This window comes from Xanthomonas hortorum pv. cynarae (assembly GCF_002939985.1).
GTDB classification, from domain to species: Bacteria; Pseudomonadota; Gammaproteobacteria; order Xanthomonadales; family Xanthomonadaceae; genus Xanthomonas; species Xanthomonas hortorum_D.
The window spans coordinates 56,850-111,652 of sequence record NZ_MDFM01000014.1 but is presented as its reverse complement, the minus strand read 5'-3'; the positions used below and the strand labels follow the sequence as shown (position 1 = coordinate 111,652).

General features: G+C 65.1%; 56 protein-coding genes, 1 other RNA gene and 1 pseudogene (2 of these 58 cut by a window edge). 27 read left to right on the top strand and 31 right to left on the bottom strand.

Translation table 11 applies throughout. The features are described 5' to 3' along the window. Positions 1–509, top strand: partial view of a DNA repair protein RecO gene (recO, locus tag XcyCFBP4188_RS11740; protein WP_006449887.1) — the 3' portion only. It extends 214 nt beyond the left edge of the window; only the last 509 of its 723 coding nucleotides appear in the window; its start codon lies beyond the left edge, outside the window; its stop codon occupies positions 507–509. Positions 510–597: 88 nt separating this feature from the next. Here recO and XcyCFBP4188_RS11735 read toward each other — a convergent pair whose 3' ends face one another. Beyond that, positions 598–1,320, bottom strand: a complete 723-nt coding sequence (locus XcyCFBP4188_RS11735; protein ID WP_006449886.1) for a response regulator — start codon at positions 1,318–1,320, stop codon at positions 598–600. Between the two features lie 157 nt (positions 1,321–1,477). Between XcyCFBP4188_RS11735 and rlmD the strand changes: the two genes are divergently transcribed. Further along, entirely contained in the window at positions 1,478–2,812 is a 1,335-nt protein-coding gene (rlmD, locus tag XcyCFBP4188_RS11730) for a 23S rRNA (uracil(1939)-C(5))-methyltransferase RlmD (protein WP_006449885.1), read from the top strand. 58 nt (positions 2,813–2,870) lie between these two features. Here rlmD and XcyCFBP4188_RS11725 read toward each other — a convergent pair. Then, a non-coding RNA gene (locus XcyCFBP4188_RS11725) (sX9 sRNA) lies at positions 2,871–2,946 on the bottom strand. Positions 2,947–3,007: 61 nt separating this feature from the next. Next, positions 3,008–3,511 (bottom strand): hypothetical protein, encoded by a 504-nt coding sequence (locus tag XcyCFBP4188_RS11720; protein WP_248283112.1) that lies wholly within the window; start codon positions 3,509–3,511, stop codon positions 3,008–3,010. A gap of 239 nt (positions 3,512–3,750) precedes the next feature. Between XcyCFBP4188_RS11720 and XcyCFBP4188_RS11715 the strand changes: the two genes are divergently transcribed. The 9 genes and pseudogenes from XcyCFBP4188_RS11715 to XcyCFBP4188_RS23575 all read left to right on the top strand — a co-directional run bounded on the left by XcyCFBP4188_RS11715 (position 3,751) and on the right by XcyCFBP4188_RS23575 (position 12,047). Beyond that, the gene (locus tag XcyCFBP4188_RS11715) at positions 3,751–4,275 is read left to right on the top strand and encodes a CYTH domain-containing protein (protein ID WP_104592148.1); all 525 of its coding nucleotides are present in this window, start codon (positions 3,751–3,753) and stop codon (positions 4,273–4,275) included. Between the two features lie 129 nt (positions 4,276–4,404). Further along, complete coding sequence (locus tag XcyCFBP4188_RS11710; protein WP_104592147.1) at positions 4,405–5,088, top strand: DsbA family oxidoreductase; 684 nt, start codon at positions 4,405–4,407, stop codon at positions 5,086–5,088. Positions 5,089–5,103: 15 nt separating this feature from the next. After that, entirely contained in the window at positions 5,104–6,138 is a 1,035-nt protein-coding gene (locus XcyCFBP4188_RS11705) for an NAD(P)/FAD-dependent oxidoreductase (RefSeq protein WP_174705842.1), read from the top strand. Between the two features lie 4 nt (positions 6,139–6,142). Further along, complete coding sequence (locus tag XcyCFBP4188_RS11700; protein WP_104592145.1) at positions 6,143–7,708, top strand: cryptochrome/photolyase family protein; 1,566 nt, start codon at positions 6,143–6,145, stop codon at positions 7,706–7,708. Between the two features lie 256 nt (positions 7,709–7,964). Continuing rightward, positions 7,965–8,969 (top strand): beta-N-acetylhexosaminidase, encoded by a 1,005-nt coding sequence (nagZ, locus tag XcyCFBP4188_RS11695; protein ID WP_006449879.1) that lies wholly within the window; start codon positions 7,965–7,967, stop codon positions 8,967–8,969. After that, positions 8,969–9,523: a hypoxanthine-guanine phosphoribosyltransferase gene (locus XcyCFBP4188_RS11690; protein WP_104592144.1), complete on the top strand. Its 555-nt coding sequence runs from the start codon at positions 8,969–8,971 to the stop codon at positions 9,521–9,523. The genes nagZ and XcyCFBP4188_RS11690 overlap by 1 nt, the downstream gene beginning before the upstream one ends. 86 nt (positions 9,524–9,609) lie before the next feature. Next, positions 9,610–10,362 carry an S-methyl-5'-thioinosine phosphorylase gene (locus XcyCFBP4188_RS11685; protein WP_043908096.1) on the top strand — a complete coding sequence of 251 codons (753 nt, stop codon included), beginning with the start codon at positions 9,610–9,612 and terminating at the stop codon, positions 10,360–10,362. A gap of 87 nt (positions 10,363–10,449) precedes the next feature. After that, on the top strand, positions 10,450–10,656 hold the full coding sequence (gene cspE / locus XcyCFBP4188_RS11680) for a transcription antiterminator/RNA stability regulator CspE (RefSeq protein ID WP_006449876.1): 207 nt from the start codon (positions 10,450–10,452) through the stop codon (positions 10,654–10,656). Between the two features lie 96 nt (positions 10,657–10,752). Then, positions 10,753–12,047, top strand: a pseudogene (locus XcyCFBP4188_RS23575) (FAD-dependent oxidoreductase). A gap of 94 nt (positions 12,048–12,141) precedes the next feature. On the opposite strand, the gene pdeM reads toward XcyCFBP4188_RS23575, so the two are convergent. From pdeM to XcyCFBP4188_RS11620, 11 genes are all read right to left on the bottom strand, one after another. Further along, positions 12,142–12,786, bottom strand: a complete 645-nt coding sequence (gene pdeM, locus XcyCFBP4188_RS11670) for a ligase-associated DNA damage response endonuclease PdeM (protein ID WP_006449873.1) — start codon at positions 12,784–12,786, stop codon at positions 12,142–12,144. Then, positions 12,776–15,271, bottom strand: a complete 2,496-nt coding sequence (locus tag XcyCFBP4188_RS11665) for a ligase-associated DNA damage response DEXH box helicase (protein ID WP_006449872.1) — start codon at positions 15,269–15,271, stop codon at positions 12,776–12,778. Before XcyCFBP4188_RS11665 ends, pdeM begins: the two co-directional genes overlap by 11 nt. Next, positions 15,268–16,872, bottom strand: coding sequence for an ATP-dependent DNA ligase (locus tag XcyCFBP4188_RS11660; protein WP_043908103.1), 1,605 nt, complete (start codon positions 16,870–16,872; stop codon positions 15,268–15,270). The genes XcyCFBP4188_RS11665 and XcyCFBP4188_RS11660 overlap by 4 nt, the downstream gene beginning before the upstream one ends. Next, entirely contained in the window at positions 16,869–17,102 is a 234-nt protein-coding gene (locus XcyCFBP4188_RS11655; protein WP_074056998.1) for a hypothetical protein, read from the bottom strand. Before XcyCFBP4188_RS11655 ends, XcyCFBP4188_RS11660 begins: the two co-directional genes overlap by 4 nt. Further along, positions 17,099–18,109 carry a ligase-associated DNA damage response exonuclease gene (locus XcyCFBP4188_RS11650; RefSeq protein WP_006449869.1) on the bottom strand — a complete coding sequence of 337 codons (1,011 nt, stop codon included), beginning with the start codon at positions 18,107–18,109 and terminating at the stop codon, positions 17,099–17,101. Before XcyCFBP4188_RS11650 ends, XcyCFBP4188_RS11655 begins: the two co-directional genes overlap by 4 nt. Before the next feature lie 354 nt (positions 18,110–18,463). Further along, on the bottom strand, positions 18,464–18,829 hold the full coding sequence (locus XcyCFBP4188_RS11645; RefSeq protein WP_043908094.1) for a hypothetical protein: 366 nt from the start codon (positions 18,827–18,829) through the stop codon (positions 18,464–18,466). Continuing rightward, positions 18,826–19,401 (bottom strand): bactofilin family protein, encoded by a 576-nt coding sequence (locus tag XcyCFBP4188_RS11640; protein ID WP_006449865.1) that lies wholly within the window; start codon positions 19,399–19,401, stop codon positions 18,826–18,828. Before XcyCFBP4188_RS11640 ends, XcyCFBP4188_RS11645 begins: the two co-directional genes overlap by 4 nt. Before the next feature lie 96 nt (positions 19,402–19,497). After that, on the bottom strand, positions 19,498–21,207 hold the full coding sequence (locus XcyCFBP4188_RS11635) for a diguanylate cyclase (RefSeq protein WP_006449864.1): 1,710 nt from the start codon (positions 21,205–21,207) through the stop codon (positions 19,498–19,500). Positions 21,208–21,464: 257 nt separating this feature from the next. Beyond that, a complete protein-coding gene (locus tag XcyCFBP4188_RS11630; protein ID WP_006449862.1) occupies positions 21,465–21,791 on the bottom strand; it encodes an XAC1346 family secretion chaperone in 327 nt (108 codons plus the stop codon). Positions 21,792–22,048: 257 nt separating this feature from the next. After that, complete coding sequence (locus XcyCFBP4188_RS11625; RefSeq protein WP_039528386.1) at positions 22,049–22,390, bottom strand: hypothetical protein; 342 nt, start codon at positions 22,388–22,390, stop codon at positions 22,049–22,051. 122 nt (positions 22,391–22,512) lie between these two features. Further along, complete coding sequence (locus tag XcyCFBP4188_RS11620; protein ID WP_043908092.1) at positions 22,513–23,688, bottom strand: thiolase family protein; 1,176 nt, start codon at positions 23,686–23,688, stop codon at positions 22,513–22,515. Positions 23,689–23,861: 173 nt separating this feature from the next. Between XcyCFBP4188_RS11620 and XcyCFBP4188_RS11615 the strand changes: the two genes are divergently transcribed. Continuing rightward, positions 23,862–26,711: an autotransporter serine protease gene (locus XcyCFBP4188_RS11615; RefSeq protein ID WP_104592143.1), complete on the top strand. Its 2,850-nt coding sequence runs from the start codon at positions 23,862–23,864 to the stop codon at positions 26,709–26,711. 43 nt (positions 26,712–26,754) lie between these two features. Here the strand turns inward: XcyCFBP4188_RS11615 and XcyCFBP4188_RS11610 are convergent, their stop codons facing one another. The 3 genes from XcyCFBP4188_RS11610 to XcyCFBP4188_RS11600 all read right to left on the bottom strand — a co-directional run bounded on the left by XcyCFBP4188_RS11610 (position 26,755) and on the right by XcyCFBP4188_RS11600 (position 29,843). Beyond that, positions 26,755–27,855 carry a Glu/Leu/Phe/Val dehydrogenase dimerization domain-containing protein gene (locus XcyCFBP4188_RS11610; protein WP_006449857.1) on the bottom strand — a complete coding sequence of 367 codons (1,101 nt, stop codon included), beginning with the start codon at positions 27,853–27,855 and terminating at the stop codon, positions 26,755–26,757. A 156-nt stretch (positions 27,856–28,011) separates the two neighbouring features. Beyond that, positions 28,012–29,280, bottom strand: coding sequence for a 2OG-Fe(II) oxygenase (locus XcyCFBP4188_RS11605; protein WP_006449856.1), 1,269 nt, complete (start codon positions 29,278–29,280; stop codon positions 28,012–28,014). 35 nt (positions 29,281–29,315) lie between these two features. After that, positions 29,316–29,843 carry a YgjP-like metallopeptidase domain-containing protein gene (locus XcyCFBP4188_RS11600; RefSeq protein WP_043908100.1) on the bottom strand — a complete coding sequence of 176 codons (528 nt, stop codon included), beginning with the start codon at positions 29,841–29,843 and terminating at the stop codon, positions 29,316–29,318. A gap of 176 nt (positions 29,844–30,019) precedes the next feature. Here XcyCFBP4188_RS11600 and XcyCFBP4188_RS11595 point away from each other — a divergent pair, with 176 nt between their 5' ends. Beyond that, complete coding sequence (locus tag XcyCFBP4188_RS11595) at positions 30,020–30,193, top strand: DUF1328 domain-containing protein (RefSeq protein WP_006452844.1); 174 nt, start codon at positions 30,020–30,022, stop codon at positions 30,191–30,193. 196 nt (positions 30,194–30,389) lie between these two features. On the opposite strand, the gene XcyCFBP4188_RS11590 is transcribed toward XcyCFBP4188_RS11595, so the two are convergent. Continuing rightward, positions 30,390–30,644 carry a DUF2789 domain-containing protein gene (locus XcyCFBP4188_RS11590; RefSeq protein ID WP_006452845.1) on the bottom strand — a complete coding sequence of 85 codons (255 nt, stop codon included), beginning with the start codon at positions 30,642–30,644 and terminating at the stop codon, positions 30,390–30,392. A gap of 131 nt (positions 30,645–30,775) precedes the next feature. Here XcyCFBP4188_RS11590 and XcyCFBP4188_RS11585 point away from each other — a divergent pair, with 131 nt between their 5' ends. Next, a complete protein-coding gene (locus XcyCFBP4188_RS11585) occupies positions 30,776–31,042 on the top strand; it encodes a DksA/TraR family C4-type zinc finger protein (RefSeq protein ID WP_006452846.1) in 267 nt (88 codons plus the stop codon). 15 nt (positions 31,043–31,057) lie between these two features. On the opposite strand, the gene XcyCFBP4188_RS11580 is transcribed toward XcyCFBP4188_RS11585, so the two are convergent. After that, the gene (locus XcyCFBP4188_RS11580) at positions 31,058–31,651 is read right to left on the bottom strand and encodes a mechanosensitive ion channel family protein (RefSeq protein ID WP_006452847.1); all 594 of its coding nucleotides are present in this window, start codon (positions 31,649–31,651) and stop codon (positions 31,058–31,060) included. A 72-nt stretch (positions 31,652–31,723) separates the two neighbouring features. After that, the gene (locus tag XcyCFBP4188_RS11575) at positions 31,724–31,972 is read right to left on the bottom strand and encodes a hypothetical protein (RefSeq protein ID WP_043911003.1); all 249 of its coding nucleotides are present in this window, start codon (positions 31,970–31,972) and stop codon (positions 31,724–31,726) included. A gap of 187 nt (positions 31,973–32,159) precedes the next feature. On the opposite strand from XcyCFBP4188_RS11575, the gene XcyCFBP4188_RS11570 reads away from it, so the two are divergent. Genes XcyCFBP4188_RS11570 through XcyCFBP4188_RS11560 form a run of 3 tightly spaced genes read left to right on the top strand, consistent with a single transcriptional unit; the run spans position 32,160 to position 34,177 of the window. Then, on the top strand, positions 32,160–32,747 hold the full coding sequence (locus XcyCFBP4188_RS11570; RefSeq protein ID WP_006452849.1) for an RNA polymerase sigma factor: 588 nt from the start codon (positions 32,160–32,162) through the stop codon (positions 32,745–32,747). Beyond that, positions 32,744–33,280, top strand: a complete 537-nt coding sequence (locus XcyCFBP4188_RS11565; protein WP_046932514.1) for a hypothetical protein — start codon at positions 32,744–32,746, stop codon at positions 33,278–33,280. The genes XcyCFBP4188_RS11570 and XcyCFBP4188_RS11565 overlap by 4 nt, the downstream gene beginning before the upstream one ends. Before the next feature lie 12 nt (positions 33,281–33,292). Then, complete coding sequence (locus XcyCFBP4188_RS11560) at positions 33,293–34,177, top strand: DUF4097 family beta strand repeat-containing protein (RefSeq protein ID WP_006449533.1); 885 nt, start codon at positions 33,293–33,295, stop codon at positions 34,175–34,177. Between the two features lie 74 nt (positions 34,178–34,251). On the opposite strand, the gene XcyCFBP4188_RS11555 is transcribed toward XcyCFBP4188_RS11560, so the two are convergent. From XcyCFBP4188_RS11555 to XcyCFBP4188_RS11540, 4 genes are all read right to left on the bottom strand, one after another. Then, positions 34,252–34,437 (bottom strand): hypothetical protein, encoded by a 186-nt coding sequence (locus tag XcyCFBP4188_RS11555; protein WP_010366034.1) that lies wholly within the window; start codon positions 34,435–34,437, stop codon positions 34,252–34,254. Positions 34,438–34,669: 232 nt separating this feature from the next. Continuing rightward, entirely contained in the window at positions 34,670–36,025 is a 1,356-nt protein-coding gene (locus tag XcyCFBP4188_RS11550) for an Hsp70 family protein (RefSeq protein ID WP_104592142.1), read from the bottom strand. A gap of 124 nt (positions 36,026–36,149) precedes the next feature. After that, positions 36,150–36,623, bottom strand: coding sequence for an FKBP-type peptidyl-prolyl cis-trans isomerase (locus tag XcyCFBP4188_RS11545; protein WP_104549896.1), 474 nt, complete (start codon positions 36,621–36,623; stop codon positions 36,150–36,152). Positions 36,624–36,916: 293 nt separating this feature from the next. Further along, complete coding sequence (locus XcyCFBP4188_RS11540; protein ID WP_428977241.1) at positions 36,917–37,981, bottom strand: cation diffusion facilitator family transporter; 1,065 nt, start codon at positions 37,979–37,981, stop codon at positions 36,917–36,919. Positions 37,982–38,096: 115 nt separating this feature from the next. On the opposite strand from XcyCFBP4188_RS11540, the gene XcyCFBP4188_RS11535 reads away from it, so the two are divergent. Then, positions 38,097–38,432, top strand: coding sequence for a zinc ribbon domain-containing protein YjdM (locus XcyCFBP4188_RS11535; RefSeq protein ID WP_104592140.1), 336 nt, complete (start codon positions 38,097–38,099; stop codon positions 38,430–38,432). A gap of 117 nt (positions 38,433–38,549) precedes the next feature. On the opposite strand, the gene XcyCFBP4188_RS23400 is transcribed toward XcyCFBP4188_RS11535, so the two are convergent. The 3 genes from XcyCFBP4188_RS23400 to XcyCFBP4188_RS11520 form a co-directional block, all read right to left on the bottom strand. Beyond that, a complete protein-coding gene (locus XcyCFBP4188_RS23400) occupies positions 38,550–39,341 on the bottom strand; it encodes a hypothetical protein (protein ID WP_233397295.1) in 792 nt (263 codons plus the stop codon). A gap of 219 nt (positions 39,342–39,560) precedes the next feature. Then, entirely contained in the window at positions 39,561–40,616 is a 1,056-nt protein-coding gene (locus XcyCFBP4188_RS11525; protein WP_104592138.1) for a L,D-transpeptidase, read from the bottom strand. A gap of 372 nt (positions 40,617–40,988) precedes the next feature. Beyond that, a complete protein-coding gene (locus XcyCFBP4188_RS11520) occupies positions 40,989–42,107 on the bottom strand; it encodes an alkene reductase (RefSeq protein WP_104592137.1) in 1,119 nt (372 codons plus the stop codon). Positions 42,108–42,328: 221 nt separating this feature from the next. Here XcyCFBP4188_RS11520 and XcyCFBP4188_RS11515 point away from each other — a divergent pair, with 221 nt between their 5' ends. From XcyCFBP4188_RS11515 to XcyCFBP4188_RS11485, 6 genes are all read left to right on the top strand, one after another. Beyond that, complete coding sequence (locus tag XcyCFBP4188_RS11515; protein ID WP_095574870.1) at positions 42,329–43,534, top strand: MFS transporter; 1,206 nt, start codon at positions 42,329–42,331, stop codon at positions 43,532–43,534. A 546-nt stretch (positions 43,535–44,080) separates the two neighbouring features. Further along, complete coding sequence (locus XcyCFBP4188_RS11505) at positions 44,081–44,536, top strand: PA2169 family four-helix-bundle protein (protein ID WP_043908767.1); 456 nt, start codon at positions 44,081–44,083, stop codon at positions 44,534–44,536. Positions 44,537–44,804: 268 nt separating this feature from the next. Beyond that, positions 44,805–45,407 (top strand): 2'-5' RNA ligase family protein, encoded by a 603-nt coding sequence (locus XcyCFBP4188_RS11500; RefSeq protein WP_006450487.1) that lies wholly within the window; start codon positions 44,805–44,807, stop codon positions 45,405–45,407. Positions 45,408–45,442: 35 nt separating this feature from the next. After that, positions 45,443–46,048, top strand: a complete 606-nt coding sequence (locus XcyCFBP4188_RS11495; protein WP_104592136.1) for an HD domain-containing protein — start codon at positions 45,443–45,445, stop codon at positions 46,046–46,048. 62 nt (positions 46,049–46,110) lie between these two features. Further along, positions 46,111–46,293, top strand: a complete 183-nt coding sequence (locus tag XcyCFBP4188_RS11490; protein WP_043908763.1) for an oxidoreductase-like domain-containing protein — start codon at positions 46,111–46,113, stop codon at positions 46,291–46,293. 71 nt (positions 46,294–46,364) lie between these two features. After that, positions 46,365–47,738 (top strand): virulence factor, encoded by a 1,374-nt coding sequence (locus tag XcyCFBP4188_RS11485; protein WP_074057021.1) that lies wholly within the window; start codon positions 46,365–46,367, stop codon positions 47,736–47,738. A gap of 682 nt (positions 47,739–48,420) precedes the next feature. Here the strand turns inward: XcyCFBP4188_RS11485 and mprF are convergent. After that, entirely contained in the window at positions 48,421–50,985 is a 2,565-nt protein-coding gene (mprF, locus tag XcyCFBP4188_RS11480; RefSeq protein WP_006451784.1) for a bifunctional lysylphosphatidylglycerol flippase/synthetase MprF, read from the bottom strand. Between the two features lie 258 nt (positions 50,986–51,243). Here mprF and XcyCFBP4188_RS11475 point away from each other — a divergent pair, with 258 nt between their 5' ends. The 3 genes from XcyCFBP4188_RS11475 to XcyCFBP4188_RS22860 all read left to right on the top strand — a co-directional run bounded on the left by XcyCFBP4188_RS11475 (position 51,244) and on the right by XcyCFBP4188_RS22860 (position 52,565). Then, positions 51,244–51,951: a DUF998 domain-containing protein gene (locus XcyCFBP4188_RS11475; protein ID WP_043909901.1), complete on the top strand. Its 708-nt coding sequence runs from the start codon at positions 51,244–51,246 to the stop codon at positions 51,949–51,951. Positions 51,952–51,961: 10 nt separating this feature from the next. Continuing rightward, complete coding sequence (locus XcyCFBP4188_RS11470) at positions 51,962–52,309, top strand: RidA family protein (protein WP_023903305.1); 348 nt, start codon at positions 51,962–51,964, stop codon at positions 52,307–52,309. A 97-nt stretch (positions 52,310–52,406) separates the two neighbouring features. Next, positions 52,407–52,565 (top strand): hypothetical protein, encoded by a 159-nt coding sequence (locus XcyCFBP4188_RS22860; RefSeq protein WP_155767022.1) that lies wholly within the window; start codon positions 52,407–52,409, stop codon positions 52,563–52,565. Here XcyCFBP4188_RS22860 and XcyCFBP4188_RS11465 read toward each other — a convergent pair. The 3 genes in view from XcyCFBP4188_RS11465 to XcyCFBP4188_RS11455 are tightly spaced (at most 17 nt apart) and all read right to left on the bottom strand, a layout consistent with a single transcriptional unit that may run on beyond the window. Continuing rightward, on the bottom strand, positions 52,555–53,625 hold the full coding sequence (locus XcyCFBP4188_RS11465) for an SAM-dependent methyltransferase (RefSeq protein ID WP_006451781.1): 1,071 nt from the start codon (positions 53,623–53,625) through the stop codon (positions 52,555–52,557). The two genes, XcyCFBP4188_RS22860 and XcyCFBP4188_RS11465, sit on opposite strands and share 11 nt — an antisense overlap. Positions 53,626–53,642: 17 nt before the next feature. Further along, entirely contained in the window at positions 53,643–54,425 is a 783-nt protein-coding gene (locus XcyCFBP4188_RS11460; protein ID WP_006451780.1) for a DUF1295 domain-containing protein, read from the bottom strand. After that, positions 54,422–54,803 carry the 3' portion of a DUF2878 domain-containing protein gene (locus tag XcyCFBP4188_RS11455; protein ID WP_006451779.1) on the bottom strand. It continues 164 nt past the right edge of the window, so only the last 382 of its 546 coding nucleotides appear in the window; its start codon lies beyond the right edge, outside the window; the stop codon is at positions 54,422–54,424. Before XcyCFBP4188_RS11455 ends, XcyCFBP4188_RS11460 begins: the two co-directional genes overlap by 4 nt.

The following is a 54,803-nucleotide window of genomic DNA, read 5'->3' as shown; positions in this document are numbered from 1 at the left end:
GCCAGGCCGAGGCGTTGGACACTGCGCCGCGCCTGGCCGGCGAAACCATGTTGGCCGGTTTCTATATCAGCGAGTTGCTGCTGCGGCTGGCCCCACGCAACGACCCGGTGCCCGAGCTGTTCGATTGCTATGCGCGGGCGCGTGCGCATCTGGCCTCCAACCTGCCGTTGGCCTGGGGCTTGCGTCAGTTCGAGCGCGATGTGCTCGATGGGCTCGGGTTTGCCTTCGATCTGCAACACGACAACGACGGCCAACCGATCGACCCGGCGGCACGTTACCGCCTCGATCCGCAGGAAGGCGCATTGCGCGTGTTGAGCGAGCGGCTGGCGCAGGACCGGCGCGAGACCGTGACCGGTGCGGCGCTATTGGCGCTGGGCGAAGACGTCATGCCGGCGGCCGACGACATGCCGGGATTGCGCCGCAGCATGCGTGGCGTGCTGCTGCATCACCTGGGCGGGCGCGGTCTGAAGTCCTGGGAAATGCTCGAGGATCTGGCGCGCCGGCGCTGATCAGCAAGGCAAACTCGCTACGCGGCTGGGCGCGTCATTCAACCGAGCTCCGTACGCACTCTCTACAACGCAGCGACAGGCGCTCAGTTCAGTGAAGCAACGCCGCCACCGCCGCATGAAACTGCGTCTGCGCCGTGCTCGATTGCGGGTCGCCGCGTAGTAAACGCACCGCGCCGGCAAGCCGCGCTGCGCCGACAAAGCCGCAACTGGCCTGCAGCCGGTGCAGATGGTTGCGCAGTGCCGGCTCGTCGCTGATCTGCAGGGCCGAATCCACCGCGTCGCGCGTGCCCGGCAACTCGGCCAGGAACAATTCGCGCAGCGCATTCAGATGGTGCTGCTGACCGTTGAGCGCGCTGAGTGCGGCCGCTTCGTCCCAATCGCTGGCGGCGATGTCGACCACACCAACCGGCGCCACGCTGTAACGGCCGCGCGCCAGTCCGCGACGCACTGCCTGCAGCAGGCGTTCGGAGCTCAGCGGCTTGACCATCATTTCCAGAAACCCATCGGACTGCAGGCTGCGTTGCATGGTCATGGTGCCGTCGGCGGTGTGGGCAAGTGCGGGGACGTCGGGATGCAACAGGCGCAGTGCGCGCAGCAGCTCGCTGCCGGTGCCATCGGGGAGATTGACGTCGATCAGCCAAAGGTCGTGACGATGTTCGCGGGCGCGGTCGAGCGCCGAAGACAGCGAATCGGCGCAATCCACCCGGGCTGGCAGGTCTTCCAGGACAGCCTGGAGAAACCCGCGGCTGATCGGGTCGTCTTCCACCAGCAAGAGTCGTGGGTGGGGTTCCTGACGTGTCGCCATATTCATGCTGCCTCCTTGTCAGCGATGCCGCGTCGTGACCGTCGCGCGCAGCTGGAGTTTGCCTGTGTTTGCGGCGCGCGACAATTGTCCCATTGCTTGAAGCGGCCTCCATCGATCGCATCTGCGACAATACGCACCCTTTTTGCCCGCAGCTCGTCGCCACGTGGCCAGAACCAGAAACCGTTTCGACCGTACCCCGTTCCAGACCGCCATCATCGACCTCAGTCACGACGGCCGCGGTGTTGCCCGCCGCGAGGGCGAAGGCGGCAAGGTCACCTTCATCAGCGGCGCCCTGCCCGGTGAGGTGGTGCATGCCGAACCCACCGCGCGCAGCCGGCATTTCGATGAGGCCAAGACGGTGGAGGTGCTGGAGGCATCGCCGCAACGGGTGACCCCGCGCTGCCCGCATTTCGGCGTCTGTGCCGGCTGCGTGCTGCAGCATCTGGACGAGTCGCAGCAGATCGTGGCCAAACAGCGTGTGCTGATGGATAACCTGGAGCGCATCGGCCACGTCACCCCGCAGGCGATCCTGCCGGCGTTGGTGGGCGACAACTGGGGCTACCGCCGCAAGGGTCGCTTCTCGGTGCGACGGGTGGAAAAGAAGGACAAGACGCTGGTCGGTTTCCGCGAGCTCGATCCGCGCTTCGTGGCCGATCTGTCGGTCTGCTACACGGTGATCCCGCAGATCGGTGAGAAGATTCCGTTGCTGGCCGCGCTGGTCGAAGGTCTGGACGGCAAGCGCGACATCCCGCAGATCGAATTCATTGCCGGTGACGAGGCGGTGGTGCTGACCATCCGCCACATGCAGCCGCTCAGCGAGCGCGATCTGCAGGCGCTGACGGAATTTGCGCAAGCGCACGATTTTGCGATCTTCCTGCAGCCGGGCGGCGTGGAGAGCGTGCATCCGCTGTGGCCGCAACAGGTGCCGCTGTCGTTCCGCTTACCGCAGTGGGACGTGGAGCTGGCGTTCCGGCCGCTGGACTTCATCCAGGTCAACGCCTCGCTCAACCAGAAAATGATTGCGCATGCACTGGCATTGCTTGACGCCAGGCCCGAGGACCGCGTGCTGGATCTGTTCTGTGGATTGGGCAATTTCACCCTGCCGCTGGCACGCGGCGTGCGCGAAGTGGTCGGCGTGGAAGGCGATGCCGGGCTGGTGGCGCGTGCGCGCGAGAATGCCCAGCGCAATGGTCTGGACAACGCGCAGTTTCATGCGGCCGACCTGACCCAGGATCAGCGCCACACCGCGTGGATGCGGCAGGGCTTCGACAAGCTGCTGCTGGATCCGCCACGGTCGGGTGCGTTGGAAGTGTTGCAGCAGCTGCCGTTGAAAAAGTTCGAGCGCATCGTCTACGTAAGCTGCCATCCGGGGTCGCTGGCGCGCGACGCCGGCTATCTGGTCAACGAGCAGGGCTTTACGCTCAAGGCCGCCGGTGCGATGGACATGTTTCCGCATACGGCGCATGTGGAAAGCATCGCGGTGTTTGAGCGGCGCTAGGCCGTCATGTTCCGGGCGTCGGTTACCCGTCGCCCGGACGGCGTGACGCTCTTAGAGTGGCTAACAAAACGTAGCGAGCGGTCGTCAGGTGGGTGCGGATGGCGCGGAGGAACCGGAGTGTACGATTGGTACATGAGGATTCCGAGCACCGGCCGCGCCCGCCTGGCGGCTGCGCAGTAGTTTTGTTAGCCGCTCTTAGTCTTTCTTTTCGACGGCGTTCTGCCATTGCCCGTCGACCAGCGCGAAGGCCATCGGCCGCGTGCCGCGTTTGCCTTCGGCCTCAACGATGACGTCGCACTCAACCACTGGCGCTTCACTGCCGAGTTTGCAGCGCTCGACACCGGAGACCTGCGCAGTACGCGCGGCGTCTTGAATGCGCGTGCGCATCGCCGCGTCGTTCTCCTGCACAAGCATCTGGCTGATGGCTTCGCGCAGGAGCACATGCACGCGATCCTGCGGCGGTCCCGGCGCGGCGACTTCCATTTCGTTCTTGCTGTGCTGCAAAACCCACGCGTTATCGTTCGGGACAAACCGCAGCGTCATGTGTCTTTCGCTGGGCCCGGCCTGGCCGGTGACGATGCAATCGAGCGTCTCCGGTTTGGCGTCGACAGCCGGCAGGCAGCCGGTCAACGCGGTCAAGCGCGGACGGAACATGGCGGACATGAGCGCGTCGCCCTGCTCCTGCGGGTTGTCTGCCATGTCATCGGCGATGGCCGCATCCAGTGCCTGTTGCGCCTGGGCCAGCGAGAGCGTGGCTGCAGCAGCGCCGGCTGTGGCAGTTGCGCACACCAATGCGGCAGTGAGCGCCGCAATGTGCAGGGTGGAGTATCGGCTGACTGTCATGGCGTTCTGTCCTTGAATGAGAGGGGGCGGAGTGTAGAGGTCGCGAGGCTGCGTCGGCCAGGCATTTTTCTGCAGGTCCCGCCATACTTGTGGACATGGGCATTGAAATCGAACGCAAGTTTCTCGTGACCGGCGACGGTTGGCGTAGCGCCGCGCATGCGGTGATCCCGATGGCGCAGGGCTATATCAACGACCAGGCAGCGATGCGCAGTGGCGCGCAGAACGCGTCGGTGCGCGTGCGCATCCAGGGCGAGAGCGCATTTCTCAATTTGAAATCGCGGCAGGTGGGGCATACGCGGCAGGAGTTCGACTACCCGATTCCGGTGGTCGATGCGCGTGCGCTGCTGGCGCTGTGTGTCGGCGGTTTGATCGACAAGCGCCGGCATTTGGTCGAGTACCAGGGTCATGTGTGGGAAGTGGATGAATTTCTCGGCGACAACGCCGGGCTGGTCGTGGCCGAGATCGAACTCGATAGCGCCGACGAGGCGTTTGCCAAGCCCGCGTGGATCGGCGAGGAAGTCACCGACGATGTGCGCTATTACAACCTGGCGCTGGCCTCGCACCCGTTCTCGCAGTGGCTGGAGAGCCGGGATTCGGGATTGGGTATTCGGGATTCGTAAGAGCTAAAAGGTGATGCGTCGGACTTGGGCTGATGCGTTGCGAATTCCCAATCACGACTACCCAATTCCTGCCTTGGAATTAGGCTTATGCTCTGCCAATCCCCAATAACGAATCTCCAATCCCCGCCCATGCGCATCGATATCTGGTCTGACGTTGTCTGTCCCTGGTGCTGGATCGGCAAGCGCCGTTTCGAGCAGGCGGTGGCCTCGCTTGGTGCGCAGGCACCTGCGCTGGACATCCATTACCACGCGTTTCAGCTGGATCCCGATGCCGGTCTGGAACCGACACCGTTGCGTGCTGCGCTGGCGCAAAAGTTTGGCGGTGCTGCGCGCGTGGATCAGATGCTGGCGCAGACGCAGGCCACTGCGCGTGCCGAAGGCCTGCCGTTCGATTTCGGGCGTGGGCAGGTGCAGGTGAGCACGCTGCGCGCGCATCGGCTGATCTGGCTGGCGAGCCATGAGGGCGATGTCGAGGCGGTGATCGAAGCGCTGTTCCATGCGCATTTTGCCGAAGGCGACAACCTGGGCGCGACCGAAACGCTGGTGCATGCCGGCGCCGCTGGCGGTCTGGATGAGGCGCGCGTGCGCGCACTGTTGGACTCCGACGAAGGCATCGTTGCGGTGGAGGCGCAATTGGCGCAGGCCACCGCACTGGGAATCCGTGCGGTGCCCAGTTTCGTGATCGATGGACGCAGCCTGATCCAGGGCGCGCAGCCGCCGGAGAGTTTTGCGCAAGCACTGTTGCAGCTGGCGGCCGAATCGGCGCCGATCGGCGGTCCCGATGCCTGCGGGCCGGATGGCTGTGCGGTGTGAACGGCCGGCGGCGTCTTGCAACTCCCAATAGCTGAGCAGATGACACAGCCCGCCCGCCCGAAGACGGTTGCGGTGATCGGCGCCGGATTGGCAGGGCTTGCCTGTGCGCAACGGCTGCAGGCGGCGGGATGGACGGTAACGCTGTTCGAGCAGGGCGATGCACCCGGCGGCCGCATGCGCAGTTGCGCAGGCGATGGCTGGCAGTGCGACCACGGCGCGCAGTATTTCACCGCACGCGATCGGGCGTTTGCAGCCGTGGTGGACGAATGGATTGCCACCGGCGTCGCGGCGGCCTGGCCCGCGCGCGTCGCGAGTTGGGATGGCATCCAATTTCGTCCCTCGCAGAGCGTTTTGGCGCGCTTTGTCGGTGTGCCGGACATGGCCGCACCGGCGCGCGCGCTTGCGGCAGACCTGGATGTTCGATTGGGAACCGCTGTGCGATCTCTGCAGCGCAACGGCGACACATGGTGTCTGGCTGTGTCGGGAGACGAGACAAGACGCGCCTTCGACACAATGTTGCTGGCGGTGCCGGCGCCGGTTGCAGCTGCATTGCTGCAGCACATCGCGCCCACGCTCGCGGCGATTGCCGCTGGCGCAAACATGCAGCCGGCCTGGGCGGTGGTGCTGCATTTCGACACGCCGCTCGACCCTGGTTACGACGCCTTGTTCGTCAACGCCGGCCCGTTGCGCTGGGTGGCGCGCAACGCCAGCAAGCCTGGACGAACCGGCAGCGAAACCTGGCTGCTGCATGCCAATGCCGATTGGAGCCAGGCGCATTTCGACGCGACGCCCGAGGCGGTGATTGCCAGTGTGTTGCCAACACTGGCCGCGCTTGGGTTGCCAGTGCCGCAGTCCTGCGCTGCGTCTCGCTGGACAGTGGCCAGCACCGATCCGCCCTTGCAGATCGGCGGTGCCTGGGACGCGCAATTGCGTATCGGTCTGTGTGGCGACTGGTTGGCCGGCGGCAAGGTGGAAGGCGCCTGGCAAAGCGGCGTGGCACTGGCGGAACGTGTGCGCGCCAGCAATGCCGTACGCAGCGATCGCGATTAATGCTGTGGCACGCGCAGCCGACCTCACCCCTCAGGCACCTGCACACACGCTGCGCCTGATTCTGGGCGATCAGCTCAATCCGCAGCACAGCTGGTTCGATGCGACCGATGCGGGCGTGGTCTACGTGCTGATGGAAGTGCGCGAAGAAACCGATTATGTGCTGCATCACGCGCAGAAGATCCTGGCGATCTTCGCGGCGATGCGCGCGTTCGCCGCACGCTTGCGGCAGGTCGGTCACCGGGTGCGTTACGTGGCCATCGACAACTCCAGCAATCGGCACTCGATTCCCGCCAATCTGGACGCGCTGATGGCGCATTACCGCGCCAGCCACTTGGAGTATCAGGCGCCGGACGAATGGCGGCTGGATGAAGCGTTGCGAGACTGGTGCGCGCGCCAGCCATTCGCCACACGCATGGTCGACAGCGAGCATTTTCTGACCGAACGCGATGAGGTGGACGCGTGTTTCCGCCCCGGCAGCCAATGGCGCATGGAGGTGTTCTATCGAAAGATGCGCCGTCGCCATCGAATCTTGCTCGATGCATCCGGCGAGCCGGAAGGTGGGCGCTGGAATTTCGATCACGACAACCGCGCGCCATGGCCAGGTGATCCGCCGCCGCCGCAGGAGTGGCGGGCAGCGCACGACCATCGCGCGTTATGGCGTTGCATCGAAGCGGCTGGCGTGCGCAGCTTCGGCGCGCCGAACGCCGACGCGCTGCCATGGCCGCTGGATCGTGACGAAGCGCTGCAGCACCTGGAGGCCTTCATCACGCATGCGTTGCCGGATTTCGGTCGCTACGAAGATGCGATGAGCACGCGCAGCCCGCGCCTGTTCCATTCGCTGCTGTCGTTCGCGCTCAACATCAAGCTGCTGCATCCGCGCGAGGTGATCGCCCGTGCCGAGGCGGCATGGCATGACGGACATGCGCCGCTGGCATCGGTGGAAGGTTTCATCCGGCAGATTCTAGGCTGGCGCGAATACGTGCGCGGGGTGTATTGGTCGCAGATGCCGGGCTATGCACAGTCCAATCAGCTGGCGCAGCATGCGCCGCTACCGCACTGGTTCTGGGACGGGCAGATCGGCATGCGTTGCCTGGCCGATGCCATCGGCAATTCACTGGCCAACGCGCATGCGCACCATATCCAGCGGCTGATGGTGATCGGCAATTTCGCGCTGCTGGCGGGGCTGGAGCCGCAGGCGCTGCATCGATGGTACCTGGGCGTCTACATCGACGCCTTCGAGTGGGTGGAGTTGCCCAATACGATCGGCATGAGTCAGTTCGCCGACGGCGGCCTGCTCGGCAGCAAGCCGTATATCAGCGGCGCGGCCTATATCGACCGCATGAGCGATTACTGCGGCGGCTGCAAGTACCAGCGCAAGGCGCGGGTGGGCGCGCAGGCCTGCCCGTACAACGCGCTGTATTGGGATTTCCTGGCGCGGCAGCGCACGCTGCTGCACGCCAACGAGCGGCTGGCGATGCCGTACCGGCAGCTCGACGACATGGCGCCGGAGGTGCTGGCCCAGGTGCAGGCGCAGGCAGCGCATTGGCGGGCGAATCTTGAGGTGCTCTGACTTGCGCTGGATCAGGGCGGCTCTAAGGACGTCCCGAGCGGCCTGGACACGGCTCAGTCCGCAGGGGCAGTGCGGCTGCGGGCCTTGGGCGAAACCAGCAAGCCGACGTCGGTGAGTGCAGAACATCGCCTGGGTAATCAGGCGCGTAGACGTACAGGTCCGGCACCTGCCTGAATACGCGATCTGACGCTGCAACGCGCATCTGCGACAATGCCGCGCTGCGCCAACGTGGCGCCTGGCCCGGGAGTCCCCCAACATGCTTCTGATCGGCGTTGCCGGTACCGAACTCAGTGCACAGGAGCGCGACTGGCTGCAGCACGATGCGGTCGCCGGCGTGGTGCTGTTCAAGCGCAACTTCGCCTCGCGCACGCAAGTGGCCGAACTGTCCGCGTCCATCCGCGCCGCGGCACCGCGCCCGGTGTTGATCTGCGTGGACCAGGAAGGCGGGCGCGTGCAGCGGTTTCGCGACGGTTACAGCGCCCTGGCGCCGCTGCAGAGCTTCGGCGCGCAGTATGCGCAGGACCCCGAGGCCGCCCTTGCTGCCGCGCGCGCGCATGCGCAGCTGATGGCCAGCGAAGTACGTGCCAGCGGGGTGGACCTGAGCTTTGCGCCGGTGGTGGATCTGGGCCGCGGCAACCGCGCCATCGGCGATCGCGCCTTCAGCGACGACCCGCAGATCGTGGCCAGCTTCACCCGCGCCTATGTGCAGGCGCTGCACGGCGCCGGCATGGCCGCCACGCTCAAGCATTTCCCCGGCCATGGCACGGTGCTGGAAGACACCCATGTCGACCATGCCAGCGACCCGCGGCCGCTGGACGTGCTGCTGGCCGAGGATCTTGTGCCATTCGTGGCCGGGATCGAAGCCGGTGCCGACGCGGTGATGATGGCGCACGTGGTCTACCCGCAGGTTGCGCCGGAACCGGCCGGTTATTCGCAGCGCTGGATCGAGCAGATCCTGCGTGGGCAACTGGGCTTCCGCGGCGTGGTGTTCTCCGACGACATCGGCATGGCCGCCTCGTTCAGTGCCGGTGGCGTGGCGGGCCGGGTGCATGCGCACCTGGATGCCGGCTGCGACGTGGTGCTGGTCTGCCACCCGGAACTGGTCGACGAATCGCTGCACGCCGTGCAAGGCCGCAGCCTCAATACCGCAGCACTGATAAGCCTGATCGGCCGCGGCGCGCTGGGCTGGGATGGCCTGCTCGCCGGCACCGACGCCTCATTCACCACTTCCCCTTCCGCCCCTTTCGGAACAACTGCCTGATGTCCACGCTCACCATTTCCCAGGCCCTGGCCCAAGCCGATCTGCTGGTCGACAGCCCCGCCATCGACGCCGCCGTCGGCACCATTGCCGATGCGATCGCGCGCGACTACGCCGGCGAAGTGCCGGTATATCTCACCATCATGCATGGCGCGCTGCCGTTCTCCGGCCAGCTCGCGCTGGAGCTGGGCGCACGCGGCCAGGACCTGCAGTTCGATTACCTGCATGCCACCCGTTACCGCGGCGAAACCACCGGCGGCGAGCTGGTCTGGAAGCACCGCCCGGCCACCGCGTTGTTCGGCCGCCGGGTGATTCTGGTCGACGACATTCTCGATGAGGGTTACACGCTGCAGGGCGTGCGCCAGTGGTGCCTGGAGCAGGGCGCTACCGACGTGCGTGTGGCGGTGTTGACCGTCAAGCGCCATGACCGCTGCGTGCCCGGCGTCGCTGCCGATTATGTGGGCGTGGAAGTGGCCGACCGCTACGTGTTCGGCTTCGGCATGGACGTCAACGAGCAGCTGCGCGGCATTCCCGCCATCTATGCGATGAAGCAGTAATTCCCGCAGTGTGCCCGCATCGCTGCGGGCAGTCCGTCGCGCACGCGTGCGCGCGCCGTCATGTCTTTTCGTAGCAGAGGTCGGTTGTGTCTCCCAATTCCATCGCATTGGCCGTCATCGGCGGCACTGGTGTCTACAAGCTCGCGCAGCTGGACGAGGTGCAGACGCACCAGATCGAAACGCCGTACGGCGCGCCCTCCGGGCCGATTCGCGTCGGCATGTTGCTGGGTCACCGCGTGGCGTTTCTGGCGCGTCATGGTGAAGGCCATTCGCTGCCGCCGCACAAGGTCAATTACCGCGCAAACATCGCTGCGCTGCAGCAAATCGGCGCTTTGCGCGTGCTGGCACTCAACACCGTGGGCGGCATCACTGAGCGGTTCGGCCCGCGCGTATTGGCGTGCCCGGATCAGTTGATCGATTACACCTGGGGCCGTGTCTCCACCTTCTGCGAAGAGCCGGGCAGCGAGGTGCAGCACGTGGATTTCGGTCATCCGTATTCGCCGATGTTTCGCAGCAAGGTCATCGCTGCCGCCAAAGTGACGGGTGTCACGTTGGTTGCCGATGGATGTTATGGAACCACGCAGGGACCACGGCTGGAAACGATTGCAGAGATCGCCCGCATGCGTCGCGACGGCTGCGATCTGGTCGGCATGACCGGCATGCCCGAAGCGGGTCTCGCACGCGAAAAAGGCCTGGAATATGCGTGTTTGGCGATCGTTGCGAACTGGGCGGCCGGCTGCGGCGACGCGCAGGAAATCACCATGGCCGAGGTACTGAGTAACGTCGATGCGGCCTCGTCCGGATTGCCCGAGCTGATTGGCGAACTTGCACGCGGGTGATTGTCATTGGGGCATAAGCTTTGCATACTCGGCGCGTACGCATCGCCGTACACCACCCATTAATTATTGCAAAGGTCTCGCATCACCATGCAGAACGGTACCGTCAAGTGGTTCAACGACGCCAAGGGATTTGGCTTCATCTCACCGGAGGACGGCAGCGCCGATGTCTTCGCGCACTTCTCCGCGATCAACTCCAAGGGCTTTCGCAGCCTGCAGGAAGGCCAGCGCGTCAGTTATGACGTGACCCAGGGCCCCAAGGGTGCCCAGGCTTCGAACATCACGCCGGTCGAGTGACGTGACTCGATTGTGCGGTTGAAGAACCCCGCCACGGCGGGGTTTTTTTTGCATCGGTCCATGCGGGATCGGTGCTAGCGAAACAGAGCAGGGACGATGCAACGAGCATTACGGATTGCGGTAGTGGGCTATGGCACGGCGGGGCAGGCACTGGCCGTGCTGCTGGGTGCCGATGGGCATCGACTGGACGTGTTCGAGCGCGCCGTCGCGCCCGGGCCGGTGGGCGCAGGATTTCTGTTGCAGCCCAGCGGCCTGCAGGTGTTGTGGAAGATGGGATTGCTGCCGCAGGCGCTTGCGCATGGCGCGCCGGTGCGGCGGCTGTATGGCGAGACGCCGTGCGGGCGCGCGGTGATGGACATGCAGTATCGCGATCTGGATACGCGGCTGATGGGCTTGGGCATGCAGCGCGGCGCCTTGTTCGCGCTGTTGCGCGATGCATGGCCGGAGCAGGCGCAGCTGCATGTGGATACGCAGATCACCGCGATCGATCACGACGGCGTGCGCGTGCAGGACCAGCGCGGGCACTGGCATGGTCCGTACGATCTGATCATCGCCGCCGATGGCTCGGCCTCCACGCTACGCGCGCAGGCGCAGGGCACGCGGCTGGATCGGGTCTATCCGTGGGGGCGCTGTGGTGCCTGTTGCCACGCGAGGATTGGCCGTTCGTCGATGAGCTGCGACAGCGTTATATCGGCGCACGCAAGATGATCGGCCTGCTGCCGGTGGGCACTCGGCCCGGCGACGACACGCCGCGGCTGAGTTTTTTCTGGAGCCTGCCGTGCAGCGATTTTGCCGCGTGGGAACAGCGCGGCATCACGGCATGGCGCGATGAAGTGGCGCAGATGTGGCCGGATGCACACGCCCGCCTGGAAACCGTGCAAGTGCATGGCGCACTGGCGCGTGCCAGTTACCGCGACGCGGTGGTGACGCGCTGGCATCGCGGCCGTTTCGTGCTGGCCGGCGATGCCGCTCATGCGATGAGTCCGCAGCTGGGGCAGGGCGTCAACATGGCGCTGCTGGACGCGTTGGCGATGCGCGATGCCTTGCGGGTCGGCGTCGATCTGGATGCGGCCTTGCAGCACTATCAGCGTCAGCGCCAGGCGCATGTGGCGATCTACCACCGCTGGAGCCGTTGGTTGACGCCGCTGTTCCAGTCCGAGCGCGACCTATGGGCACACGGACGCGACCTGCTGCTGCGCCCGATGGGCCGCGTGCCTGGCGGGCGCGGACATATGCTGCGTGTGCTCAGCGGTACCCAGCAGGGTTGGTTCGGCAAGCTGGCGTTGGCACCGGAGTTTGTGGAGGCGTTGTCGCAACCAGTGCCGCAGCCGCAGCTGTCGCCGCAGCTGCAAACACGTGCTGAGGCCGATGGCGTTAAAGCCGTGATGTAGCGCGTATGGGTTGTTGCGGGCCACACGCGTGATCTATCTGATGCGTAATGGCGTGATGGCGTGATGGCGTGATCGCAGTCGCACTGCTGTGTCGCTAGCGCACCGGCAACGCCACCGCATCGCCTTCCACACAGGCGACCAGGCGCTCGCCTTCGATCAGCGTTGGCACGATGCCGGCGGTGAAATGCGAGAACGCCGGCAGGATGGTGACGCGCTCGCGCAGCCAGAATGCCGGCCAGCGACGCGACATGCCAGGCAGCGCGGCCAGCGGATGCAGATGCCCGCACAGCACGTGCCCGGTAGGATGCGGCAAGGGATCGTGGCGCAGCACGAACGGGCCGTCTTCGACCTGCTCGCCGGCCGCTTCGATATGCAGATCCGCACCGGCCAGGGCGCGGTCGTGGTTGCCGCGGATGGCGATCACGCGCAACGCGCAGTGACGCTCGCGCCATGCGCTCCAGCGGCGATGCCAGGCCGCGCGCGGGGCAGGCCCGTGCAGCAGATCGCCGAGGATCCATAGCGCACCCACGTCGCGTTGTTGCAGCAACGCATCCAGCCGATCCAGATCGTGCGCGGTGCCGCCGGCCGGCATCCCGATGCCCGCACGGCGGAACACATCGGCCTTGCCCAGGTGCAGGTCGGCGATCAACAAGGCGCGTTGTGCCGGCCGGTACAGCGCACGTTCGCCGAGTAGTTCCACTGTTTCGCCGGCTAGCTGCAGTTGCACGCTATCGCCCATGTTTACGCTCCAGTTGTTCGGCAGCGCGCAGCACGCGGGCCTTCCAGTCTTCGGTACTCAGTTGGCCGCGCACACGTTCTGCCCATAACGGAAACGACAGGGGAGTCAGACTGCGCGGTTTGCACAGGCGTAGTTCGCGGCGTGCGCAATCTTCCAGTGCATGCGCAAGCCGCGCCAGTTCGAGCTGGCCTTCGAACACTTCGCGCTCAGCTTGAGCAAGCAGCAGATGCTCGGGATCGAAGCGCTGCAACACGTCGTAGAGCAAGCCGCTGGAGGCCTGCAGCTGACGCAGGCTGCGTGGTGCACGGCCAGGCAGCGCTGGCGACAGCAACCCGGCAACGCGTGCGATCTCGCGGAATTGCCGGCGTGCCAACTCGCCCAGATTGAGGCTGTCGCGCAGATCGTCGAGCAACCCGGCCGGCGACAGCAAGCTCTGCAGCACGCTCGCATCGAGTTCCACATCCTGCGCGGGCGACAGCACAAAGCCATAATCGTTGGCGGCAAAACTGAAGGTGTTGCGCTGACGCCGACCCCAGCGTGCGGCAAGCAATGCAGCCAGCCCTTCATTGACCTGACGCCCGGCGAACGGATACACGAATACGTGCCGTCCATCGCGCGCCTTGATGCTTTCCACCAGCAGATGGTCCGGGCCGGGAAGCGAGGACAGCGATGACTGCAGGCGCAGCAACGGCGCAAGCGCCTGCATTTCCGGCGCATCGCCGGGATCGGCAAACACCGCCTCGACCTCGCGTCCCAAGGCCGACGACAACGGCATGCGCCCGCCCATCCATTTCGGCACCACGCCACTGCCGCCCTTGGCCACGCGCACATAAGCGGTCATGTCTTCCAGCCGCACCAGCTCCAGCAAACGGCCGGCGAATTGAAAACGATCGCCACGGCGCAGACGGCCGACGAATTGTTCTTCCACCGCACCCAGGCGGCCGCCGCGCAAAAACTGCACGCGTACGCTGCCATCGCTGGTGATCGTGCCGATGGACAAGCGGTGCCGCAGCGCGACGCGCCGATCGATGACGCGATACACGCCATCTTCGTCGCGAATGACCTTGTGAAAATCCGGGTAGTGCGCCAGCGCGCTGCCGCCTTGTACGATGAAGTCGAGCACCGCTTGCCAGGTGGCTTTATCCAGCGCCGCAAATGCATCGGTGCCGCGCACTTCTTCAAACACTGCATCGGCGTGGAAACCGCCGCCGAGTGCGAGCGTGACGCAGTGCTGCGCCAATACATCCAGCGACAGGCGTGGCGGTGGGCGCGCCTCGATGTGTCCGTGCATGATCGCGCGGCGTGCCGCGGCGTATTCCACCAGTTCCAGCGCATGCGAGGGCACGCACACCACGTGTCCGGATTCGCCCGGGCGGTGACGCGCGCGGCCCGCACGCTGCAGCAAGCGGGCAATGCCTTTCGGGCTGCCGACCTGCAGTACCTGATCCACCGCCGGAAAATCCACGCCCAGATCCAGGCTGGAGGTTGCCACCACGCAGCGCAGGCTGCCGTCGCGCAAGCCAAGTTCGGCCGCTGCGCGCAGCGAGGGGTCCAACGAGCCGTGATGCAACGCGAGCGTGGCCGGATCGTCCGGCCATACCGCGTTCAATGCCTGATGCCATAACTCCGCCTGCGCGCGCGTGTTGGTAAACACCAGGCTGGTACGTTGCTGCATGATCTTCTGCAGCACGCGCGCCAGCTGCGCCAGGCCCAGATGCCCGGCCCAGGGAAAGCGTTCGCCGCTCTCCGGCAACAACGTCTCCAACGTCATCGCGCGCGGTTTGACGCCCGAGACCAGCGCAGCCTCCGGGCGATGCGGCAACAGCACGTCGCGTGCCTGCGCCAGGTTGCCCAGCGTCGCCGACAAGCCCCAGATGCGTAGTGCCGGCGCCCAGCCGCGCAAGCGCGCCAAGCACAGTTGCAGCAACACGCCGCGTTTGTTGCCGAGCAGCTCATGCCACTCGTCGACGATCACGCAGCGCAGCGCCGACAACTGCGGCGCGGTGTCCGGGTACGACAGCAACAACGCCAACGATTCGGGCGTGGTGACCAGTACATCGAGCTTGCCGCTGCGCGCCAGCCGCTTGTCGCGCGCGCTGGCATCGCCGGTACGCAAGCCCACCTGCCAATCCAGCCCCAACGCCTCCACCGGCTCGCGTAGAGCGCGTGCGGTATCTGCGGCGAGTGCGCGCAACGGGGTGATCCACAATACTTGCAGTGTGCGTTGCTGCTGACGACGCGCAGTCGTCGTGACAGATTTGATCGGCGTGCGGCGCCCGCGTGCAGCCAACGCTTCCAGCAGCGGCCCGCCGAAGGCCGCCAGCGTCTTGCCGCTGCCGGTTGGCGTATGCAGCAAGCCGGATTCGCCATCGAGATAGCGCTTCCACACATCGCGTTGAAACGGTAACGGCGCCCAGCCGCGCTGCGCGAACCAGGCACGCCATTGCTGCAACGGCGTGCCGCGTGTCTGCTGCGCGTCGCTCACCGTGCCAGCGCCTGCAAGCTGCTCAGGTGATCGGCCTCGGCCATCGGCTTGTCCTGGCGCCAGCGCAAAATCCGCGGAAAACGCACCGCAATGCCGGACTTGTGCCGCGCGCTGCGATTGACCGCTTCGAACCCCAGCTCGAACACATGATGCGCGGTGACCGCACGCACCGGGCCGAAGCGCTCGGTGGTATTGGCGCGGATCCAGCGATCCAGTTGCAGAATTTCCTTGTCGTCCAGACCGGAGTAGGCCTTGGCGATCGGCACCAGCTGGCCCTCGTGCCACAGCCCGAAGGTGTAGTCGGTGTACAGCGTGCTGCGCCGGCCATGACCGGCTTGCGCATACAGCAGCACCGCATCGATGGTGAGCGGGTCGATCTTCCATTTCCACCAGTCGCCGCGTCGGCGACCGGACTGGTAGATCGAGTTGGCGCGCTTGAGCATCAGCCCTTCCACGCCGCGCTCGCGTGCATCCAGGCGCACTTGCGCGGCGGTTTGCCAATCGCCGACCTGCACCAGCGGCGAAGCGACGATGCGCGCATCGGCGAGCGTCGTGAGCACGCCTTCCAGCAGCACACGACGCTCCTGCAATGGACGCTCGCGCAGATCTTCGCCACCCAGTTCAAGCAAGTCGTAGGCAACCACGCGCGCTGGCGCTGCCGCCAACGTCTTTGGCCCGGGCTTGAGCCGCTGGATGCGCGTCTGCAAGGCAGTGAATGGCATCGGTAATGGCTGCTCCGGTTGCCAGGCCAACAGCTCGCCATCAATGACGGTGCCCTCTGGCAACTGCATCGCAGCCTGTTCGATTTCCGGAAAACGACCATCCAGACGTTCTTCGCCGCGCGACCACAACGCCGCTTCGCCAGCGCGTCGAATCAGCTGCAGCCGAATGCCGTCCCACTTCCATTCCAGCAACCAGGCATCGACCGTGCCCAGCGTTTCGACCTCGGCTTCCAGTGGCGAGGCGAGAAAGAACGGGTAGGGCTGCTGCCGATCGCCGGGCAATTCTTCGGCGGTCAGCAGGTTGGCCAGATAGGTCGGATGCGGCCGCCAGCTGCCGAGCATGCGCTGCGCAATGCGTGCGATCTCTATCCCGGACATCTCGGCCAAGGCCTGTTGCACCAGTCGCTGCGACACGCCGACGCGCAGCGCGCCGGTCAGCAGCTTGTTGAACACCAAACGCTCGTCGAAGGCCAGGCTGCGCCACGCCTGCACGATGCAGGCCTTGCGTACATCGACGTCTTGATTGGCGATCGGCAGAAGCCGCTGTTCGATCCATTCTGCAAGCGGTAAATCGGCCGCTTCGGTGGCCGGGTCATCCAACAGCAATGCCAGCGTTTCAGCCAGATCGCCGACGTGGTCGTAGCTATCTGCAACCAACCAATCGGCAATACCGGCGGTCTCGGTGATCCATTCGCGCAACTCGCCGCTGCTGGCGATGCGCATGCGTGTGCTGGCCACCTTGCCGCCGGCCAGTAAATACAGCGCCCACGCCGCATCAAGCGGCGGTGCGCTGCCAAAATAACGCACCAACGCGGCACGCTTGTCGAGCGTGCCGGTACTGCGATCCAGGGTGCGGTACAACGCAGCAAAACGCTTCACGGCAGTGCCTGCGTCGTTGCGCACTTGCCTGCGGCACGTAGTTTCATTGCGCGTTGCGTAAACGCACTCAAGCTGCGTACGCGACGCTGCGGCTGCGGTGGTCCGACAATGGCGGCAGGCGTAGCGCGATGAATGCGAAACGCCAAGGCGTGCCGACGAAACGCAAGCGCACCGCTCAGGCGAATGCGGGGACGTGCGCGAACATACCGACGTGCGGGCAGCGGGTTCATTCTTCGGCTCCGAAATCGGTGCGGAAGGCTTCGGCTGCGACGCCGCGTTCCAGCAGATGCTGGATCAAGGCATCGGTGTTGCCGTGGGTGGCGATCACGCGCCGCGCGCCGGTCTCTTCGATGGTGCGCAACAGGTCCGGCCAATCGGCATGATCGGACACCACAAAACCGCGGTCGTAATTGCGCCGACGGCGATTGCCGCGAATGCGCATCCAGCCCGATGCAAAGCCCTGTTGTGCATGCCGGAAGCGACGGATCCAGGCGCTGCCGGCCGCCGAGGGCGGCGCCAACACCAATTGCCCGGCATAGTCTGCGCCGCGCGCGTGTTCGCTGACCGGTTGGGTGTCCAGCATCGCGATGCCGGCCTGGCGATACACCTCCACGCCCACCGCGATCGCGCCATGCAACAACGCCGGTTGCGTGTCCCAGGCGCGCAGTTCCGCCAACACCCGTTGCGCCTTGCCCAATGCATAGCAATACAGAATGGCCGCTTCGCCGCGCTCGGCGCATTCGTGGCGCCAGGCGACGATATCGGCTGCGACGTCTGAAGTATCCGGCCAGCGATACACCGGCAGCCCGAAGGTCGCTTCGGTGATGAAGGTGTCGCACGGCACCACTTCGAACGGCTTGCAGGTGGGGTCGTGCTGGCGTTTGTAGTCACCCGAGGCGACCCAGACCTCGCCATCCACTTCGATGCGCACCTGCGCCGAGCCGAGCACGTGGCCGGCCGGATGCAGCGACACCTGCGCGCGTCCCAGGCGAAACGCTTCACCATCGGCATGCGTGTGATAGGCCTGCTCGCCGAGGCGCCACTGCAGGATCGGCAGGCTCTCGTGCGTGCAGTGGTATTCGCCCATGCCGCTGCGCGCGTGGTCGCCATGCCCGTGGGTGATCACCGCACGCGGCACCGGCCGCCAGGGATCGATATGGAAGTCGCCCTGCGGGCAATACAGACCCTCGGGGCCAAGCACCACCAGATCGCCAGGTTTGTCGTTGCCGTTGCGCATGCGGCAACTCTGGCCAAGCCGGTGTGCAGATCCTGAGAATGGGAATGGCATGCATCGGCGTAGCGGCCCGACACGTGCTTGCACGGCGAGGTTCGGGTGGACGCGTGCGTGCTTACGCGAAAGCGTCTAGCGCGACGCGGTCGAGCGTTTCGCGTGGCGAGACGTGCGCATTCAACGTCGCTGGGACGCTAGGACGTTGCCTTTTGCTGCATCGAGAACGCAAATAAAGCCTGACAAGCGAACATCAAAAGCGAGGAGTGGTCGGCGTTATCCGCGTTGATCCCGCGCCGATCCTCATCTCCCGCACGCCCGATCTCCCGCATGTCTTCCATCTGGCGCTTGCCGTCTTACACCCTAATGCCGCGTACGCCGGCCAGGTGAGCGCACCGCGGTCGCTTCCACGGCCAGCGTAAATCCACGCTCTTCGCCGCCCTGCATTGCGCCGACATCCACGACCTGGCGGCGAATCTCTTCGCCCTTGCCGTTACGCACCGACACCACCACGGTGTATTCCCATGGATCGCCATCGGCAGGATGACGGATGGTGCCGTCGACCTTGAGCGGCACGATCGGGGCGGGCTGCGCATGTTGCACAGCTGCCGAGTCGAAGCGCAGGTGATGCTTGCACGCAGGGCAGACGCTGGCGCTTTCCAGAATCGTCGCCTTGCAGTGCGGACAGCTGCGCGTGGCACCGGGCGTGCCCGGGCGAGGTGCACTCATGTGGCGTCGCTGTCTCCGCTCACGATTGCCTTGCTCGTACCAACCGGTTTGCCGGTGTCTTCGCCCCAGCCGAAATCGGCCTGGCCGCGCATGCGGGCGCCCGAAGCAACGGTGAGGCTACCGGCTTTGACGTCGCCAACCAGCACGCCGGAGGTCTGCAATTCCACTTGCGCGGCCGATTCGATATTGCCCTCCAGTTCGCCGGCGATGATCACCTTGTTGGCGCGCACGCCGCCGTTGAGCTTGGCGCCGCGTTCGATGGTGAGATCGCCCTTGACGTTGACGTCGCCCTTGAAGCGGCCGGCCAGACGCACGTGACCGGCGCCTTCGATCTTGCCTTCGATGCTGATGTCGGCGGCGATCAGCGATTCTTTTGCATCACTTTGGCGCTGCGGGGCCGCAGTGCTGGATGCCGGCGTCACCGGCGCAACACCGGGCGGGGCGGCGGCAGGCACCGGTGGAGCGGGGCTGGCCTCGGCAGTGAACAACCGGCCATCGGCGGCGGGAGGAACTTCGGGGGCGGCCGGAACGCCGTCTTTCTTGTTGGGACCTTGATCGCGCCACATCGACATCGGATTGCCTCGCTTGGGGGTCAAGGCCGACTATCGCTGCGTCGATGGATCTTTTGTGTGACGAATTGCGCAATCCAACGTCGACGGCGTGCGTGCTCAATCCAGTGGGGCCGTGGCGGCGCCGTGCTGCTCGACCCGGTTACGTCCGCGGTGTTTGGCGATATACAGCGCCGCATCCGCTTTCTGGATCAGGCTCGATCCCAATTCGCCATCGATCGGGAAGCTGGCCACGCCGATCGACGCGGTCACGCGCGGCAACGAGCGCTGACCATCGGTGACCGCCAATGCGGCGATAAAGCCACGGATCTGCTCGGCCACGCGCATGGCTTCGGCGCCATCGGTCTCGGGCAGGATCACGGTGAATTCTTCGCCGCCGTAGCGGCAGGCCACATCTTCGGCGCGCAGGCGGGTCAGCAGCAGCTCGCCCACCGCTGCCAGCAGCAGATCGCCGCCGGCATGGCCCTGGCTGTCGTTGAACTGTTTGAAGTGGTCCACATCCAGCATCAGCACCGACAACGGCAGGTCGCGGCGTGCGCAGCGCGCCAGCTCGTGGCTGAGCGATTCTTCCAGATAGCGGCGGTTGTACAGCCCGGTCAGCGCATCGCGAATGGATTGCCGCCGCAGCGATTCGCGCAGACGCAGATTGCTAAGCGCCAACGACAACTGCTCGGCCGCGGCCTCGGCGATTTCCAGGCGCGGCATCGGGCCAGGGCCGGGCGAGGACAGAAACAGAAAGCCGAGCTGGGTGCCTTGCGCCGACATCGGCAGGCAAGCGGTAGTGATCGGTGCGGTGGTATCGGGCACGGCGATATGCGCACACAGCGCATCCCGGTGCAGGTCTTCGATGATGTGCGGCTGGCCCCGGCGCAGCGCCCAGCACTCTTCCGGCAGCAGATGCGGCGCGCTTTGCAGCAGCGGCTCGCCCCAGTGGCTGATCGCTTCGGCGCGATCCTGCGACGCGCGCAGCAGATACACGCTTCCGGCCACGCCGGGCAGCAGGCCGGCCAGGGTGCGGCTGGTCACCACCAGCGCCTCTTCGGCGCTGATGCAACTCTGCAGCAGGCCGGTATAACGGCTGAGCAGATTGAGATCGGCGGTACTGCGTTGCAACGCGCCGACACTCTCGCCCAGCTCGCGATTGGCCTGCGCTGCCAGCCGCTCGGCCTGCGCGCGATTGCTCAGTTCGCGCATCAACAACCCGTAGACGGTGCCGACGACGACCAGCCCGAATGGAATGCCGGCCAGCGCCAGCACCAGCAGCAAGGTCGCACTTTGCCGGCTGCTTTCGGCGCGCTCCACCAGTAGCTCCTGTTCGCGCTGCACCATGCTCAGCGACTGCTCGCGGATCGCACTGGTGGTGCGGAAGGCGCTTTGCCGGATGCTTGCGCGCGCCGGCTCCAGACCGCTTTGCGTATAGAGGTCGAGCGTATGCTGGATCTGTTGCAGGCGCGTCTCCACCAACTGCTGCAAGCGGTCCAGATGCTGTTCCTGGGTGGTGTTGTCGGTAATCAGCCTTCGCAGGTTGCCGAGCAGAATCGGCAGGCGTCCGACGCTGGTCTGATAGTCGAGCAAATATCCATCGTTACCGGTGAGCAAAAAGCCGCGCTGCGCCGATTCGGCATCCAGCATGCGCGCCTGGATCTCGTCGATCCGGCCGATCACTTCATGCGTGTGTGCCACCCACGCGGCATCGGCCAGCGAGCGGCGCGCACCGACGAAGATGCCGATGCCGATGGCGATAAAAATCAGCGCAGAAAAAGCCAGTGCAAGCTGATTGCTGCGGCGCGAGGTAAAAGAAGAGGGCATGCGCTGATGCTAGCCTGCCGTGCTCGACAACATGCGCTTTCTGCCGCCGACAAACGCACGCGCCGGCTCGATAAAGCCGGCGCGTGCGCAAAGTGCCAACGGGGTCACGCGGTGTTTCAGAGTGGCTGACAAGCGCGGCGAGCGGCCCTTGGTGGTACGAACGGCGCAGAAGAGCCGACGTGTACGTGATACATGGCGCTTTCCGAGCACCGACCGTGCCCGCCTAGCGGTGAGCGCAGTCGTTGTGACAGTCGCTCTTAGTGTTCCGGATGCTCTGCGTCGTGCTTGTCGGCACTCTGCTCGGCCTTGTTGGCCATCTCGCGGGTCTTGTCGGCGGTGGCGTCGGCGGCGTTGGCGGTTGCGCGGCTGGCATCGGCCGCCAGTTCGCGAGCGGCAACGCGTGCGTCGGCAGTGGCAGCCTTGGCCTGCACGGCAGCGCGATCGGCGGCCTGCTCGGTGGCAGCAGCAGCGTGCTTGGCGGCGGATGCGGCATCGCGGCGCGCCTGCTCTGCATCAGGGCCTTGGCAGGCGGCAAGCGAGAGGGCGGCAATGGCGCTCAACGACAGCATGCGGATCGTCTTCATGGGTGGGTCCTGTTCCTGTTCCGGTGTTGGAAGGCGGAGCTTATGCAGGAGCCAATGCAGTGCGCGTCAATGCCGCACTGGCCATTCAGCCGCGGGCGGGCATGCCGCTACGCGATGGCGAGTCATTTGTCTAAGGGCGACGCGTGATGCATCCAGTGCAGGCGGATCAGGGGCGGATTCCGGGAGAAATTTCAGGCAAAGAAAAAGCCGCTGGAAACCAGCGGCTTTTTCCGAACTCGCTTGGAGCTAAGAAGTGATTACTTCTTGGCTTCTTCGGCGGTGTCCTTAGCAGCTTCGGCGGTGTTTTCAGCCGTCTTGGCAGCGTCGGCAGCCTGATCAGCAGCAGCGTCGGTCGCGGCGCCGGAAGCAGCCTGGGCAGCGTCAGCAGCGGTGTCAGCCGAAGCAGCAGCGGTGTTGGCAGCAGCCTGAGCGGCGTCAGCCGACTGCGAGCCCGAGGCAGCAGCCTGGTCAGCAGCGGTCTGAGCGTCGGCAGCGGCTTCGTTAGCCGAAGCAGCAGCGTCCTGAGCCTGTTCCGGCTTCGAGCAAGCGGTCAGGGCCAGGCCCAGAGCCATTGCGATCAGCAGCTTGTTAATGGTCATTGTTTCAATCCTCGTCGTTAGATTAGGCAACGCGCTATTGCGCGCCAGCGACATGATGACGGCCACAAGACTAGTGTCAAGCGTGCGCGCATTCAGTTTTGCAAAATCGCCGTTAAAAACAATTAAATCAATTCGATAGCGATGGCAGTCGCTTCGCCGCCGCCAATGCACAGCGTCGCGATTCCGCGCTTGCCGCCGCGCGTGCGCAACGCGTTCACCAATGTCACCACCAGGCGCGCACCGGATGCGCCGATCGGATGACCGAGTGCGCAGGCGCCGCCATGCACGTTGACCTTGTCGTGCGCGATGCCCAGTTCCTTGATCGGCACCATCGGTACCACCGCGAACGCTTCGTTGATTTCGAACAGATCCACCTCGTCCAGATGCCAGCCGATCTTGCCGACCAGGGTCTGGATCGCGGCCACCGGCGCGGTGGTGAACCACTCAGGTTCCTGCGAGTGGGTGACATGCCCGACGATGCGCGCCAACGGCGTGATGCCACGACGTTGCGCATCGTCTGCGTGCATCAGGATGGTGATTGCCGCGCCGTCGGAGATGCTCGACGAACTGGCGGCGGTGACGGTGCCGTCCTTCTTGAAGGCCGGCTTCAGGGTCGGAATCTTGGCCACATCGGATTTGCCGGGCTGCTCGTCGCTGTCCACGACGACCTCGCCCTTGCGTGTTGCCACCGTGACCGGAACGATTTCATCGACGAACGCGCCGCTACGCTGCGCAGCCTGCGCACGCTCGACCGAGGCGATCGCGAAGGCATCCTGATCGGCGCGACTGAAATCGAACTTCTCCGCCGTGGCTTCGCCGAACACGCCCATCGCCTGGCCGTCGTATGGATTGGTCAGACCATCCCAGGCCATGTGGTCGACTGCCTGGAAGTTGCCGTAGCGGTTGCCGGTGCGCGAGTTGGGCAGCAGATGCGGCGCGTTGCTCATCGACTCCATGCCGCCGGCGACCACGATGCTGGCCGAGCCGGCCTTGATCAGATCGTGTCCGAACATGATCGCCTTCATGCCCGAGCCGCACACCTTATTGATGGTGGTGGCGCCGGTGGAGGTGGGAATGCCTGCCGCAATCGCGGCCTGACGTGCAGGCGCCTGGCCGAGGTTGGCCGGCAGCACGCAGCCGACGATGACTTCTGAAATGTCGGCTGGTGCGATCCCTGATTGCGCCAGCGCACCCTCGATCGCGGCGGCGGCGAGCTTGGGCGCCGGCAGGCCATTGAATTGGCCAAGGAACGAGCCGATGGCAGTGCGTTTGGCAGCAACGATGACGATGTCGGACATAAAGGAGATACCGTTTAAAGTGAAACGATTATCTGCCTCATGCTCCGTTCGCGCCAGCCGCGACATGCGCTACGCAGTTTGCTGCGACAGTGGCGTGACGATGCGTTATAAAGACGTCGTTCGGGTCCGGATCGGGCCCTATCCATTGAATGGGTTCGGGGAGAACAACTCAGATGAAGAAGATAGACGTCGCCAGGACTGTCCTGGCCTCGGCGTTGGCTGTGGCGTTGACCGCGTGTGGCGGCGGTGGAGGTGGCGGCGGCATTCGTCCGACCACACCGACTGCACCGCCACCCACCTCGCCACCGCCACCACCGCCGCCAACCTCACCGCCGCCTCCGCCACCGCCGGTGGTGGCACCGCCGACGACACCGGAACCCGCATTCGACGCGCATCTGACGCTGACCAATGCGCGCGCCGCGCAGGCGTTGGGGTTCACCGGTGCGGGGTATCGCATCGGCGTGATCGATACCGGCATCAATACCAATCATCCGGCCTTGCAGGGGCGGGTCAGCGACAGCTTCATCTATGTCGATCCGCGCACCAACAATGTCGCTGCGGGCGATGTGGTTGGCCACGGCACCGTGGTGGCGCAACTGGCGGCCGGGCGTGCCGTGGGGCAGTGGCCGGGCGGCATCGCCAGCGGCGCAGGCCTGGTGTCTGCGCGCATCATCAGCGATGAAGCGCCGGACGATGACGGTAGCGGCGAAGGCAACGAGGTCGATGGCCCGCTTGGACTGGCCGGCGTGCATGCCGACCTGATCAGCGCAGGCGTGCGCATCATGAATAATTCGTGGGGCGGGCTGTATTGGAACGACCCGGCGGTGACCAATCAGATTGCGCAGGAATACCGGCCTTTCATCATCGGCAACGATGGGCTGGTGGTGTTTGCGTCGGGCAACGAATCGCGGGCGCAGCCCTCCGATACGGCGGCGCTGCCCAGCCAGCCGGGCCCGAACGGGACGCTGCCGGCCGCCGATCTGGAACGCGGCTGGTTGGTGGTCGCCGCGCTGGATACCGCCAATCCCACGCAGCTGGCCTCGTACTCCAATGCCTGCGGCGTTGCGATGCGTTATTGCCTGGTGGCGCCGGGCACCTCGATGTTTCTCGACCCCAATGCCACCGCCAGCAACATCCGTTATTTCTATGGCAGCGGCACCTCGTTTGCCGCGCCGCTGGTGTCCGGTGCAGCCGCACTGGTGTGGGAGGCGTTTCCGTATTTCAACAATGATCTGGTGCGCCAGACGTTGCTGGGAACTGCCACCGATCTGGGCGCAGCGGGCGTCGATCCGACGTTCGGCTACGGCTTGCTCAATGTCGGCAAGGCGGTGCTGGGACCGGCACGTTTCGATTGGGGGACGGTGGATGTCACCGTCAATACCTTGCGTTCGACCTGGGCCAACGACATCAGCGGCACCGGTGGGCTGACCAAGCGTGGGACCGGTACCTTGGTATTGAGTAGCGATGCCAACACCTTTGCCGGCGACACCCAGGTGCTCGGTGGCACCTTGCAGACGGCCAGTCTGCAGAGTGTGCGCGTGGGCATCGCCAATGGCGCCAGGCTGGTCGGTGCCGGCAGGATCGGTGGAACGGTGAACAATGCCGGCACGCTGCAGGTCAACAGTGCGGCGCTGTCTGTCACCGGCAATTACACCCAGGCGGGTGACGGCCGTCTGGCCTTGAACGTCGGCGATCGTTTGAACGTTGCGGGCACCGCGACGATTGCGGGTGATCTGCAAGTGCTCGGCCGGCGCGATTACGTGATCGACAACAACACCTACACCTTGCTGCAAGCCACCAACGGGCTGCAGGGCCGGTTCGATTCGCTCAGCAACGGGCCGGCAGTGACCTTCCTCGATGCCAATCTGAGCTACGACAGCAATAGCGCGTATCTGACGTTGCGGCGCATGGATGTCACTGCAGTGGCGGCAACGCTGGGCGTCATCGGCACTGCGTCGATGGATTCGGCGGTGCGTGTCGAGCAGGCGTTCCAGCAGGTGGATGCGCAACAACTGCAAGGCAGCGGCGCGATCAGTAACGGCTTCATTCGCGCCGCAGCGGCGTTGCAGCAATCGTCCACCGCCAAGGCAGCAGCCGATTCGTTGCGCAGTCTGTCCGGTCGTGCGCATGCGGCCTCGGCAGCGATGACCTTCGACACCATCGATCTGGGCCGGCGTGCGTTGGCCACGCATTTCGATGGCTTGTCGCAGCAGCCCCGCATGCTCGGCGTCTGGCAACGCGCGCTCGGCGGGCCGGGCGAGGGTGGGGTGACCACGTCCGGATTCGCTACCTCCGGCTGGATGATGGGCAATGATCTGCGCCTGGCCTCCGGCGCGGTCGCGGGTTTTGCTTTCGGCGAAACGCGCTCCAACAGCCTGGGCGATCTGGATGGTGCACGTGGGCGCGATCGTCAGGTGCAAGGTCAGCTGTACTGGGGCACCACGCTGGGCTCGGCTTACACGCTGGGCCAACTGGGTTTTGGCAATGTCGATCGGCAGATCGAGCGCAGCCTGCAGTTCGGCGAAGACCGCAGCAGCGCCTTCAGCGACTACAGCGGCAGTTACCTCAGCGGCAACCTGGAAACCGGCTACCGCTGGGGCGGTGCACGCGCATCGCTGACGCCGTACATGGGTCTGGATTATGTGCGGCTGCGTAGCGAGGGCTTCCGCGAAAGCGGTGGCGACGGTTTCGGGTTGCGTGCCGATGCCAGCACCTCCTCACGCACCCAGGTGCTGGCCGGTGTGCGTTCGGCATATCGCTGGCGCGGCATCCAGTTGGGCGGTTATGCCGAGTGGCAGCAGGCATTGAGCAGCGACGGCTTGATGCTGGATGCCAGCTTCATCGGTGTGGATGCGTGGGCGCCGTTGCGTGGCATGCAGCCGGCGCGCTCGGGTGGCCTGTTCGGCATCGCGGCCTCGGCGCCGTTCGGCAATCGGAGCCAGCTGCGTTTCGGTTACGACCAGCGGGTGGGCGAGCGCGGCGACGATCGCGCGCTGAGCCTGCGTTACAGCGCCGATTTCTGATCGGCGTCTTGCATGCCCAGGCACTGCTGCCTGGGCATGCGGATCACTCGCCGCGCAGCTTGTGCAAAAAACGCGGTGCGGTGCGGCCCAGCGGCAGTTTGAGCTTGCTGATGGCCTCGATGCGCGTTTCGGCAATCTGATCGGCCGCCTGCTGCGGCGGTACGCCCAGCTGCGTGGACAGATCGAACACCTTTTCCAGATTGTGATAGATGCTGCGGATCAGCCGCATCGCGCGCTCGCGGTTGTAGCCGTCGATCTCCAGCGACACATTCATCACGCCACCGGCATTGACCACGTAATCGGGTGCGTACAAGATGCCGCGCTTGTGCAACTCTTGCCCGATGGCGGCGCTGGCGAGCTGGTTGTTGGCAGTGCCGCAGATGATCTTGGCCTTGAGCCTTGGCAGGGTCTGTTCGTTGATCGCGCCTTCCAGCGCGCACGGCGCGAACACATCGGCCGGCACTTCGTAGATCTCGTCCACACGCACGGCTTCGGCGCCATATTCGGCCACTGCGCGGTCCATCAGCGCCGGGTTCAGATCGGTTACATAGAGCTTGGCGCCGCGTTCCTTGAGCAGCTTGACCAGCTCCATGCCGATATGGCCCAGGCCCTGGATCGCGATGCTGGACTTGCCGACTTCTTCATGGCCGAGCCTGCGATTGAGCGAGGCCATCAGCGCCTGCAGCGCGCCGTAGGCGGTGAACGGCGCCGGGTCGCCGGAGCCGCGATGCACCTGATGCACGCCGGTGACGTACTCGCTCTCCAGGTAGATCTTTTCCATGTCGTTGACGTCGGTGCCCACGTCCTCGGAGGTGATGTAGCGCCCGCCCAGGGTGTCGACAAAACGGCCGAACGCGCGAAACAGCGCCTCGCTCTTGTCGGTCTTGGGGTCGCCGATGATCACCGCCTTGCCGCCGCCGACATTCAGCCCGGCCAGCGCGTTCTTGTAGGTCATGGTGCGGCTGAGCCGCAGCGCGTCGTCGAGTGCCGCTTCGCTAGTGGGGTACGGGCGCATGCGCACGCCGCCCAGTGCCGGCCCGAGGCGGGTGCTGTGCAAGGCGATGATCGCTTTGAGGCCGGCGTCGCGGTTGTGACAGAAAATCACCTGCTCGTGGCCGGTGGTATCGAGGGTTTCGAAAAGCATCGAAGGCTCCGCGGGGCTGCGTGATGTGCCTTCCCTGAGGCCGGGTCTGGACCCGTGCAATGGGAAACAAAAAACGCGACGTCTGCAGACCCTGTCCGATCACGTCGCGCTGCAACATTTTAAACCACGTCGGCAGGGGCTTGTGTATGAATCTGTTCACCAATGCCGATAGCGCTGCTGCCGAAACCACAAGGTTCCCAGCCATTTGCTGCCCGTGGTGACCGGCAGGCCGGCGTGCAACGAATCGGGATCGGGGCAGCCATCGGCCTGCAGGTTGTCGAAGCACACCACCGACCCGGCACGCGGTTGTACCCGGATGCCAGCAACAGGGAACTCGGTTTCGCCGCCTGCGTCGACATCGTTGAGATAGACGCATGCGGTGCGCAGGCGATTGCCGGCGCCAGGGCGGTCTGCGGCGATCGTGCCGGGCGGCAGGTAGTCGCGATGGGCGCGGTAGTGCTCGCCCGGCGCGTAGCACAGCACCGACAGCGCTTCGGCGTGGGTCAACGGCAGCTGCGCGCAGGCCGCCACGCGCGCCTGCGCTGCACGCGCGGCGAAGTCTTCGAGGATCGGATCCAGCGTGGCGCCGCGGCTGGTGCGGATCGGCGTTCGGTGCGTGCTCGCATCGTTGGGGTCCACCACCTGCGAAGCACGCAGATGCGGCCGTGCCAGCAGCATCAGCAAGCGGCATTCGTCGGCAGACAGCACAGCGGAGACTTCCTCGATCATGGGCGCGTCGTGGCGCCGCGTCGTCGCGTTTCTTTGGGGCGCGAAACTGATGTGGTCCTCGTTGCCAACGGGGTCGCGACCGGGATCGGGTGGCGAGATCCGCACATCGGGCAGTACGGCGATGCCCAAGGGTTGCAATTGCCGCAACAGCTGCGCCGCGGCCTCAGGCTGCGGCGGGACGCCTTCGCCACGCAGCAGGCGCTCTGCCAGCAGTGCGGCCGCCAGCGCATCGCCGCCTGCGGCGGCGCGCTCCAGCAGGGCAACGCAGCGGCGTTGTTGTTGCGGGTCATCGATGCGGCCGTGCTGGATGGCCAGTGCGCGGAGTGCGAGTGGGTAGTCGGCCGAGGCTGCGGCGTGCAGTTGCGCGTATGCCTGCGGCGCCAGCGCCAATGGAGTGTCAGTGACCGCCAGCGTTGCCAGCAGATAACGCGCCGCTGCGGAGTCCTGGCGCTCGGCCTGCTGCCAGTGCGCCCGCGCCTGGGCAATGTCCACATCGCAACCGACACCGTAGGCCAGCATGCGCCCGGCTTCGATCAGTGCCGTGGGATCGCCGGCGGCCGCGCCCCGTGTGTACCAGACCAAGGCCTGCTCGGTCTGCCCGGCGCGCACCAGCGCCTGCGCCAAGGCATTCATTGCGGCGGGCTGTTGCCCGTTGGCAGCCTGCGTCAGGGCGGCGAGTGCATGCGTCTGTTCCATCGCGGCATCCTAAGCCTTGCCCGCGCGATGCGCGATCAGCGGTTCGCCGACAGCGCCAGCTGGGTCAGATACAGGCGCAGATCGAACTCCAGTTGGTGGTAGTCGCGCGTCATGTGGTTGCACAGCTGGTAGAAGGCCTTGTTGTGATCGGCCTCCTTCAGATGCGCCAGCTCGTGGGCCACGATCATCTGCAGAAATGGCTCTGGAGCGTCGCGGAACAGCGAGGCGATGCGGATTTCGCGGCTGGCCTTGAGCCGGCTGCCGTGCACGCGCGAGATGGAGGTGTGCGTGCCCAGCGCATGCTTCACCACCTGCAGATGGTTGTCGTACATCGCCTTGTGCAAGGTGGGCGATGAGCGCATGTAGCGCTCCTTCATCGCTTTGACGTACTCGTACAGATGGCGGTCGGTGCGGATCTCATGGCGGTCCGGGTAGCGCCGCGCCAGCACCGCTGCGAGTTTGTCCTGCGCGATCAACTCGCGCACCTGATCCAGGACGGCGGGCGGGTAACCGGTGAGATAGCGGAGAGTGTCCATGCCGATCGAGTGCTGCGAAGTGCACATGATCACCGATGCAGGTGCCAGTGGCGAATCTGCGCGCGCGAATGTGGCGGTGTGTGTCAGGCGTATTCACGAATGCGGCACACCTGGATGCGTAGCGTGCAGCGCATGTTTTGCGGTGTATTGCCGCAGGCACACGACTAAAAACACGGCACCGTGCCGAATGAGGAGACAACAACATGATCAAGTGGGCCATTATTTTCGCCATCATCGGACTGATCGCCGGTGCGCTCGGGTTTGGCGGTATGGCGGGCGCTGCGATGGGCATTGCCAAGTTCCTGTTCTGGGCCGGCATCATCATCGCCATCGTGCTGTTCGTGCTGGGTGTGACGATCGCCAAGAAGGTGACCTGACGTCCGAGTGCCTGGCGTCGGCGCGCGCTTCGCACGCCAGCCGCGTTACCCGGAATGCAAAAGAGCGGCCACTGGCCGCTCTTTTTTGTTACTGCAATCTGATCAATCGAATCGGCCGGGGCAAGTATTCGGCCGGCACAAGTAAAAGACTACAGGCGAGTTCTACCGCAATGCCTTCGCTGCGCTCTTGTGTAGATCAGACGCCGGTGTCTTCGGCTGTGGTGTGCAGGGCGATGTTGAGTTGATCGATGGTCACGATCCAGTCGGCATCGTCGAGGCGTTCTTCACGCAGCAACTGGGCCTGTGCCGGGGTCCAGAAGGGCGCCTCTTCCAGACGCACATCGCCCGGCAATGGAGAGTGCTCATCGATAAAGTCGCGAATGCTGACTTCGTCCGATGGCAGACCCAACTGGGCGAATAATTCGGAGAACGGGTGGACAGGTTGTTCCATTGCAGATTCCTCGAAGAGTGCGAATACCCCGATGCTAGAACACCCGATTTGAGCGCACTGTGCACGTCCGGCTTGGATGTGCCTGCGGGCATGCCCATATTCCACTCCTGAGCCAACAAGCCGAGGCGATCATGGCGACCGGATGGGCGGGTGATGGGGCGGTGCAGGACCAGATCGATGCAACCGTCGAGGATGCGATCAAGCGCGCGCGGAGCCAGCTGCATCAGGGCCCGAGCCTGACGCATTGCGAAGAGTGCGATGCAGCGATTCCCGAAGCGCGCCGCAAGGCAGTGCCGGGCGTGCACCTGTGCGTGAATTGCCAGGAAGCGCACGATCTAGATCAGGCGGCGCAGGGCGGCTACAACCGTCGCGGCAGCAAGGACAGTCAACTGCGTTGAGAGCTAGTGGGTGTCTTAGTTGGCGTTGAAGTGGCTGGTCTCGCGCCAGCGCCGCGTGGTGCGCTGGAAGAACAGGCTGTTGGGGACCTGCAGCACGCTGCCGGCGTGATCGCCGGTTTCTTCCAGTGTCGTGTAAATCACGTTGATGTCGATCACGCGGCCTTTCAGGCCCGGCTTGTCGCCGCCTTCGAGCAATTCGATATGGTCGTGCAGGCGGAACGGGCGCGTGGTGATGATCAGGAACGTGCAGAAGATATTGGACAGCACGCTCCATGCCGCGAAAAACGCCACCGCACCGACCGCCGCGAACCCGGTGAACGCGGTCCACAAGGTGCCGCTGGAGACGCCAAGCACGTTCAGCACCGTCAGCACGGCGGTGACCGAGATGACGAAGCTGCCCACACGCCGGATACCGATCATCATTTCTGCCGGCAGGCTGTAGCGCGTGCACAAGCGCCGCAGCAGTTGCCGCAGCAGCAGCCGTACCAGCGCGGCAACGGCGACGATCAACACGATCTGCACCGTTGGCACTGCGACAGCCAGCCACTGCGGATTCCAGTGCGGCAGCAGGCTACGGATCATGGTGGGCAACGCATCGGGCGTGGACATTACATCATGCAGGTTGGGCGGATGCCCATTGTAACGGGGCGCTCGGGGAAGACAGCATGCAGTTGCAGGTGGCTAGCGCGTGACACGCGCACCGGATGCGGAGAGCGCGACCAAGCGCTGCCAGCGCTGTTCCAGGTGACGCACCAGTGTCCATTCCCATGGTGTGCTCATCGCGACGCAAGACACCTGCTTGAGCGGTAAACGCAGCAGGCACAGCTCCAGGCGCGCCGGGATCAGCGTGAGCTGCAGCGCATCCATCGGCAGCGGGGCCGGGCAGTGGGTGGAGCACAGGCTCAGGAGCAATCCAAGAACATGCGGCATGTGGGCTTACGATCAAAATGCCTGCGCTTGGAGCGGCCGATGACCGTGCCCAGGCGGGCAATGCGACGCAGGAGTGCGCTATCGAAAGGATTGGATGCGCCGGCAGGCGAAAAGGTTTACGCCGCGTTCGAAGAAAAAGAGTTTGCCGGGTTTAAACCTTTGCGCTGTCTGCTGCATCGAACTGGATATGCTCGACACCGCCATGCCCATCGATGCCTCAGCGTGCGACAGCCCCGCCGACCGCGACGACGCCGGCTTGGCGCGTGCTGCTGCGCGCGGAAATCGCGCTGCCTACGAGACCATCTATCGCCGTCATTCGCCGCGGTTGTATGCGGTGGTCTGGCGCTTGTGCGGTGGCAACGCGGCGCGCGCCGACGATGTGCTGCAGGAAACCTTCATCGCGGCATGGAAGGCCTTGCCGCAATTCCGTTTTCAGAGTGCGCTGGGCACCTGGCTGCATCGCCTGGCGGTCAACACCGCCTTGATGGAGTTGCGTGCGCGCTCGGCTGCGAGCGATCACATGGTGGACGATGCCGACGGCGAGATTCTCGCGGCGATTCCTGGCGCAGCGCATTGCCAATCGACCCGGATGGATCTGGAGCGCGCGCTGGAAACATTGCCGCCGCGTGCACGCGCGGTGCTGGTACTGCACGACATCGAGGGCTGGAAACATCAGGAGATTGCCGACCAACTGCACATGGCGGTCGGCAGTTCCAATGCGCAACTACATCGCGCGCGCGGCTTGCTGCGTGCGCGGCTGGGAGAAACCGTATGAACCACGATCACCATGATTCACACGATCCACGCGAGACCGACGACGCTGCGTTGTGCGCGCGTTTGCGGGCATTGCCGCAACACCGCCAGCCACCGGCGCAGATGTGGGAGCGCATTGCGCCCGCATTGACGGCGCACTCCAGCGTGGTCGCATTGCCGCCGCGCCGTCATCGCGCATGGGCGTGGCCTGCACTGGGTGTGGCGCTCGCCGCTGCGCTGGCGTTGGTGGTTATCGTGCCCGGGCTCGATCGGCAGGCACGCACGCCCGTGCCCGTGCAGCCCGCGCTGGTGGCGCAGGCGCAGGCGATGGCCGGGCAGTACCAGCAGGCGATTGCTGCGTTCCCCGTGCAGCAGGTGCCGGCCGATCTGCGTCCTGCGTTGGATGAGCTCGATCAGAGCGTGCAGGCCATCCACGCGGCGATCGCGCAGAGCCCGCGCTCGGCGTTTTTGTTGTCGCAGCTGCAGCGCACCTATGCGAAGCGGCTGCAATTGACCCGTCTCGCCGCACAGGGCGAGGCGTCCTTCCCTAGCTGAGGAGCATGCCCAATGCGTTACATCCATCTTTCCCTGTTACTGCTGGCTGCGGTATGCGCCGCGCCGGCAGCGGCGCAGACCGCGCTCAAGCAGACCCATCCGCTGGCGCGCGGTGGGCGCGTGGAGGTGGAAAACATTGCCGGGCAGATTCGCGTGCGCGGCTGGGACCGGGACGAGGTGGCGCTGACCGGCAGCTTGGGCGAGGGGCAGCGGCTGGATGTCGACGCAAGCCCGGACTTGCTGCAGCTGGAGGTGATCTACCCGCGCAACGGCCGCAACAGCAAGGGCGCTCAACTGGAGTTGCGGGTCCCGCGTGCGGCGTTGCTGGACGTGGAGGCGGTGAGTGCCTCGGTCGATGTCGATCAGGTCGATCTGGCGCGGTTGCAGCTCAAGTCGGTCAGCGGCGATGTGGTCGCCGGTGGGCGCGCCAAGGAGGCGCAACTGGAAACCGTCAGTGGCTCGCTGCGTAGCTCGGTGGCCAGCGGGCGGCTGACGCTGGGCACGGTGAGCGGGCAGATCGATGCGCCATCGGGCGCCAGTGGGGTGATCTCGGTCGAGTCCGTCTCCGGCCAGATCCGGGTTGGCGCGGGGCAGGTGTCGCAGCTGCGCGCGGAGAGTGTGTCCGGGGGAACGGCGCTGACGGTGACCGGGCTGGCGCCTGGCGGCAGCATCGCGGCGGAGAGTGTCAGCGGCTCGATCACCCTGGGCGTGCCGCGCAATGTCTCGGCAGCGCTGCAGGTGGAGGTGTTCAGTGGCGACATCCGCTCGGTGGCCGGGCAGGTGCAGCGGCCGGAGTACGGCCCGGGCAAGAGCCTGAAAACCAGGCTGGGTGCGGGCAATGGTGACGTCAAACTGGAATCGCACTCGGGCTCGGTGCGCATCGATTACAACAACTGATACCCGTAACCTGACGCCTGAAACAAGCGTGCCACCTTGCGGTGGCACGTTGAGCAAACACTTCGGTGCAACGCTTAGGCGATCTTGTCGCCATCGTTGCGAGCTGGGCCGAAGTTGGTGGTGAGCACTTCAATCCTGCCGCCGGTCTTGCGGAACGCGGCGATGTCGGCAGCGATGCGCTCACGACTGAGCGGCTGCGACTTGCCTTCGCTGCGAGCGATGCTGGGCTGGGATTTCTGCTTGGTCGCGGGACGTGCCATGTGGCCTCCTGTAGCGGGGAAGTGCAAGGACATCGCGTGCGGCTAGGGTGGCGCGCGCAGAAGCGATGTCGAGAGGTGCGATCGCGTTCGGTGCGCAATCGCGGCGGCACGGCGAGCGTGCCTTGCAGACAAGACGGCGGGGCGTCCGGCAGCAACCGTGCATTATATGGGAAGTCGCGCCGGATTGCGTTAACGCGTGCTGTGCACAGCTAACCGACCATCTAGCTGCCGCTCACCGCGCGGCAGCCCAGGCCAGGCCCTGGACCACACCAAAGGACGGATCGCCTTGCACCAGGCGCGATTCCGGAAAGGCGGCCGCGACCGTGTCACGGATATAGCCTGCGCGCGACATGCCGCCGGTGAGGAACAGCGTGGCCGGCGGCGCGGCCAGGTCGGCACGCACCTGCGCGAGCAGGCCTTCCAGTTCGCCCAGATAGTTGGAAGCGGACGCCACCAGTGCGCTGGCCTGCACGTCCACGCCCAGCCCGCGCTCGATGAAGTCCAGCGCCGCCTGGTGCTGGTCGCGCTCGCTGAGCGCGATCTTGCAGGCTTCCACGCCGCGATACAGGCGCGCGGTGTTGCCGGTGTCCTGCAGCGCCTGCAGACGCTTGTCGAACGGGGCGGGCACGTCCTGGTACTTGTGCAAGCGGAATTCGCGCTGGCGCGTCATGTCCTGCACCATCGCCGCTTCCACGTAGTGGTGCGTAGGCACGCGGGTGATACCGCGGCCGAACAGCGGCATGTAGGCGGCCAGGCTCAGCGCAAGATCGATATCGGTACCGCCGCGTGCGATGCCCCAGGCGCGGTGCACCTGCGGCGCGTCGCTGCCGCCGACGCTGGCATGCGCGATGTCGGTGGTACCGCCGCCGATGTCCACCACCACGGTGTCGTGCCGGGTGTCGTGGCTGACGTGGTAGTGCATGGCGGCCGCTGCAGGTTCTTCGAGGAAATCCACCGTGTCGAAGCCCGCAGCGATTGCGGCGGTTTGCAGGATCTCCAGTGCCTGTGCATTGCCGGCCTCGCCGATCGAGCTGCGGAACTGCACCGGGCGACCCAACGTGGCGCTGCGGATGTTGATGTCGAACTGGCGCGAGGCGGTGAGCCGAATGTGTTCCAGCACATGCGTGGCGATGCCGGTGATGGTCTGGCGCGCACGCGGATGCAGGTTGTAGCCGAGCATCGACTTGGGGCTCTGCACCAGGCTGCCTTCGCCTTCGAGGAAATACGCATCCAGCGCCTCGTCGCCATAGACCGCGTTCTGCAGCAGGGCGGCAGAGCTGCGCGGCTCGCGTACCTGTTCTTCCATCCATTGGCGGCGCACGATGCGGATCGCATCGCGGCGCAGGCTGTCGTTGGCGGGCGCGCGGCCGGCGGCAAGCGCGTCGCGGCGGCCCGAATCGATCAGCCGTTCCACCTCGTATTCCAGCGCCGGGGTGAGGCTGAAATCGTCCGGGTCGCGCATGGTCTCGGGGAAATACACCGTGGTGCGGAACTGCAGGTCCTGCCCGAACCGCACCGGCACCACCTGGCCATCGACGATCGCCGCAGCGGCGGAATTGCTGGTACCGAAGTCGATGCCGAGTTTCATGCAGGCGGGCCTATGAGCGGGCCGCGCACTTTACTACTTCTGCCGTTTGCGTCGTGGGCAAGGGTCCGCGCGCAGGTCGCAGCAGCCGAAGCGCCGTGCACCCGCAGGCGCACGGCGCGATGACTCATGCCGCAAGGTTGGCGACGTGACCTTCGTTCAGTTCTTCGGTGGTGGCTTCGCGCACTTCGATGACTTCGACCGCGAAATGCAGGGACTTCCCAGCCAGCGGGTGATTGCCGTCGACGGTGACATGCTCCGGGCCGACGTCGGTGACCGTCACCAGCACCGGTCCTTGCTGGGTGCGGGCCTCGAACTGCACGCCCGGCACCACTTCGATATCGGTGGGAAAGGCATCGCGCGGCACCTGCTGGATCAATTGCGCATGGCGCGGGCCATAGCCTTGCTCGGGCGCCACATCGGCGGTGAGCGTTTCGCCCAGGCGCTTGCCATCCAGCGCCTGCTCCAGGCCCGGCACGATATTGCCGGCGCCGTGCAGATAGCTCAGCGGCGTGTCCGGCGTGGAACGGTCCAGCACCTGGCCGGTGTCGTCGGAAAGAGTGTAGTGAATGGTCGCAACGCGACCCTGGCTGATTTCCATTGGAAACCTCCATGACGGTGATCGAGTGGAATGCATCGGCTGATTCACGATGCGAAGAGATGCTGCACGCCCACCGTAGGCAATCGCCTTCGATCATGCAACCGCAGCCGATCCGGCGGTTAGGGCGAGGATCAGCTTGGTCGTGGTGGTGTCAGATTGGGTCATGCCTGCAGCCGAAGGTCATGCGTCGACTGTCTGGCTGCACTGGAACTGCGACGCGGCGGATGTTTTGCATCGCACTTCAGCAGGTGTTACGCATGTTTCAACGTGCACCCCAACGCACGTGCTGCGCACTAGTCGGGTTGTGCGTCGCGTTCGATCTCGGTACGCCGTGCATGCCAGGTTTCAGGCGTTTGCGGCTTGATGAACAGTGCGGTGAGCTCGGGGTGCTGGCGTTTGGCGGCGGCCTCGATGCGCCCGACGCAGGCTTCGATCTGCGGCGTGGTGCGGCTGTCTTCGAACTCGGCGCTCAACGCAGCCACCACTTGATTCGGGCCCATCTGCATGGTCAATACGCCGTTGGCGGCGCGCACGTCCGGGTCGCTGGCGGCAATGCGCAGCAGCGATTCGGTGACGTGCGCATGTGCGGGCTCGCCGATCAGCAAGCCCTTGGTTTCGCGCGCCAGCAGGAACGCGGTGACCGCCAGTACGCCGGCGATGCCGATCGAGGCGATGCCATCAAGTTCGGGCATGTCCAGCAGTTGCGCGCCGGCCAACCCCAGCACGGCCATGAACAACCCGATCAATGCGGCGCTGTCTTCGAGCAGCACGGTGAACGTGCTGGGATCCTTGCTTTGCCGAAACGCCTGGAAATAGCCCATGCGGCCCTTCTTCGCGCGGAACTCGCGCAAGGCCACCACCCAGGAAATGCCTTCGAACACGATCGACACGCCGAGCACGATGTAGGCGATCAGATGGCTCTTGGCCGGCTCCGGATTGCGCAGATGCACGATGCCTTCGTAGAGCGACACACCTGCGCCCATCGCAAACACCAGTAACGCGACGATGAAGCTCCAGAAATACAGCTCGCGTCCGTAGCCGTACGGATGGGTAGGCGTCGGCGCCTGCGTTGCGCGCCGCAGGCCGTACAGCAGCAGCACTTCGTTGATGGTGTCTACCAGCGAATGCACGCCTTCGCTGAGCATCGCCGAGCTGCCGGAAATGCCGGCGGCGATGAACTTGGCGATGGCGATGGCCAGATTGCCGGCCAGGGCCACGTAGACGACCAGGTGCGAGCCGGTCTTCTTTGCGGCATTGGCCTTTGCCGCGCCAGGTCCGGTGGACCCAGGCCCGGCAGCCCGATGCTGTGCAGATTCGGGCGCGCCGTTGGGCGGATTGGAGACCGATTGATTGGACACGCGCGACCTGCAAGGCATTCGACAAGCGCCGCACTATCGCGCCACCGCCGTGCCGGAGACGTGATCGCGCGGCCGGGGCGCTACAATCCACGCCCGTTTTGAGCTTAGGAATCGCATGTCCACCGTTCCCGCCTGTCCGCAATGTGGCCTGGACAACACCTATGTCGACGGCGCCTTGTCGATCTGCGCAGACTGCGGCTTCGAATGGAGTGCGGGCGACGCCGTCGCGACCGCGACGGTGGTACGCGACAGCAACGGCAATGTGCTGCAGGCCGGCGACACGGTGAGCGTGATCAAGGATCTGAAGGTCAAGGGCTCTTCGATTCCGCTCAAGCAGGGCACGCTGATCCGCAATATCCGCCTGGTCGAGGACGATGCCGAGCACATCGAAGGCAATTCGGAAAGGATCAAGGGCCTGGTGTTGAAGACCTGTTTTCTGCGCAAGGCGTGAGGCGATTGCGGCGATGGCAACGCCGCGTACGGCGTGTGTAGGAGCGCGCTTGCGCGCGATGAGGCGTTGTCGATAACGCCTCATCGCGCGCAAGCGCGCTCCTACCAAGCGGCACTCTCAATCGCGCGGATACACCGCTGCAACCGTGCAGCTCTGGCGCATCCGCGCAGCCAGGCCACCGCGCGTGGCGCTCAGGTCGCCCTGCTGGCCGGATCCGGCAGCCGCGCCGGCAAGCGCCATCTCGTCGAGCACGTCGACCTTGTCGCCGGGATTGCCGCAGATGGCATTCAAGCCCATGCCGGACACGAAGCGGATCGGCGGCGCGCCGCTGAGTTCGCGGCAGCTGTCCATCAGTTCCACACGGTAATGGCGGTGCGTGCCGGGATGACGTGGCGAGACTTCCACCACCAACCCTTGGCCATCTTCCGACCAGGAGCGCAGCATGCTGGGATTGAAGCAATAGCTGGATGAGCCGGCGAAATTGCGCCGACGCGACTCGCGCACGCTGATGCCTTCCAGGGTGGGTATGCCGTTATGGTCGCGTTGCCTGGCTGCGCTGGCGTACTCGCGCGCACTGAACGTGGCGACCTGGCTGATCGCGCATCGCTGCTGAGCGGTGCTCACGTACGCTTGCGCACCATTGCAGACCCAACCATGCGCCGCCAGCAGGCTCGCATCCGCTTGCGCGGCAAGTTGCGGGCAGTCCTGAGTCAAGGTGAGGCGGAACAATCGTCCGCCGTGTTCGGCCACGGCCAGCGTGCGTGCATCGACTTGATGCAGTTCGGCCAGCTGGCGTGCATCCAGACACTCGGCGTTTGGTGCGGCCGGGCGCACCGGCTCTGCCGCTGCAGTGGATAACGCGCAACTGAAAAACGTGCTGCCGAGCAGAACCGCAGTAAGTACACGCATCACGCACATCCTTGGCAATGAGGTATGGCTGCATCATCTGCCAGGCAGGCTGCGCTGACAATCGCAACGTGCGACGCGTCTAGCGTTCAACAAAACCGGAAGGGCGGCCTGCGCTGGGCATCGCCAGCGCACATGAGCGCATTGCCGATGCTGATCAGCGACATGTGCGCGCGCAACCTCACGCGCACCTTGCTGCTGCGATCGCTGCGCAGCTTGCACTCAAGGCGCTTCGGGCGGATCCGAATTCAGCACCTGCAACTTGCCGCCGGTGGTCTCGGGAAGAATGCGTTGATCGGTGGCCACCAACACCACGCCAGGCGTCAGCAGCGGCAGCAATCCAGCCAGAAATGCCGGCGGAACCTGCAGCCGCGCGATGGTGTCGGCGTCCAGCGCCTGTCCTGCCGCAGCGCTGCTGCCGGGGATGCCGATGCGCATCCAGTTGGGCATGCGTTGACCGGGCAGGCCGGGCACCTCGCCGGGCAAAAATCCCTGGCCGACGATAAAGGCCTGCGTGCCCAGCGGTGCGGCGCCCGGTTGCGCGTGCAGGGCGACTTGCGCACGTCCGATTTCCACGCCATTGCGATACACCACCAGCTGCTGGTCGCTGCTGCTGACCAGCATCGAGATCGGGCCGGTGGGCGCCAGTTCCGGTTGCCATGCAAATGCCTGGCCATTGGGCAGCGGCAGCAATGCGCGCTGCGCGCCGGTGGTCGGGTCGATCGGGCTGAGCGCGCGTGGATGCACCACTGCGTCGGCATCCATGCCAGCCTGCGCGACCACCACCACCATGCCCATGTTGGAGTTGTCGAACAGCAGCCGCGCGAATTCCGATGGCAGATGCACGCAGCCATGCGATTCCGGGTAACCCGGCAAGCCGCCGGCATGCAAGGCCACGCCATCCCAGGTCAGTCGTTGCTGATACGGCATCGGCGCGGCGTTGTAGATGTTGGAGCGGTGGTCCTTGTCCTTCTGCAGGATGGTGAACACACCGGTAGGCGTTTCGTGCCCGGGCTTGCCGGAACTGATGGTGGAGACACCGATCAGGATGCCGTTGCGATACGCATAGGCGCGTTGCTCGGTGAGGCTGACGATCACCGCCATCGGCCCCCAGCCCTTGCTGACGCCGCCCCAGATCCATTCGCCCGGTTTGAGCTGTGCAGGCGCGGTTTCGGCGGGGCTGGATTGGCGCGCGCCCCAGAACGGCACGGCAAGCGCGTGCCCGCAGATCAGCAGCGTGCACAAAAGAACGGAAGTGAGCAGGGGCCGCATCGGCATTCCAGAAAGCAGTGTCGGCACGATCCTAGCGGGGCAGGGTGTGCGCGTCATGTGGTTGCTACTGGTGTCGGCGCGCGATGCGAAGGTGCCGGCGTTGCGACGGGCGCGATGTGTCTGCGGTTGGCTATCCAACGAGCCTGTTGCGCAACCAACGCATAAGCGTTCGGCCTTGCGCGCTGGGTCAACGATTGACTTGCAGACGCAAGATGGTCGCCCAATCGCGATGGCAATCGGGGGAGAGGTGCGTGTTGTGCTCACCTGAAACAGTCGGCAGGCGATCTGCTCAGAACCGCAGTGCGCGCATGTACAGGCTGATCTGAAGCATCGACTGCGCTCGCTTGATGCTGAGCGCAGCCGGTGTGCCAGCCGGGCCTAGTTCGGCAATGCGGGGTAGTCGATATAGCCTTCGGCACCGCCGCCGTACATGGTGGCCTGGTTGAAGTCGGCCAGCGGGGCGTTTTCGCGCAGGCGACGCACCAGATCCGGGTTGGCGATGTAGGGGCGGCCATAGGCGATCGCATCGGCATAGCCGCTGCCGATGGCCTTTTCGGACAGCGCCTTGTCGTAGCTGTTGTTGGCGATCCAGGCACCGTCGAACTTTGCGCGCAGTGTGGCGTAGTCGAAGGCCACGTTGTCGCGCGGACCGCCGGTTGCGCCTTCGATCACGTGCACGAAGGCCAGCCCGCCGATCAGGTTGAGGCGCTCGACCGCACGCTCGAACAACGGCTGCGGATCGGAGTCGTGCATGCCGTACACCGGTGTGACCGGCGACAGGCGCACACCGGTGCGCTCGGCGCCAATCTCGTCGGCAATGGCCTGCACCACTTCGGCCAGCAGACGGGTGCGGTTTTCGATATCGCCGCCGTACGCGTCGGTGCGCTTGTTGGAACCGTCACGCAGGAACTGGTCGAGCAGGTAGCCGTTGGCTGCATGCACTTCCACGCCGTCAAAGCCCGCATCGATGGCGTTGCGCGCGGCGATGCGGTAGTCCTCGATCAGGGCGGGGATTTCGTCCAGCGCCAGTGCGCGCGGCTCGGACACATCTTCAAAGCCGTTCTTGGTGAAGGTCTTGCCTTCGGCACGGATGGCACTGGGCGCAACCGGCGATTCGCCCGGCGGCAGCACGCTGGTATGCGACACGCGGCCCACGTGCCACAGCTGCAGCACGATCTTGCCGCCGCGGCGATGCACTTCATCGGTGACCGCCCGCCAGCCTTCGACTTGTTCTTTGCTGTGGATGCCGGGTGTGTCGAGATAGCCCTGGCCGAGCGGGCTGATCTGGGTGCCTTCGGCCACGATCAATCCGGCGCTGGCACGCTGGCCGTAATACTCGGCGGCGAGCGGCGAGGGCACCTGACCGGCGACGGCGCGGTTGCGCGTCAGCGGCGCCATGATCACGCGGTTGGCAAGATCCAGCGCGCCCAGGCGCACCGGGGAGAACAACGGAGATTCAGTGGATTTGGACATCAGCAACCAGTTGAAGTTGATCACGCGCCAGGCGCGACACCGCGCCGATCGCGAGTGCCCCCTAGCGATGGTGGCGGACCCAAGCGGATTCGAGCGATGCCGATAGGACACAGCGTCTTTCATTGCAGTGGAAGGCGCTGAACTGTGACGTGTTGGGGCTTGGCGCTGAATCGCTGCAGGCGGCATCCTTTCGCTCGATGCTGCATTGCACAATAATAAGCCGCCCCGTCATTCTGGAGTCGGGCATGTCCGATACTGATCTCTCACCGCCGCCCGTCTCGCGGCGCGATTACGTGCTGATCCTGTTTGCATTGGCGATGGGCGGCTTTGCGATCGGCATCAGCGAATTCTCGACCATGGGGTTGATGACGCAGATCGCGCAGGGGCTGCAGATCAGCGAGCCGCAGGTCGGTCACATCATCAGTGCCTATGCGTTAGGTGTGGTGGTCGGTGCGCCGTTGCTGGCGATTCTTGGCGCGCGCTGGCCACGGCGCACCTTGTTGCTGCTGTTGATGGTGTTTTACGCGTTGGGCAATCTGGCCAGTGCGTTGGCGCCGAGCTATCACACGATGTTGCTGTGCCGCTTTATCGCCGGTTTGCCGCATGGTGCGTACTTCGGCGTGGCCTCGTTGGTGGCCGCATCGATCAGCCCGCCCAATCAGCGCGCCACTGCGGTGGGCCGCGTGTTGATGGGCCTGAGCATTGCCTTGCTGATAGGCAATCCGCTGGCGACCTGGCTGGGCCAGATCGTGAGCTGGCGGTGGGCGTACGCGGCGGTGTCGGTGCTTGCGCTGTGCACGGTTGCCGCAGTGGCGTCACGTTTGCCGCCTGCGCCGGACGAGCCACGGCAGCAGCCGCTGCGAGAGTTGCGTGCGTTCAATCAGCCGCAGGTGTGGCTGGCATTGGCGATCGGTGCGGTGGGTTTTTCCGGCATGTTCTGCGTCTTCAGTTATCTGGCACCGACCTTGACTGCGGTCACCGGCGTGGAGCCGGCGCGGATTCCCTTGGCCATGGTGGCGTTCGGTGTTGGCGGCGTGCTCGGCAGCATCCTGGGCGGCTGGTTGTTCGATCGCATGCAGTTCCGCGCGGTGCCGGTGCTGTTGGTGTGGTCGGTGGTGGTGATGCTGACGTTTCCGTTGGCCGCGCAATCGGGCCTGTGGGTGTTCGTCTCCATCGTGGCCGTGGGCACCATGGGCGCATTGGCACCGGCATTGCAGACCCGTTTGATGGATGTGGCAGCCGAAGCGCAGACCCTGGCGGCGGCGTCCAACCATGCGGCGTTCAATACCGCCAATGCTTTGGGCCCGTGGCTGGGGGGCATGGCGATCACCGCAGGCTGGGGCTGGACGTCCACCGGATATGTGGGCGCAGCAACCGCGCTGGGCGGGTTGCTGGTGTACGCGCTGGCGGTGTGGCAGGAGCGTCGGCAACGTGTGTTGGTGGCGAGCTGATCCGCATTGCCGCGTTCGGTAGCGCGTTTTTCTGGGGCTTCAACGGCAATCGGTAACGCGATGCAGCACAGACGCATCGCGTATCCACAGCCAACTCACGGCATCGCACCGAGACTGCAGGCTCGAATACAAGCGGACCGAACAGTGCCATGACCGAGTTCACTCCACCGCCGTGGAAGCGCCCCAATCCCAAGCGTAAATCTGCTTCCACGCCACTAAGCGATGCGCAGAAAGCCGCGGCCAGACAACGTGCGGAAGAAGCAGGGCGGCCGTATCCCAATTTGGTCGACAACATGTGGGCAAGTCGGCAACCCAAGTGAGTTTTGACTTCGCGTTGGCATGGATGAATCGCTATTCATTGCCTGCATGACCGCGTGAGGAAGCGGCCCACATAACTCACGCGCGGATTATGCGCGCAACGCCACTATGGGGCCGTACACACCATCACTGCAGCGCAATCAACGCATCGATTGCCTCATCCCAAAGCCGGCGCGACCGCATCTGCTAGACGACGCAGCGCTGGCCCACCGCAACAAGGAGCGACACATGAGCATTCAGAGCAAGACCGAGCATAGCCTCAACGACCTCATCGCCATTTCCCGCGACGGCAAGGACTTCTACGATGAAGCCGCAGCCAAGGTCGACGATGCGGAACTTGCGACGCTGTTCCGCCGCATCGCTGGCGTCAAGTCCGACATCGTCAGCAATCTGAGCAGTGTTGTCGCAGCCGCCGGCGGCGAGCCGAAGACCAGCGGCACTATGGTCGGCAGCATGCAGCAGTTCTACGGCAAGGTCCGTGCAACGCTGGGCGACACCAAGTATGGCTACGTGGCCGAGCTGGAAGAGTCCGAAGACCGTCTGTTGAAGGCGTTCGATGAAACCATCGCTGATCAGGATACTCCGGCTGCTGCACGCGACGCCGCACTGCGCCTGCTGCCGGAAGTGCGCGCATGTCACGACGTAATGCGTAACCGCAAGCACGCGATGAAAAGCGCCGCATAAGTTGCGTGCGTGACCGCGGCGCATTCAGGTGATGCAGCTCGCGGAGTAAACCGATAAAGGCGGAAACGGGTAGCGCAAGTTGCCCGTTTCTTTTTGTGTGGCGCATGCAGGCGCACATGCAGATACGGCGCACGTGTTCTGTTCCACGCAACCGTGCGCGTTCCACGTTGCCAGCCATGTTTTTGCGTGTGTCGGACACCCGCCCGGTCTGCTAGTATCCGCCGCCCTTCCTCCGGCAGGCCCGCATGCGCGGTCGTGGACTCACCCCATGAAACAGCAGTTCCTGTACCTGTCGTCGGCCGAGGCGCAGTTGTCGCTGGGCCTGGGGGAAGAGAAGACCACCGAGCGTCTGTTTTTTGCGGTGATGGCCGATGCGCGCACTGCCGAGCATGCGGCCATCATCGCCGAAGGGTTGCTTGGTAGCGGTCAGGTCGATGGCAAGCCGCTTGCGCGCGAGCGCCTGCATGTGACCTTGCATCATCTGGGCGATTACGCAGGCGGTTTGCCGCCGTCGTTGGTGAGCCGCGCCAGTCAGGCGGCCGAGCGCGTGGTGCTGGATGCATTCGACGTGGCGTTCGATCGGGTTGGCACCTTCGGTGGACGACGTTCGCAGTTGCCGTGCGTGTTGCGCGGCGAAGAACAGGTGCGCGGCTTGTATGAATTGCAAGGTGCACTGGGTCGGCAACTGGCGCACGTGGGCATTGCCGGCGATGCGCAGTACACGCCGCATATGACGCTGCTGTATTGCAATCAGGCGTTGCCGCAGCGGCGCTGCGATACGCTCGCCTGGACGGTGCGCGAGTTCGCGCTGGTGCGCAGCTTTCTCGGCCAATCGCGTTACCAGATCGAAGGCCGCTGGTCGCTGCGCTGATGTGCAGGCGGGCGCGCACGCGGTAGCCTGCGTGCATGGACGCCACCACACCACTGCCATTGCAGGCCGAGCACCTGGCCGCGCTCGAACAGGCCTATGCCACGCCACCGCGCGCCTACCATCACTTCGGCCATGTGCGCGCGCTGCTGCAGCATTACGCGCAGGTCGCCGCCTGGCCGGGCTGGCAGCAGCCGGCCGAGGTCTGGCTGGCGGTGTTGTTTCACGATGCGGTGTATCAGCCCGGACGCAGCGACAACGAGGCGGAATCTGCCAACTGGGCGGCGCAGTGCATTCCGCGCTGGTGGCCGCAGGCGCAGGTGGATGTGGAGCGCGTGCAGAACCTGATTCTGCTGACCGCACGTCATGGGCAACTGCAGCCGCAGGATGTGGACGCCGAAGCGGCGTTGTTCCTGGATTGCGATATGGCGATTCTGGCCGCACCGGCAGCGGTGTTCGATGCGTACGACCGTGCCATTGCCGCCGAATACCGCGGACATGTGCCAAGCGTGCTGTTCCGGCTCAACCGCCGGCGTTTTCTGGCCGGCCTGCTCAAGCGCCCGCGCATCTTCTTGAGCGATGACTTCCATGCGCGCTGTGATGCGGCTGCGCGGGCCAATCTGCGCCGGCGGCTGGGTCGCTGATCCGGTGCCGATGATCCTGGCGGTTCATCCAGGCACAGCAACAGCGCACGCTACAATGGCGCATGCACGACAGCGCCGTTTCCGCCACCGATCCACGCCCGCAACCCCCCGAGCCGCCTGCGCCCAATGAGTGCTGCGAAAGCGGTTGCCCGTTGTGCGTGCATGATATGTACGCCGAGGAACTGGCGCGCTACCGGCAGGCACTGGCAGCCTGGGAAGCGCGTCAGCAAGCGAGTGCGCCGTAAGCGAAGCGTCGCGCTTCGCGCTGCAGCCTGGAACGATTATCTTTGAACCACTTTTTTTTCGATGGTGCGACATGCGACGACTTGAGATGTGGAGCGCGCTCTGCGGCGCGGCGGTGTTGGCGCTATCGGGCGCGGTCGCCGCACAGGCACCGCAACCGGTAAGCCATGGCCGTTTCGAACAGGTGCCGGTGCTGATGCCCAAGGGCGAGCCGCAGCGTGTAGTGATCTGGCTAAGCGGTGCCGGCAATGCCGCCAAGCGCCAGGCCCAGGCAGAAAGCTTGCGTGCCGATGGCGCGATGGTGGCGATTGTGGACACCGCACATCTGTACGCGGTGCTGCGCAAGGCCGGCGGCACCTGCACGTTCTCGGTCGGCGATGTGGAGAACTTTTCCCGCTATTTGCAGGCCTTCTATCACATCCCCACCTACCGTCTGCCGTTGCTGATCGGCGACGGCGATGGAGCGGCACTGGCTTATGCGATCGGGGCACAAGCCAAGCCGCATGTGCTGGCCGGCGTGCTCACCGATGGGCTGTGCCCGGCGGCGGTCTCCGACCAGGCGATCTGCCAGCCGGGCGTGCGTCCGGGCAGCAACGCGCTGCTCCCGGTGCCGCTGCAGATTCCCTGGGTGCTGGCCGGCAGCCAGGACAAGCGTTGCCCGGCCGCGACCGAGAACGCCTTCCTCAAGCAGGTGCCGCAGGCGCGCACGTTCACGCGTTCCGCGCAGGGCGATATTCTGCCGGGCCTGCGCGCTGCCGCTCGCTCGTTGGGCGAGCAGAAGGGCGTGGCCCTGCCGCCGCCGCCGGGCGGTCTGGCCGATCTGCCAGTGGTGGAAGTGCCGGCCAAACCCGACGGCGACAGCGACGACGACACCTTTGTGATCTTCGTCTCCGGTGATGGTGGCTGGGCGGGTCTGGACGAAGAAGTGGCCGACGCGCTGGCCGCGCAGGGTATTCCGGTGGTCGGCCTGGATTCGCTGCGTTACTTCTGGACAGAACGCACGCCGCAGGGCTTCGCGACCGATCTGGACCGCATCGCGCGCTTCTATGCGCAGCGTTGGCAGCGTCAGCGGGTGGTGCTGATCGGCTTTTCGCAAGGCGCGGACGTGTTGCCGGCAGCGATCAACAAGCTACCGGCGCAGACCAGGCAAAACATCCGCATGACGGCGCTGTTGTCGGTGGGCAAGCTGGCCGACTACGAGTTCCATGTCAGCAACTGGCTGGGTTCGGACGACGATGGCCTGCCGATCGCACCAGAAGTGCAGCGCCTGCCGGCCGGCACTACGGTGTGCATCTACGGCCAGGACGATGAGGACGCGCTTTGCCCGAGCCTGCCGGCGCAGGCGGCCAAACGGGTTGCGCTGCCGGGCGATCATCACTTCAAGGGCGATTACGCTACCTTGGCCAAGGTGATCATGGAGCAGTTGCACGGGCTGTCGAAGCCGTAAGCGAGCGTGGCATCTTTCCATCCGCAGCTTTTCCTTCAGTCACCGACAATATCCGAAGGTGCTTGCACGCGTGCCGGCATGGGACCTTACGCGGCATGGATGCCGCGTAAGAGCCTACACGGACGTACTTGCGGCGTGTCCCATGCCGGTACGCGTGCAAGCGCCCGCAGCAAACCGAAGCATTCCCACGAAACCAGCTGACTTCGTCTGCTTGTTCGGCTTGCGCGCGGTGCCGCATCCAGTGTCGGGACACGCCGCAAGTACGTCCATGTAGGCTCGGTGGCGGCATCCATGCCGCCACACGGTCCCGCCCCTGGACGCGGCACCACGCTTCCACTTTTCGCGACTGCTGATCGGCAAGCAATGACTTTATGAATGACTTTATGTAGGCGTCATGCCTGCGGATTCCGCAGTCGATACTCGATGCTGCATTCGTCTATCGCTTTGTCATGACTTCGCCAGCGAAGGCCACGCTTCAAGGCATGATCAATCAACCAGGCAACGCTGTTCCTTCAGCTACCGACGCCAACCGAAGGTGCTTGCGCGCGTGCCGGCGTGGGACCTTACGCGGCATGGATGCCGCGTAAGAGCCTACACGGACGTACTTGCGGCGTGTCCCATGCCGGCACGCGCGCAAGCGCCCCTCAGTAAACCGAAGCATTTCGCACAAAGGCACGCGGCCTTATTCCTGCCGACCAGGATCCACCGAGATCAAGCGGGTCACATCCAGTAACGCCGACGGCAAATGCATGCCGCCCGGCGCGACCAGATAGCGCGGGCGCCAGGTTGGCGCGAACTTCGACTTGAAGCGGCGCAGGCCGCTGAACCCGTAGAAGCGTTCGCCGTGCCGCGCGACCAGGCTGGCGAAGCGGTTCCAGCGGCCGGCCAGGCGATGCTCGGCCATGCCCGACAGTGGCGCCATGCCCAGCGAGAAGCGCGTGTAGCCATTGGCCTGGCCCCACAGGAACAGCTCGATAAACAGGAAGTCCATGGTGCCCTTGGGCGCCTGCGCGCTGTGGCGCATCAGATCCACCGACAGCTCGCCGCCGGCCGGCGCCCACCACACGTTGGCGAAGGCCATGATCTGCCCTTCCGCCTCGGCCACCGCTACCGGAAACCGGCGCAGGTATTCCGCATCGAAGCTGCCCAACGAAAAGCCTTTCTCTTCGCCGGCTTTTTCTTCCAGCCACTGCTCGGAGACCTCGGCCAGCTGCGGCAGCACCGCCTCCACTTGCTCGGATTGCAGCATGCGGAAGGTCAGGCCGCCGCGTTTGCCGCGGTTCCAGGCCTGGCGCAGATCGGCACGGTCGCGGCCTTCCAGGGTGAAGCCTTCCAGCGGCACGATCGCCTCTTCGCCCAGCTTGACCAGGGTCAGCCCCATGTCGAGATAGGTCTGCCAGTATTTTTCGCCGACCTGGTAGAACACCGGGCGCAGACCCATATGGTCGGCTTCTTCGCGGAAGCGCCAGATCAACGCCCGCGCGACCTCCGGCGGGCCGACCGGATCGCCCATCGAGATCAGCGAGCCGCCGTAGCGCTGCATCATCACAAACCCACGCCCCTGCTCATCGAGCAAAAACGCCTTGTCGCCGGTCAACGCCAGGCAGGCCTGGGTGTCAGTGCTGATGGCCAGAATCGGTGCCAGCGTCTGCAGCGTGTGCGCATCGGCGGCCGGCATCAGGCGGCGCCCGCCACGTAGCAGGCGCGCCACGCCGAACACGATCACGCCCACGCACAGGATCAGCGCGGCGCGCAACGCACGCGGCGCATTGGCCGAGGTGGCGAACTGCCACCACAGGTCGTTGCTGTATTCGACATGGCTGTAGACGAAGAACAGCAGCCAGAACGTGGCCACCAGCACCAGGCCCAGATTGCTCAGCCAGCGCCACGACCAGGCTTCGTCCAGCAGCGCGCCCTGGCGATAGAACTCGCGGCGTGCCGCCCACAGCGCAACCGCCGCCAATGCCGCCGACAGCGACACCGAAATATGGCTGCCGCGTAACAGCGACAGCGGCGGCAACAGCACGCACACACCCAGCGCCAGCGCCCAGGCCGCATGGCTGCGGCGCTGCAGACCCTGGCCGATCAGCAACAACAACATGCCGCCCAGGCTGACCAGCAGATGCGAGGTTTCGATCAGCGGCAGCGGCGCCACTTCCTGACGCGCGCGGGGCGTGGGTAAGGTGCCGTCGATCATCAGCGCCGCACCCACCGCAAACACCGCCAAGGCCAGAATCTGCGGCAGCCACGGGCGAAACGCCTTCCACACCGTGCGTGCGGTGCTCGCACTGGCGCGCACTGGCGCACCCAGGCCGGAAGCTGCCGCCATTGCCACCGAGATCAGCAACGGCACGATGTAGTAGGTGACCCGGTAGGCCAGCGCCGCGGCCAGCACGGCGGCGGGGGTGACATGCGGCAGCAGCTTGAGCAGGCTCCACTCGAACACGCCCAGGCCAGCCGGCACGGTGGAGATCAGGCCGGCGACCACCGCCACCAACCAGATGCCGATAAAACCGAAATAGCCGGTGCCCGGATCCGGCGGCAGCAGCACGTAGAACGCGGCCGCAGCCAGGCCCAGTTCGACCACGCTCAGCGCGGTCACGCCGAGCACCGTGGTGCGATCGGGCAGCCAGAAGCGATGGCTGCGGATGCCGAATTCGCGGCCCTGTCTGCCGACCAATACCAGCATCGCCACATAGCCGACCAGCAAGGCGATGCCGGCGATGCGGATGCCTTCGGCAGCGATCGGCAGGGCGCGTGCGGCCGCTTCCGGTTCCAGCATCAAGGCCAGGCCAAGCAGCACCCAGGCGCCGAAGACGAAGCCCAGCGTGCTCATCAGCACCACCTGGCCGATCTCGGCCAGGGTCAGCCCCACGCTGCCATAACCGCGCAAGCGCACCGCGCCGCCGGTCAGTGCGGCAAAGCCCAATGTCTGCCCGACCGCGTGCGCCATGAACGCGGTGATGCCCACCCGCGCCGGATGCAAGCGCTTGCCTGTGCGCTTGAGCCCCACCCAGTCAAAGCCCACCAGGCAGGCGTAGCTGCTCAAGCCCAGCAGCAGGGTGAGCGCGATCTGGCCGACCCCCAGTTCACGGAACGCCTGGCGGATCTGCCGATAGCCGTGGTCAGTGAACTGAGAGGACAGCGCGTGCAGCGCCATCGCCAGGATCGCCAGGCTGATGATCACCGGCAGGGCGCGACGCCAACCGCTGGCGGGCGTTTCGGAAGACACGGGGGTATCCGTCATGAGGGCAACGGGATCTGCTTGAGGGAAAGAAGGTGCATGCACGGAATGTGCCGCGCGCGGGGGGTCTGCATGGGCCGGTCGATTGAAGTGCGTGCAGCGTGATCGCGTCAATGCAGAAATGAAGTGAACGCTAAGGTTCGGCCATGCCGATATTTGTCCGCGCATGGCGGCCGCGCGCATCATAGGGCAAAGCCACGCGTAGGTGCCGTCGGGGAGCCGGATGGATCAGATGACAGTTGCAGGGGAGACAGGCTGTTGATGGGGAATGCATGCGATCACCGCGCTGCTGCGCAAACCCGGCGGGCATGTCCGCCACGCTGGAGCGGTTACGCCGGTGCGATCACCGCAGGGACGGGCGTGGCCTTCATCGCTCTGGTGGTGTTGCTGCAATGGCTGCGCGGCGATCTGGACTGGATCGATGCACAACTGAGTGCCTACCTGCACGGCGCTTACGGCTTGCTGCTGCGCACCGCCTATTGCCTGCTGGCCGCAGCCATGGCGTGGCTGGTGCTGGGTCTGTACGTGGCGCTGGCGCCGGTCGCATGCAGTCGCACGGTGGTGGGCTTGTTCTGCATGGCGGCAGTAGGCCTGAGCGCGGTGGCGATCGGCGACAGCTGGATGCCGGTGCTCGCACCCGACGCGGCGACGATGGTGCATCTGTTGTCGGCCAATACCGCATTTCTGTGCGTAATTGCAGCGATATTGCTGCAATCCTGGTATTTCCGTCGTGATCGTTGGTGGCGCCAGCATTTCGTACCGGCATTCGGTCTGGGCTTGGTGGCATTTGCGCTGTTGTTGTTCCACGTCAGCGTGACCAGCGCGCCGCCGGGTATCAGCCAGAAGAGTGCTATCGTGGCGATCGTGTCCTGGATGGTGCTGGTTGGGCGGTGGCTAGCGCGCGACGTACATGCGCAGGCTGCATGTTTGCCGCATTCGCGGGACAATGCCCGGGTCAATCAACCGTAGGAAGTCTGAAATGGTGCAGCGATTCGATACAGGTCCGCGGATGTCCGAAATGGCCGTGCATGGCGGCGTGTGCTATCTGGCCGGCCAGATTGCCGAGGACACCAGCGAAGACATCACCGGGCAGACCCGCCAGGTGCTGGGCGAAATCGACAAATTGCTGGCGCAGGCGGCCAGCGACAAGACCAAGATCCTGCGTGCGGAAATCTTCCTGGCCGACATCGCCGATTTCGACGGCATGAACAAGGCCTGGGACGAGTGGGTGCCGCATGGCTTTACGCCCGCACGTGCCACTGTCGAAGCCAAACTGGCGCGGCCGGAGTGGAAGGTGGAAATCGTGATCACCGCTGCGGCGGGCTGAGTCACATGGCGGCGCGCGGATCGCCGAGCGATCGCGCGCTGCGACCCTATGATCTGCAACATTGCAGCTGCCTCAGCAGCCAGTTACGAAAACCTGCTTGCGTGCCGAGCTGGCATTGCCAGCCAACGCGCTGATCTGCGTGCCAGCGTTGTTGAAGAGCCGAATTGAAGCCGACACATCGCGGCCATCAGCTGGCCGCGATGTCGTTTTGGTCCGCGCTGCTGCGTCGATCAGCCTTGCTTCGATCAACGCTTGACGAAGCGATAGTGCGCCACGCCCCATTCGCGGCCCTGGTCGTAACCGAACAGCTCCGCGCAGGCCAGCCAGAACATCCGCCAGCGTTGCCACCAGCGCTGCGCATCCTCGCCGTAGGTCTGCTTCAGCAGCGGCATGATCTGCTCGCGGTGGCGGTCCTGATTCTCCAGCCAGGCATTGGCGGTCTTTTCGTAATGCTCGCCCGACAGCACCCAGCGCTGTTCGATCACCACGTCCTGCTGGAAATGCAGCAAGGTATCGGTGGCCGGCATCAGCCCGCCGGTGAAAAAGTGCCGCCCCATCCAGTTGTCTTCGCCGGCCACTTCGAACGGGTAGGCCAGATCGCGATGGCAGAAGACATGCACGAACAGCTTGCCGCCCGGCGCCAGCCAGCTGCCGACGCGCGCCAGCAACTCGCGGTAATTGCGCATGTGCTCGAACATTTCCACCGACACCACACGGTCGAAGTTGCCCGGCGGCAGCGCCAGCGCGTTGACGTCGGCGGTGATGACCTGCACGTTGCTCAAGCCACGCACGCGGCACTGTTCCAGAATATGCGCGCGCTGCGGGCGTGAGTTGGACACCGCGGTGATGGTGGCGCCGGGATAGCGTTCGGCCATCCACAGGGTCAGCGAGCCCCAGCCGCAGCCCAGTTCCAGAATGCGCTGGCCGTCGGCCAGCTCGGCACGCTCGCCGTACAGCGCCAGCATGCGTTCTTCGGCGGCATCCAGATCCGGCGTGGTCGTGTCCCAATAGCAGCTGCTGTATTTGAGCCGGCGCCCAAGGCACAGGGTGAAGAACTGCGGCGGCAACTCGTAGTGCTGGCGATTGGCGGCATCGGTTTCGATCGCGATCGCGCTGGCACGCAGGCTGTCGATAAACGCGCGTTGACGTTCGCCGCTGGCATCGGCGCCGTCGCCGCGCTCATCGCGCAAGCGCTGCGCGCACAGTCGGCGGATGCCGTAACGCAATGCGGCATCGGGCAGCAGGCCGGATTCGGCCAGCCGGGTGGCGAAGGATTCTTCCGGCAGCGAGGAGGGCGGGATGGTAACGGTGGACATACGACTCTCCAGGCGACTCAGGACGAAGGGGGAAACGGGAAAAATGCGCTGGTGCTGCGTTGGTACTGCGCATAGTCCTCACCACGCGAGCGCAGCGCCTGCTGCTCGGTGTAGGGAATGCCGGTGAAGCGATACAAGAACACGAACATCACCACCGGCCCGAGCGCGCACAGCGCGACGGGCCACGGGCCCGCACCGACAGCCAGCGCCAGATAGGCAAACCAATGCACGAACTCGAAGAAATAATTGGGATGGCGCGAATACCGCCACAGCCCGCTGCGGCAGGTGACGCCGCGATTGGCCGGATTGGCCTTGTGCGCAGACAGTTGCCGATCCGCCAGCGCTTCGCCGCCGACCGCGATCAACCACACGGCAATTGCCAGGCTGCTCCACACGCTCCAGGCCGGATTCGGGTTGCTGGCAGCGGCCAGAAACGGCACCGAAAACAGCACCACCACCACCGCTTGCGCCAGGAAAAAGCCCAGGAATTTGCGTTGATCGCCATTCCAGTGTTCACGCAGTGCGCGATAGCGGCCATCTTCGTGCGGGTCGCCGAACACGCGCACGCCCAGATGCAGCGCCAGGCGCGCACCCCACACGCCGCCGAGCACGGCCACCAGCACGCGCGGTAGCAGCGCGCCATCGGACATCCACGCGCAATACGGCGCAGCGACGGCCAGGCACGCGGCCCACAGCACATCCACCGGGCCGGCATTGCCGCTGCGGCGTTGCCACAGCCAGCCGATCACCATCACCACACTCGCAAACACGCCTACATGCAGCAGTGGCCAGACAGTCATTGCAGTTCTCCAGTGATGTGCTCAGGCGATGGTCGCGCCAGGCGGCGTGCATACAGCGACAACACGCCGCAGGCCACGCCCCAGCCGATGCCGACCGCAACCACTGCGTGCAGCTGTGGCGGCTGGAATTCCACCGCGTGCCAGCTGCGCTGCGCCAACCAGTACGAGAACGGCCCGAAGATGGCGCCCAGCAGTACCGCCAGCCATGGACGTTGCATCACCGTGGCCAAGGAATGATTGAGAGTGAGCGCAAAGCCCAGCCACAACGCCAGAATCCACGGCGGTGCCAACGGCGTGCCCGGCCACGGTGCGGCGTAACGCACCCAACCGCCGGCAGCCAGCGTGGTGTCCAGCAGCAGGCCCAGCGACAACGCGGCG

Bases quoted from the DNA above. Each gene is read 5' to 3' on its own strand.
- XcyCFBP4188_RS11555 (WP_010366034.1), bottom strand. From the start codon at position 34,437: ATGGCACGTCCCGCGACCAAGCAGAAATCCCAGCCCAGCATCGCTCGC.
- pdeM (WP_006449873.1), bottom strand. From the start codon at position 12,786: ATGGGCGATAGCGTGCAACTGCAGCTAGCCGGCGAAACAGTGGAACTA.
- nagZ (WP_006449879.1), top strand. From the start codon at position 7,965: ATGCTTCTGATCGGCGTTGCCGGTACCGAACTCAGTGCACAGGAGCGC.
- XcyCFBP4188_RS11625 (WP_039528386.1), bottom strand. From the start codon at position 22,390: ATGACCATTAACAAGCTGCTGATCGCAATGGCTCTGGGCCTGGCCCTG.
- XcyCFBP4188_RS11605 (WP_006449856.1), bottom strand. From the start codon at position 29,280: ATGGAACAGACGCATGCACTCGCCGCCCTGACGCAGGCTGCCAACGGG.
- XcyCFBP4188_RS11535 (WP_104592140.1), top strand. From the start codon at position 38,097: ATGTCCACCGTTCCCGCCTGTCCGCAATGTGGCCTGGACAACACCTAT.
- XcyCFBP4188_RS11500 (WP_006450487.1), top strand. From the start codon at position 44,805: ATGAAACAGCAGTTCCTGTACCTGTCGTCGGCCGAGGCGCAGTTGTCG.
- XcyCFBP4188_RS11515 (WP_095574870.1), top strand. From the start codon at position 42,329: ATGTCCGATACTGATCTCTCACCGCCGCCCGTCTCGCGGCGCGATTAC.
- XcyCFBP4188_RS11565 (WP_046932514.1), top strand. From the start codon at position 32,744: ATGAACCACGATCACCATGATTCACACGATCCACGCGAGACCGACGAC.
- XcyCFBP4188_RS11545 (WP_104549896.1), bottom strand. From the start codon at position 36,623: ATGGAAATCAGCCAGGGTCGCGTTGCGACCATTCACTACACTCTTTCC.
- XcyCFBP4188_RS11470 (WP_023903305.1), top strand. From the start codon at position 51,962: ATGGTGCAGCGATTCGATACAGGTCCGCGGATGTCCGAAATGGCCGTG.
- XcyCFBP4188_RS11720 (WP_248283112.1), bottom strand. From the start codon at position 3,511: ATGGCAGACAACCCGCAGGAGCAGGGCGACGCGCTCATGTCCGCCATG.
- XcyCFBP4188_RS23400 (WP_233397295.1), bottom strand. From the start codon at position 39,341: ATGCGTGTACTTACTGCGGTTCTGCTCGGCAGCACGTTTTTCAGTTGC.
- XcyCFBP4188_RS11645 (WP_043908094.1), bottom strand. From the start codon at position 18,829: ATGAGTGCACCTCGCCCGGGCACGCCCGGTGCCACGCGCAGCTGTCCG.
- XcyCFBP4188_RS11550 (WP_104592142.1), bottom strand. From the start codon at position 36,025: ATGAAACTCGGCATCGACTTCGGTACCAGCAATTCCGCCGCTGCGGCG.
- XcyCFBP4188_RS11460 (WP_006451780.1), bottom strand. From the start codon at position 54,425: ATGACTGTCTGGCCACTGCTGCATGTAGGCGTGTTTGCGAGTGTGGTG.
- XcyCFBP4188_RS11580 (WP_006452847.1), bottom strand. From the start codon at position 31,651: ATGTCCACGCCCGATGCGTTGCCCACCATGATCCGTAGCCTGCTGCCG.
- cspE (WP_006449876.1), top strand. From the start codon at position 10,450: ATGCAGAACGGTACCGTCAAGTGGTTCAACGACGCCAAGGGATTTGGC.
- XcyCFBP4188_RS11610 (WP_006449857.1), bottom strand. From the start codon at position 27,855: ATGCTTTTCGAAACCCTCGATACCACCGGCCACGAGCAGGTGATTTTC.
- XcyCFBP4188_RS11485 (WP_074057021.1), top strand. From the start codon at position 46,365: ATGCGACGACTTGAGATGTGGAGCGCGCTCTGCGGCGCGGCGGTGTTG.
- XcyCFBP4188_RS11465 (WP_006451781.1), bottom strand. From the start codon at position 53,625: ATGTCCACCGTTACCATCCCGCCCTCCTCGCTGCCGGAAGAATCCTTC.
- XcyCFBP4188_RS11595 (WP_006452844.1), top strand. From the start codon at position 30,020: ATGATCAAGTGGGCCATTATTTTCGCCATCATCGGACTGATCGCCGGT.
- XcyCFBP4188_RS11630 (WP_006449862.1), bottom strand. From the start codon at position 21,791: ATGAAGACGATCCGCATGCTGTCGTTGAGCGCCATTGCCGCCCTCTCG.
- XcyCFBP4188_RS11710 (WP_104592147.1), top strand. From the start codon at position 4,405: ATGCGCATCGATATCTGGTCTGACGTTGTCTGTCCCTGGTGCTGGATC.
- XcyCFBP4188_RS11690 (WP_104592144.1), top strand. From the start codon at position 8,969: ATGTCCACGCTCACCATTTCCCAGGCCCTGGCCCAAGCCGATCTGCTG.
- XcyCFBP4188_RS11525 (WP_104592138.1), bottom strand. From the start codon at position 40,616: ATGCCGATGCGGCCCCTGCTCACTTCCGTTCTTTTGTGCACGCTGCTG.
- XcyCFBP4188_RS11715 (WP_104592148.1), top strand. From the start codon at position 3,751: ATGGGCATTGAAATCGAACGCAAGTTTCTCGTGACCGGCGACGGTTGG.
- mprF (WP_006451784.1), bottom strand. From the start codon at position 50,985: ATGACGGATACCCCCGTGTCTTCCGAAACGCCCGCCAGCGGTTGGCGT.
- XcyCFBP4188_RS11655 (WP_074056998.1), bottom strand. From the start codon at position 17,102: ATGAACCCGCTGCCCGCACGTCGGTATGTTCGCGCACGTCCCCGCATT.
- XcyCFBP4188_RS11650 (WP_006449869.1), bottom strand. From the start codon at position 18,109: ATGCGCAACGGCAACGACAAACCTGGCGATCTGGTGGTGCTTGGCCCC.
- XcyCFBP4188_RS11475 (WP_043909901.1), top strand. From the start codon at position 51,244: ATGGGGAATGCATGCGATCACCGCGCTGCTGCGCAAACCCGGCGGGCA.
- XcyCFBP4188_RS11635 (WP_006449864.1), bottom strand. From the start codon at position 21,207: ATGCCCTCTTCTTTTACCTCGCGCCGCAGCAATCAGCTTGCACTGGCT.
- XcyCFBP4188_RS11495 (WP_104592136.1), top strand. From the start codon at position 45,443: ATGGACGCCACCACACCACTGCCATTGCAGGCCGAGCACCTGGCCGCG.
- XcyCFBP4188_RS11560 (WP_006449533.1), top strand. From the start codon at position 33,293: ATGCGTTACATCCATCTTTCCCTGTTACTGCTGGCTGCGGTATGCGCC.
- XcyCFBP4188_RS11490 (WP_043908763.1), top strand. From the start codon at position 46,111: ATGCACGACAGCGCCGTTTCCGCCACCGATCCACGCCCGCAACCCCCC.
- XcyCFBP4188_RS11620 (WP_043908092.1), bottom strand. From the start codon at position 23,688: ATGTCCGACATCGTCATCGTTGCTGCCAAACGCACTGCCATCGGCTCG.
- XcyCFBP4188_RS11575 (WP_043911003.1), bottom strand. From the start codon at position 31,972: ATGCCGCATGTTCTTGGATTGCTCCTGAGCCTGTGCTCCACCCACTGC.
- XcyCFBP4188_RS11640 (WP_006449865.1), bottom strand. From the start codon at position 19,401: ATGTCGATGTGGCGCGATCAAGGTCCCAACAAGAAAGACGGCGTTCCG.
- XcyCFBP4188_RS11505 (WP_043908767.1), top strand. From the start codon at position 44,081: ATGAGCATTCAGAGCAAGACCGAGCATAGCCTCAACGACCTCATCGCC.
- XcyCFBP4188_RS11570 (WP_006452849.1), top strand. From the start codon at position 32,160: ATGCTCGACACCGCCATGCCCATCGATGCCTCAGCGTGCGACAGCCCC.
- XcyCFBP4188_RS11590 (WP_006452845.1), bottom strand. From the start codon at position 30,644: ATGGAACAACCTGTCCACCCGTTCTCCGAATTATTCGCCCAGTTGGGT.
- XcyCFBP4188_RS11615 (WP_104592143.1), top strand. From the start codon at position 23,862: ATGAAGAAGATAGACGTCGCCAGGACTGTCCTGGCCTCGGCGTTGGCT.
- XcyCFBP4188_RS11735 (WP_006449886.1), bottom strand. From the start codon at position 1,320: ATGAATATGGCGACACGTCAGGAACCCCACCCACGACTCTTGCTGGTG.
- XcyCFBP4188_RS11585 (WP_006452846.1), top strand. From the start codon at position 30,776: ATGGCGACCGGATGGGCGGGTGATGGGGCGGTGCAGGACCAGATCGAT.
- XcyCFBP4188_RS11600 (WP_043908100.1), bottom strand. From the start codon at position 29,843: ATGTGCACTTCGCAGCACTCGATCGGCATGGACACTCTCCGCTATCTC.